A 57671-nucleotide genomic window follows, 5' to 3' on the forward strand; every position below is an offset into this window, starting at 1 on the left:
GCACCGAGCGAAGCGAGGGCCGTGAGCGCATGCCCAGCCAGCACCGCATGAGCGAACGCACCGAGCGAAGCGAGGGCCGTGAGCGCATGCCCAGCCAGCACCGCATGAGCGAACGCACCGAGCGAAGCGAGGGCCGTGAGCGCATGCCCAGCGCGAGCCCGTCCACCGACCCGACCCGGGCGTTCGCCGACGTGCTCGCCGCCGAGTACGCGGCGGTCTGGGCGTACGGGGTGATCGGCGTGCACCTGGCCGACACGGCCCGCTCGGCCGCCCGGGCCGCCGAGGCGGCTCACCGGTCCCGCCGGGACGCGCTGGTCCTGCAACTGGCCGAGGGTTCCGGGCAGGTCCCGGCGGACCGGGCCGGCTACGCGCTGCCCTACCCGGTGACCGACCGGGCGACCGCGTTGCGGCTGGCCGTGGAGGTCGAGGAGCGTACCGCCGGCCACTGGCGGGCCGCGCTGCCGCACACCGCCGGCGCGGACCGGAACACGGCGCTCGCCGCGCTCACCGACTGCGCGCTGCGGGCCACCCGCTGGCGCCGCACTGCCGGCGTGAGCCCGATCACCGTCGCGTTTCCGGGTCGGCCGGCCTGAACGCGGCGCCGGTCACCCTCGGAAGCCCCGCGGTTGCGGGTCGCATACCAGGTATGCATACTCCAGGCCATGTCCATCCGCCACGGCCTGCTCGCCCTGCTCGAACGCGGCCAGATGTACGGCTATCAGCTGCGCGCCGCGTTCGAGGAGTCGACCGGGTCGACGTGGCCGCTCAACATCGGGCAGGTCTACACCACCCTGGCCCGGCTGGAACGCGACGGCCTGGTCCGCCCGCTGCCGGAGAACGAGAGCGGACAGCGGCCGTACGAGATCACCGACGCCGGGCGGGCGGACCTGGCGCTCTGGTTCGCCACCCCGATCAGCCGCGCCGACCGTCCCCGGGACGAACTGTCGATCAAGCTGGCCCTGGCGTTGACCACCCCCGGGGTGGACGTCCGGGCGGTGGTGCAGACCCAGCGCAGCGCCACCATGCGCGCGTTGCAGGAGTTCACCCGGTTGAAGTACGCCAGCGACAAGCCGGAGGATCTGCCCTGGCGGCTGGTGCTGGACGCGATGATCTTCCAGGCCGAGGCCGAGGTGCGCTGGCTCGACCACTGCGAGACGAGCCTGGTCCGCCACCGTCCGGCGCCGGCCCGACCCACCACCGCCCGCCCCGAAGCGGTGGACCGGGCCGGTGACGAGGCCCGCCGGTGACACGACACGGAGGTCGGCGGAGATGAGCGCGGTGCTGGAGCTTCGCGAGGTGCACCGGACGCACGGCGCCGGTGAGGCCGCGGTGCACGCGCTGCGCGGTGTAAGCCTCACCGTGACGGCGGGCGAGTTGGTGGCGGTGATGGGCCCGTCCGGCTCCGGCAAGTCGACCCTGCTGGCTCTCGCCGGCGGCCTGGACCGGCCCACCGGCGGCGAGGTGCTGGTCGAGGGCGAGGCGCTCGGCGGGCTGCCGGCCCGCGAGCTGGCCCGGCTGCGCCGCCGCCGCATCGGGTACGTCTTCCAGGACCTCAACCTGCTCGGCAGCCTGACCGCGGTGGAGAACGTGGCGCTCCCGCTGGAGCTGGACGGCGTCGGGGTGCGGGCGGCCCGCCGGCTGGCCCTGGCCGCGCTGCGCGAGGTCGGCGTCGCCGGTCAGGCCGACCGGTTCCCCGACCAGATGTCCGGCGGCCAGCAGCAGCGGGTGGCGATCGCCCGGGCGTTGGTCGGCGACCGGCGGCTGGTCCTCGCTGACGAGCCGACCGGCGCGCTGGACTCCCAGGCCGGCGAGGCGGTGCTGCACCTGCTGCGCCGCCGGGTGGACGACGGCGCCGCCGGCGTGCTGGTCACGCACGAGGCCCGGCACGCCGGCTGGGCGGACCGGGTGGTCTTCCTGCGCGACGGCGTGCTGGTCGACTCGACCGCCCCGCTGATCGGCATCGAGCACCTGCTCAGCGGCAGCGGCCGGTGACCGCCGGCCGCCTCGCCGCGGCCCGCGGCTCGTGGCGTACCGCGTTGCGGATCGCCCGCCGCGAGGCCCGCCGGTCCCGCCGGCGCACCCTGCTGGTGCTGGTGATGATCGCGCTGCCGGTGCTCGGGCTCAGTTTCGCCGCGGTCAGCTACGACATGTCCGACCTGACCCGGTCGGAGCGGATCGACCGCCGGCTCGGCGCGGCCGACGCCGAACTGCGCTGGAACAACCTCGCCCCGGTGAAGCAGGACGCGTGGGGCGAGCAGTCCTGGCCGGTCGCGGGCGAACCGGTGCCCCGGGCCCGGCCGGTCACCGCCGACGAGTTGCGGTCGCTCCTGCCCGCCGGCAGCAGGGTCACCCGGGTGAGGTGGTGGGTGGCGTTCGAGACGCGGCTCGGCCGGAAGAAGGTGTCGATCGACGCGCGGGCCGTCGACCTGACCGATCCGCTCGCCCGGCCGCTGGCCACGGTCCACGAGGGTCGGCCACCGGTCCGACCGGACGAGATCGCGGTCAACCCGGCCGCGCTGCGCCGGCTGGACACCCGGGTCGGTGCGCCGGTACGCGCCGTCGACGGCACCACCTACCGGGTGGTCGGGGTGGTCGAGTTCCCGGACAGCCTGCGCGAGATGGCCACCATGGCGGACCTGGCCCCGACGGGACCGCCGGCCGAGGAGAGCTGGCTGGTGGACCTGCCCGGGACGCCGGATCGGGGGCTCGTCGACCGGCTGAACGCGCAGGGCGTCCAGGTGGCCGCCCGGCACCCGCTGCCCGGGCGGGACGAGTTCACCGCGGGCACGACGCTGCCGGACGCGGAGCAGACCGGCGTCTCGGTGCTGGTCGGCGGGCTGGGCCTGCTGGAGGTGGTGCTGCTGGTCGGCCCGGCCTTCGCGGTCGGCGTACGCCGCCGGCGGCGGGACCTCGCGCTGGTCGCGGTGGCCGGCGGGGACGCGGCCCACCTGCGGCGGATCGTCCTCGCCGACGGGGTGGTGCTCGGCGCCGGCGGGGCCACGCTCGGGCTGCTGCTCGGTGTCGGGACCGCGTTCGCCGGTCGCCCGCTGGTCGAGCAGTACCTGGTCCACGAGCGCTTCGGCGCGTACCGCGTCTTCCCGGCCGCGCTGGCCGCGATCGCCGCGGTCGCGGTGCTGGCCGGCGTGCTGGCGGCGCTCGCGCCGGCCTGGGCCGCGGCCCGGCAGGACGTGCTGGCCGGCCTGGCCGGCCGGCGCGAGGCGCCCCGGCCGCGCCGCCGCTGGCTGCTGCTCGGCGCGCTGCTCACCGTCGCCGGCACCGCGCTGGCCGCGTTCGCCGCCACCCGCACCTCGCCGACCGGGGTGCTGGCCGGTGTGGTCCTCGGCGAGCTGGGGTTGGTCTTCTGCACGCCGACGCTGGTCGGGGTGCTCGCCCGGGCCGGCCGGCTGCTGCCGCTGACGCCCCGGCTCGCGCTGCGCGACGCCAGTCGCAACCGGTCGTCGGCCGCGCCGGCCATCTCCGCCGTGATGGCGGCGGTCGCCGGCAGCGTCGCGCTCGGCATCTATGTGGCCAGCGACGATGCCCGGGAACGGGCGCTCTGGCAGCCCGGCCTGCCGCCGGGCCACCTGATGCTCCGATCCGGCGGCTCACCGGACGGCACGCTGCCGGCGGTCGGCACGATCGCCGGACGGGTCCGGGCGGTGCTGCCGGACGCCGACGTGACGGCCGTCGCCGTTCCCGAGTGCGCCCGTCCCGCCGCACCGGACGACTACTGCTACGCGGTGGCGGTGCGCCCACCCGAGGAGCGCTGTCCCTATCAGCCGTTCGAGTCGGGGCCTCCTTCGGCCCGCGACGACCCCCGCTGCCGCCAGCCGTTCCGGGAGCCGAACGACGTCTCGCTGCCGGCGCTGGTGGACGACGGCACGGCGCTGCCCGCGCTCACCGGCGCCCCGGCCGACGAGGTGGCCGCCGCGCGCCGGACACTCGCCGCGGGCGGCGTGGTGGTCACCGACCCACGCCAGGTGGTCGACGGGCAGGTCCGGGTCGAGGCCACCCACAGCTCCGGCGCCCCGACGGCCGTCCGCCTCCTGCCCGGCCACGTGCTGCGCGGCGGCCTCCCGGTGGACCGGCTGGTGCTCTCCCCCGCCGCGGCGGAGGCGCTCGACCTGACCGCCGCGCCCACCGGCTACCTGGTGGACACCACCGGCCCGCCCACCGCCGGGCAGCGTGAGCGGTTGGCCGACGAGCTGGCCGACACGGTCCCGCTGTCCGTGGAGATCGCCACCGCCGGCCCGCCGTACGACCAACGGCCGCTGCTGCTCCTGCTGGCCGTCGCCTCCGGGATCATCACGCTGGGCGCCGCGGCGGTCGCGACCGGGCTGGCCGCCGCCGAGGGCCGTCGGGACCTGTCCACGCTCGCGGCGGTGGGCGCCGACCCCCGGGTACGCCGGGTGCTGTCGCTCTGCCAGGCCGGCGTGATCGCGGTGCTCGGCTCGGCGCTCGGCATCATGGCCGGGCTCGGCTCGGCCGTCGTCATCCTGGCCTCGCTCAACCAGCGGTACGCGCAGTCCTGGCCGGTGCAGCCGCCCTACCCGGTGACCGTGCCCGGCCTCACCATGGCCGTGCTGGTGGTGGTGCCGCTGGTGGCGATGGCCGGCGCGGCCCTGCTCACCCGTTCCCGGCTGCCGATCGAACGCCGCCTGGACTGACCGGCCGCCCAAGGGGTGACGGGCGGCGGCGGGGGCGGCACACTGGGCGGGTGTCCGCACTGGGATCCCTCACCCGCCGCCTCGGTCACCAGCGGTGGTTCGCCACCACCATGCGGGTGCTCGTCCCCGCCGACCGGCTGATCGGCCGGCTGACGAAGGGGCGGGTGGTCGCGTTCGGGCTGGTGCCCACGCTGGTGCTCACCTCCACCGGCCGCCGCTCCGGCAAGCCCCGCAGCAATCCCCTGCTCTACGTCCCGGACGGCGACGCCTACGTGGTGATCGGCTCCAACTGGGGGCAGCAGCACCAGCCGTCGTGGACGTTCAACCTGCTGGCCCAGCCGGCCGCCGAGGTCGACGTCAGGGGGCACCGAATCCCGGTGCGCGCCGAGCAGGTCGTCGGCGCGGAACGGGACCGGCTGTTCGACCGCCTGGTGCGGGAGTGGCCGGCCTACCGCACGTACGTCGAGCGGGCCGGTGGCCGCGAGATCAAGGTCTTCCGCCTCGTGCCGACCGCCTGACGGTCAGCCCAGGCCGCCGCCGACGCCGATCAGGGTGCCGATCAGATAGGTGGCGCCGGCCGCCAGCGCGCCGAGCAGCAACTGCCGCAGGCCGCTGGTCCACCAGGACCGGTAGGTGAACCGGGCCACGATCGCCCCGGCGAGGAAGAGCCCCACCCCGCCGACGGCGAGCGCCAGCCACAGGCTGGTGAAGCCGAGCAGGTAGGACAGCAGCGGCACCAGCGCGCCGATCGAGAAGCAGACGAACGACGAGATCGCCGCCGCCCACGGGCTGGGCTGGTCGTCGGGGTCGACGCCCAACTCCTCCCGGACGTGCACCCGCAGCGCCTCCTCCGGGTTGCGCCGCACCGCCTCGGCGACCTGGGTGGCGAGGTCACGGGGCAGCCCCCGGGCGACCCAGACGTCGGCCAGCTCGCGGGCCTCCGCCTCCGGGTGCCGCTCCAGCTCGCGGCGCTCCTTGGCCACCTCGGCGGCCACCTGCTCGTTGGCGGAGCGGACGCTCGTGTACTCGCCCAGGCCCATCGAGATGGCGCCGGCCACCAGACCGGCCGTGCCGGTCAGCACCACACTGCGCGGCGACACCCCGCCGCCGCCGACGCCGGCGATCAGGGCGATGTTGGTGACCAGACCGTCCATCGCGCCGAAGACGGCCGGCCGCAGCCAACCGCCGGACACGTCCGCGTGGTGCGCCTCGCGCAGCGCCGCCGGGGTCTCGGTCACGGCAGGGTGAGGATCTCGTAGCCGTCGTCGGTCACGACGATGGTGTGCTCGAACTGTGCCGTCCACTTCCGGTCCTTGGTGACCACGGTCCACCCGTCGTCCCACATGTCGTACTGGTGGGTGCCGATGGTGATCATCGGTTCGACGGTGAACGTCATGCCGGGCTCCATCACGTCGGTGGGTCGCGGGCTGTCGTAGTGCGGCACGTAGAGACCGCTGTGGAAGGCCTCCCCGATGCCGTGACCGGTGAAGTCGCGGACCACCCCGTAGCCGAACCGCTTGGCGTACGACTCGATCACCCGGCCGATGACGTTGATCTGCCGGCCCGGCGCGATCGCCTTGATGCCGCGCATCATCGCGGTGTGGGTCCGCTCGACCAGCAGCCGGGCCTCCTCGCTCACCTCGCCGACGCAGAAGGTGGCGTCGGTGTCGCCGTGCACGCCGTCGAGGTAGGCGGTGACGTCGACGTTGATGATGTCGCCGTCGCGCAACTCGGTGGAGTCCGGGATGCCGTGGCAGATCACCTCGTTGAGGCTGGTGCAGCATGACTTAGGGAAGCCACGGTAGCCCAGCGTGGACGGGTAGGCGCCGTGGTCGCAGAGGAACTCGTGCACCACCCGGTCGATCTCGTCGGTGGTCACCCCGGGCTTGCAGTGCTCGCCGGCGAGCTGGGTGGCCCGGGCCGCGAGCCGACCCGCCGCGCGCATCTTCTCGACGGTCTCCGGCGTCTGCACGTGCGAGCCACGCCACTCCTGCGGCCGTTTCTTGCCCACGTACTCCGGGCGGGGGATGTCGGCGGGAACCGCCCGCCACGGGGAGAGCGTGCCGGGGGTCAGCGGCGCACGGACGGTCATGCCCTCAGCCTATCGCCGAGGACGTCGTGACCCCCGCCACGGCCCCTCCGCGCAGGTTGTTGCCGTGCCGCAAGTGCTGTGCCATTGTTGCTGCGTGGATCAAGGGGGTGCTGCGCCCGTCTTTTCCGTGACCGCTGAGGGCGACGGCGACCGGCTTCGCGTCCAGGTGACCGGCGAGGTCGACATGGCGACCGCCGACACCATGTTCCGGACCGCGCTGCGCGAGCCCGCCCGGCGACTCCTGCTCGACCTGCGGGCGGTCACCTTCTTCGACTCGGCCGCCATCCACGCCGTGGTCCGACTCTCCCAGCGGTTCCCGGACGCGCTCACCGTGCTGCCGTCCCGGCAGGTCCGGCGGGTGCTGGAGATCTCCGGCCTGGGCGAGCAGGGCTGGCTGGGCGACGCCTGAGCCGGCCGCCGGCCTAGTCCGCCAGTCGGCGCCGCAGCGTCAACTCGGTGCCGCCCTCGGTGCGGGTCACGCTCATCTCGCCGAGCGCCTGGATCAGCGTCAGCCCGCGCCCGCGGAAACTCGACCCGCTCGACTCCCGCCACCGCCCGGTGTCCCGGACGGTGGCGGTCACCGTGCCGTCGGCGATGGTGACCTCGACTCCGATGGTCGGCTCGACCGGGTCGACCGGGTGCTCAATCGCGTTCGCCGCGGCCTCCGAGATCGCCACCGTGAGGTCGAACAGGTCGGTCTCGCCGACCTGGTGGGCGACGAGGAAGTCCTCCAGCCGCTTGCGCAGCACGCTGAGTCGGGTCGGGTCGGCCGGCAGGCGCAGCGCGAAGCGGTTCAGCTCGGCCGCCTCCAGGGCCAGCACCGCCACGTCGTCGTGCCGCTCGCGCCCCGCGACCCGCTCCACCACGGCGTCCACCAGATCGGCGACATGCTCGCCGCGCCCGGTCGCGTCGGCCCGCAACTGGTGCAGGCCGGCGTCGATGCCGGCCTCCCGGTCCTCGATCAGGCCGTCGGTGTAGAGCAACAGCCGGCCGCCGGGGGCGAGTTCACCCTCGACGGTCCGGTAGGTGGTGCCGGGAATGGCCCCGATCGGCGGTCCGAGGGCCCGATCGTGCAGGAACGCCACGCCGTCTCCTCCGATCAGCAGGGGCGAGGGGTGACCCGCGCTGGCATACCGCAGCCGGCCGGTGCGCGGGGAGAAATCGAGGCACACCACGGTGGCGAAGGAGCCGCCGCCGGTGGAGTGGACCAGCCGGTCGAGCCGGGTCAGTGCCTCGCCCGGGTCGTAACCCTCCAGCACGTACGCCCGCAGCGCGTTGCGGAGCTGACCCATCGCGGCGGCGGCCCGCACGCCCTTGCCGACCACGTCGCCGATCACCAGCACCAGCTCGTCGTCGGGGGTGCCGATCACGTCGTACCAGTCGCCGCCGACCTCGACGTCGGCGCTGCCGGGCAGGTAGCGGCTGGCCACCACCGCGCCGGGCAGCTGCGGCAGGGTACGCGGCAGCAGGCTGTGCTGGAGCGTGGTGGCGATCCGGTGCTCGGCCTCGTAGAGCTGGGCGTTCTCCAGCCGGACACCGACCAGCCGGGCCAGCTCGGTCAACGCCGCCTGCTCGGTGCCGCCGCCCTCGCGCCGCCACACCCGCAGCTCGCCGAGCTGCTCGCCGGTGGTGCCGGTGAGCGGCAGCACGCTGGACGGCTCGGCCGGCAGGTCGACGCCGGTGTCCTCCTCGTGGCGCGCCCCGGTGGCGACGACGAGCACCCGGTCGGCCTCGGCCAGGCTGAGCGCGTGCTGGGCGGCCACCCGCACCACGTCGACGGTGGACCGGGCGGTGTTGACCGCCACCGCCGCGTCGGCCAGTGCCCGCAGCCGGCGGATGATCTGCCCGCGGAGCTGACCCAGCTCGACGTTGGACCGGACCCGGGCCACCAGTTCCTGGCTGGAGAAGGGCTTGGTGAGGTAGTCGTCCGCACCGGCGGTGAGCCCGGCGACCTCCTCCGCGGCGCCGGCGCGGGCGGAGAGCATGACGATCGGCACGTGCCGGGTGCCCGGGTTGGCGCGCAGCGCGGAAACCAGCCCGAAACCGTCCAGCCGGGGCATCATCACATCGGTCAACACCAGATCGAACGGATGCTCCACGGCCAGCCGCAGCGCCTCCACGCCGTCCGGCACGGCCACCACCTCGTATGCCGGGGAGAGCAGCCGGCTGACGTGCTCGCGCAGGTCGGCGTTGTCGTCGGCGAGCAGGACCCGACCGGCGCCACCCGGCGTGCCGGACGCCTCGGGCAGCCCGGTGGGCCGGGCCACCTCGTCGGTCCAGAGCGCCGTCTCGGCCACGTAGAGCCGGGCCTGCTCCGGTTCGCCGAGCGGCACCCGGGACAGGGCGGAAACCCGGTCGGCGGGCAAATGCGCGTAGCCGAACGGGACGGTGACGGTGAATGTGGTGCCGCCGTCGACGACGCTGCGCGCGGTTGCCGTGCCGCCGTGCATCTCGACCAGCTCACGCACCAGCGCGAGCCCGATGCCGGTGCCCTCGTGGGTGCGGGAGCGGGCCCCGGCGACCCGGTGGAACCGTTCGAAGACCTGCGGCAGCTCCTCCGGCGCGATCCCGACCCCGGTGTCGCTCACCTCCAGCACCGCGGCGCCGGCGCCGGAACGCATCCGGACCCGGATCTCGCCGTCGAAGGTGAACTTCACCGCGTTCGACACCAGGTTGAGGACGATCTTCTCCCACATGTCCCGGTCGACGTAGACCGGCGCGGGCAGCGGCGGGCAGTCGACCACCAGGCTCAGCCCGGCGCGCTGGGTGGCCGAGCGGAACGTGCTGGCCAGCCGGGACGTGTAGTCGGACAGGTCGGTGGGCTGGTAGCGGGCGGCCAGCCGGCCGGACTCCAGCCGGGAGAAGTCGAGCACCGTGTTGACCAGCTTCAGCAGGCGCAGCGCGTTGCGGTGCATCACGGTCAGCCGCTCGGTGTAGCGCTCGGGCAGGTCCCGGTCGGCGAGCAGGTCCTCCAGCGGGCCCAGGACGAGAGTCAGCGGGGTCCGGAACTCGTGGCTGACGTTGGCGAAGAAGTTGGTCTTGGCGCGGTCCAGCGCGGCCAGCTCGGCGGCGCGGGCCCGCTCCTGCTCGTACGCCCGCTGCTTGCCCACGGCCCGGGACACCTGCGCGGCGACCAGATCGACGAAGTGCCGGTAGTCGGCGCCGAACGGCAGCCGCCGGGCCACGCCCAGCAGCAGCACACCGGCCGGCTCGTTGGTGGCGGTCAGCGGCAGCAGCAGCGCCTGGTCGGCGGCGTCGGCCGGGACCGCGCCGGGCAGGTCGGCGGTGGCGACCCAGCGCGGCGCGGTCAGCGGCGCACCGGCGGTCGCCCCGGGCCAGCCGGCGAAGTCGGCCGGGTCCACCCCGGCACAGCCGGCCAGCTCGGCGACGCCGTCGGCGTCGTGCAGCCAGATCGCGCTGAACGGCACGTCGGCGCGGTGCGAGCCGAGCACCCGGGCCACGGCCCGGCCCAGCTCCCGCGTGCTCGGCACGTCGCCCAGCTCGTTGCCCAGCTCGGCCAGGGCGCGCAGCCGACGCTCGCCGAGCACCCGCCCGGTGGTCTCGTTGACGAAGCAGAAGATGCCGTTGACGGCGCCGTCGGCCTCCCGGATCGGGTCGTAGGAGACGTCGAAGTAGACCTCTTCCAGGAAGCCGTGCCGGTTGATCACGAAGGGGTGGTTCTCGCCCCGGTAGGGTGCCCCGGTGCCGCGCACGCCGTCCAGCAGCGGACCGAGGACGTCCCAGGTCTCCGCCCAGTGCAGCCGGGCGGGCTGCCCGATCACGGCCGGGTGCTTGTCCCCGATGGTGGGCCGGTAGGCGTCGTTGTAGAAGGCCAGGTGCTCCTCGCCCCAGAAGACCACCATCTGGGCGCGGGACGCCAGCATGGTGCTCACCGCGTGGCAGAGCGCCGGGGTCCAGCGGTCGGGGGTGCCGAGGCCGGTCGCCGCCCAGTCGAAACCGCGCAGGCGCTCGCCCATCTCGCCGCCGGCGGCGAACGCGGCGGTCAGCAACGGCGGCAGTGACGACCCGTCGGCCGCCGGGGACGATCGACCGACGCCCCCGCCCCCCTGGGCCGCGCCCATGCAGCCTCCCGCTCCGGCCATGTCCATCGACGGCCGGCGCGAACGCGCCGACCGTCCCCGCCTACTACCCCGGCGGACGAGCAACGTAACGCACGCGACCCGGTGGACGCTGGTTACCTCCGCCTCATCCTGTCGTAACCGGGGGGTGGGGGGCGAGCCGGGAGGGGCCGCAGGTCGGCCGACTGTGATCTGGCCGACATCGCGGCCCGGACCAGCGGTGACCGGCCCCGGCTCACCGTGCCGGCCCGCTCACAGTGGCGTGACGTACGCGCCGGTGATGCCGCCGTCGACCACGAACTGCGCGGCGGTCATGAAGGAGGCGTCGTCGCTGGCCAGGAACGCCACCGCGGCGGCGATCTCGGTCGGGTCGCCGAACCGGCCCATCGGCACGTGCACCAGCCGCCGGGCGGCCCGCTCCGGGTCCTCGGCGAACAGCTCCCGCAACAGCGGGGTGGCGACCGGCCCGGGGCAGAGCGCGTTGACCCGGATGCCCTCGCGGGCGAACTGCACGCCCAGTTCCCGGGTCATCGCCAGCACCCCGCCCTTGCTCGCCGTGTAGGCGATCTGCGACGTCGCCGCGCCCATCAGCGCCACGAACGACGCGGTGTTGATGATCGAGCCCTTGCCCTGCCGGCGCATGTGCGGGATCACGTGCTTGCAGCACAGATAGACGCTCGTGGTGTTGACCCGCAGCACCCGCTCCCAGGCGTCCAGCCCGGTCTCCAGGATCGAGTCGTCGTCCGGCGGCGAGATGCCGGCGTTGTGGAAGGACACGTCCACCCGGCCGTGCCGGTCCACCACGCCGTCGAAAAGGTCGCGGACCGCCGCCTCGTCGGCCACGTCGGCGGCCACGAACTCACCGCCCACCTCGTCGGCCGCCCGCGTGCCGGCGTCGGCGTCGATGTCCACGCAGACCACCCGAGCCCCCTCGGCGGCGAAGCGCCGCACGGTGGCCAGCCCGATGCCGCTGCCCGCGCCGGTCACCACCGCCACCCGGTCGGAAAGTCGTCCCTGCACGGTGATCACTCCTCGGTGCCGATGAACACGTTCTTGACGTCGGTGAAGGCGTGCAGCGCATCCGGGCCCAACTCCCGGCCGAGGCCGGAGCGCTTCATCCCGCCGAACGGGGTCCAGTAGCGCACCGAGGAGTGCGAGTTGACGCTCAGGTTGCCCGCCTCGACCGCCCGGGCCACCCGGACGGCCCGGCCCACGTCCCGGGTCCAGATCGAGCCGGAGAGCCCGTACTCGGTGTCGTTGGCGAGCCGGATCGCGTCCGCCTCGTCGTCGAACGGGAGCACCGAGACGACCGGGCCGAAGATCTCCTCACGCCAGTGCCGGTCCGCCGGTGAGCCGGCGAGCAGCACCGTCGGGGCATACCAGAAACCGGGGCCGTCGGGGCGGGAGCCGGTGAACGCCACGTCGGCGTCGTCGACGTACCCGGCGACCCGGTCCCGGTGCGCGGCGGAGATCAGCGGACCCATCTCGGCGGTCGGCAGGGCCGGGTCCTGCACCCGGAACGCCCGCACGGCCGGTTCGAGCAGTTCCAGGAAGCGGTCGTACACCTGGCGTTGGACCAACAGCCGGGAGCGGGCGCAGCAGTCCTGGCCGGCGTTGTCGAAGACCGCGGACGGCGCGGTGGCCGCCGCCTTCGCCAGATCGGCGTCGGCGAAGACGATGTTCGCCGACTTGCCGCCCAGCTCCAGCGTCACCCGCTTCACCTGCTCGGCGCAGCCGGCCATGATCCGGGTGCCGACCTCGGTGGAGCCGGTGAAGCAGACCTTGCGGACCGCCGGATGGGTGACGAACCGTTCGCCCACCACGCTGCCCTGCCCGGGCAGCACGGTGAACACGCCCTCCGGCAGGCCGGCGTCGAGGGCCAGCTCGGCCAGGCGCAGCGCGGTCAGCGGGGTCAGCTCGGCCGGCTTGAGCACCACCGTGTTGCCGGCGGCGAGCGCCGGGGCGAAACCCCAGCCGGCGATCGGCATCGGGAAGTTCCACGGCACGATCACCCCGACCACGCCCAGCGGCTCGTGGAACGTGACGTCGAGCCCGCCGGGCACCGGGATCTGCCGCCCGGTCAGCCGCTCCGGCGCGCCCGCGTAGTAGTCGAGCACGTCCCGGACGTTGCCGGCCTCCCAGCGGGCGTTGCCGATGGTGTGTCCGGCGTTGCGCACCTCCAGGTGCGCCAGCTCCTCCAGGTGCGCGTCGACCCGGGCGGCGAAGCGCCGCAGCAGCCGCGCCCGGTCCCCCGGCGCCACGCTCCGCCACGTCTCGAACGCGGCGGCGGCCCGCCCGACGGCCGCGTCCACGTCAGGCACTCCCGCGGCCGGCACCTCCCCCAGGCTCGCCCCGTCGACCGGTGAGATCACCTCACCCACGCCTCGCCCCCACTCTCCACTCGCCGTTCTCCCCCCAAATTCCGCCTCGCGGATCCGGTGGCTCGGCACGCCCGCGAACGCCCGCCCGCAGCCGGGGGTCAGAGGCGCTCGAAGCCACGTACCAGCTCCCAGTCCGTGACCGCGGCGTCGAACGCGGCCAGCTCGACCCGCGCGTGGTTGGCGTAGTGGGCCACCACCTCGTCGCCGAACGCCTCCGGGGCGACCTCGGAGGCCCGCCAGAGGTCGAGCGCGTCGCGCAGCGTGCCGGGGACGCGCTCGGCCGCCGGGTCGTCGTAGGCGTTGCCGGTGCACTCCTCCGGCAGCTCAAGCTCGTGCTCGATGCCGTGCACCGCGCCGGCCACCAGCGCGGCGATCGCCAGGTAGGGATTGACGTCGGCGCCCGGGACGCGATTCTCCACCCGCATCCCCTGCCCGTGCCCGACCAGCCGCAGCGCGCAGGTACGGTTGTCGGTGCCCCAGCGCAGCGCGGTCGGCGCGAACGAGCCGGGCTGGTAACGCTTGTAGGAGTTGACGTTCGGCGCGAAGAGGAGGCTGAACTCGCGCATCGTGGCGAGCAACCCGGCCAGCACCCGCTGCCCGGTCACGCTCAGGTGCGCGGGTCCGTCGCCCAGCATCGCCGACGAGCCGGCGGCGTCGCGCAGCGAGAAGTGGATGTGGCAGGAGTTGCCCTCGCGCGCGTTCGGCTTCGCCATGAACGTGATCGACATACCCTCTTGGGCGGCGATCTCCTTCGCCCCGTTCTTGTAGATGACGTGGTGGTCGGCGCAGGCCACCGCCTCGTCGTACCGGAAGGCGATCTCGTGCTGGCCGAGGTTGCACTCGCCCTTCGCGCTCTCCGGGGTGAGCCCGGCGCCGGCCATCTCGGTGCGGATGCGCCGCAGCAGCGGCTCCACCCGGGCGGTGCCCAGCAGCGAGTAGTCGACGTTGTACTGGTTGGCCGGGGTCAGCTCGCGGTAGCCACGCCGCCACGCCTCCTCGTACGAGTCGCGGTAGAGCACGAACTCCAGCTCGGTGCCGGCGTACGCGGTCAGCCCGTGCGCGGCCAGCCGGTCGAGCTGCCGGCGCAGGATCTGCCGGGGCGAGGCGACCACCGGGCCGGAGCCGTCCAGCCACTCCAGGTCGGCCAGCACCAGCGCGGAGCCGGGCTGCCACGGCGTCCGGCGCAGCGTGTCCAGGTCGGGGCGCATGGCGAAGTCGCCGTAGCCGCGCTCCCAGCTCGACATCGCATACCCGTCGACGGTGTTCATGTCCACGTCCACGGCGAGCAGGTAGTTGCAGCCCTCGCTGCCGTTGGCCACCACCTGGTCGAGGAAGAACGGCGCGTGGATCCGCTTGCCCTGCAGGCGGCCCTGCATGTCGGTGAGGGCGAGCACCACCGTGTCGATCTCGCCCTCGGCGACGGCGACCCGCAACTGCTCCAGCGAGAACGGCGTTCTACTCATCAGGGGGCCTCCATCACCAAGGTCTACTGGCAAACCGGATCACCGTCAATGCCCCGGCGGGACCGGGGACGAAACACCAGGAGCGCGACCCGCGTCGTCGGGTCGTCGCGGCCGTCGCGCCCCGGTTAATTGCGTTGCCCCGTCGACCCGTCCGGGAGCATGCTTGGGGCTGTGACCAGGCCCGACCCGACGGGCCGATCCCGGGCGCTCGGCAACGCCCGGTCCGCGGCGGCGCGCGACGTCCACCTCTCTCTCACTGAAGTACGGCGTCCCGCCGTACCCCGGACGCCCGCGCCGCCGCACTCTCAAGCCAGGCCGACGGCCACCGTCGGCCCCTACCCGCCACGTTGACCGGACCGGCCTCAGGCGAACAACAGGCCCGCCATCCACAGCGCGGCGATCACCATGCCGGACATGAACTCGACGAGCATGGACAACCCGGCCGCCTTGACCGCCTGCACGGTGGCCGGCCAGGCCAACCGGTTGCTGCCCAGCCGCAGCAGCTCCGCGCCCCAGATGCCGGCGACGAAACCGATGAGCAGCCCGACCACCGGGATCACGAAGAACCCGATCACGCCGAGCAGCGCGCCGGCCAGCAGCGACGAGGTGGGCACGCCGGTCCGCTTCAGGTTCCGCCCCGGCCAGAGGTACTTGACCACGGTGCCGCCGGCGGCGATCACGGTGGCGGCGGCGAGCACCGCCCAACGGCCCGCGCCGGCGTCGCCGAACAGCGCCCACACCAGCACGCCGCCCCAGCACAGCGGCAGCGCCGGCAGGCCGGGCACCACCACGCCGGCCAGCCCGGCCAGGATGGCGAGCGCGGCGACCACCGACACCACGGCCTGCGAATCGGTCAGACTCACGAGTTCTCTCTTTCCTACCGTGTTAAAAGGGGGCCCCGCCTCTACTGGAGGCGTTAACCGGGGGCCCTTCCTTACTCCGCAAGGCGGGCGCGGATGGCGTCGGCGGGCATCGGGGCGCCGAACAGGCGGCCCTGACCGGTGTCGCAGCGCAACGCGCGCAGCCGTTCCGCCTGCACCTCGGTCTCCACCGCCTCGGCCGTGACCGACAGCTCCAACGCGTGCGCCAACCGGACCAGCGCGTCCACGATCCGCTCGTCGCGGTGGTCGGCGACCGCGTCCGCGCCGTCACCCCGGATCCCCTCCACGAACGGGCCGGCCAGCTTCACGCAGTGGATCGGCAACCGGCGCAGGTAGGCCAGGTTCGAGTAGCCGGTGCCGAAGTCGTCGATGGCCAGCCGCAGGCCGAGATCGGCGAGCTGGTGCAGGGCTCGCAACGGCTCGCCCGCGCTGCCCATCACCGCGCTCTCGGTCAGCTCCAGTTGCAGCAGCTCGGCGGGCAGGCCGGTGTGCTGCAACGCCTCCGCCACGGTCTCCACGATCGCCGGGTCGTCGGCCTGCCGGGCGGCCACGTTCACGCTGACCACCGGCGTCGTGTCCGGGTGGGCCCGCCGCCACGCCTCGGTGTCCCGGCAGGCCTGGCGCAGCACCCAGGCGCCGAGCCGGACGATCAGGCCGGTCTCCTCGGCCAGGCCGATGAACCGGTCCGGCCCGAGCAGCCCCAACTCCGGGTGCTGCCAGCGCACCAGCGCCTCGACCGCCACCATGCTGCCGTCCAGCAGCGAGACGATCGGCTGGTAGTGCAGCACGAACTCACCCCGGTCCAGCGCGGCCGGCAGGTTGGCGGCGAGCGCGGACCGGGCGATGTCAGCCGCGCTGCGCTCCGGGTCGTACACCGCCCAGCGACCCCGCCCCTCCGCCTTGGCCCAGTAGAGCGTGGTGTCGGCGGCCTTCATCAACTCGCCGACGCTGGTCTCCGCCGCCGGGCAGTCCACGATGCCGATGCTGGCCGAGACGGCGAGCTGCTGGTCGGCGACCTGCACCGGGGCGGAGACCGCGGCCAGGGCCAGCTCGGCGACCTCCACCGCGTCGTCGAGGCCGCCACCGGAGTCGACCAGGATGACGAACTCGTCGCCGCCCATCCGGGCCACCACGTGCCCGCGGCTGGACACGCAGTCGCTCAGCCGGCGGGCGATCACCTGGAGCAGCCGGTCGCCCAGGTCGTGGCCGAGGCTGTCGTTGACCGCCTTGAACCCGTCCAGGTCGATGAAGCAGAGCCCGACCCGCTGCTCCGGACCGGCCGTGTCGAAGACGCCACCGAGCTTCTCGAAGAACAGCGTCCGGTTGGGCAGGCCGGTCAGCGGGTCGTGCAGCGCCTGGAAGCGCAGTCGCTGCTGCAACTCGTACCGTTCGGTGATGTCCTCGATCATGGCGACGGTGAACCGGGGCCGGCCGTCGTCGTGCCGGATCAGCGAGACGGCCAGGTCGGTCCAGACGATGCTGCCGTCCTTGCGGTAGTAGCGCTTCTCCACCCGGGCGCTGTCCCGCTTGCCCTCGATCAGCTCCTGGTAGATCTCCCACATGCCGGCCGCGTCGTCGGCGTGGGCCAGCGCCGACACGTTCATCCGGCGCATCTCGGCGACGGTGTAGCCGAGCATGTCGGCGAAGGACTGGTTGACCTCGATGATCTGCCCGTCCACGCCGGCGATGCCGATGCCGATGGCGGCGCCGGTGAACACCGCCCGGAAGCGCGCCTCGCTGTCGCGCAACGCCTGCTCGACGGTGTCCCGGGCCTGCCAGGCGGACCGGGCGATCCGCTCCTGCTGGGCGAACACCCGGTCCCGCAGCGCCCGGGCGAACCCGGCGGCCAACGCGCCCTGCAACGCCGCGACCCGTTCCCGCAGCTCGGGGCCCTCCGGTCGGGCGGGCAGCACCCAGGGCAGGAACCGGTCACCGAGCGCCTGCACCGACCAGTCGAGCACGCCCGGTTCGGTGAGGTGCGCCTCCACCAGGGCCCGCCCCACCTCCTCCGCCGGCCGGGCGGAGAAGGCCGGCGTCAGCAGGGCGCCGGCCAGCCGCTCGGTGAACGGCACCAGCAGGCGCTCGGTCTCGGCCGCGCTCAGCGGCACGAACCCGATCCGCCGCACGGCCCGGGCCCACTCGGCGGCGTACACGACCGCGCCGGGCCGGCTGAAGTCACCCCCGTCGCGCTCCGGGGCTCGCACCTCGGCTCACCCGGCGGGGCGGTCGTGCCGGGCGACGCCGCCGAACGCCCCGAAGCGTTCCGGGTGCTCGTCGACGTCGGACGGCGAGTCGGGCCGCCACAGCGGCATGTGCACCACACCCGGTTCGAGGATCGTCCAGTCGCCGAAGAAGCCGGTGATCTCGGCCCGCGAACGGAGCGTGATCTCGGTGGCGGTACGCGCCGACAGCCGCTGCGCGTCCAGCATCTCCTGCGGCTGGTCCTCGAACGTGGAGTGCGAGATCACCAGATGGCTGCCCGGAGCGGCGGCGGCCCGCAGGGTGGCCAGGACGTCGGCCGGTCGGTCGGCGTCCGGGATGAAGTGCACCACGCCGGCGAGCAGGATGCCCAGCGGCCGGTCGAAGTCGATCATGCCGCTGGCCCGGGCCTGGTCCAGGATCAGCTTCGGCTCCCGCAGGTCGGCCAGGATCGCGGTGGCCCGGTCGTTGCCGGCCAGCAGTTCGCGGCTGTGCGCCACCGCGACCGGGTCGATGTCGACGTAGACGATCCGCGCCCCGGCGTTCGCGGCCTGGGCGACCTCGTGCACGTTGCCGACGGTGGGGATGCCGGAGCCGATGTCGAGGAACTGGTCGATGCCGGCGTCGAGCAGCACCCGCACCGCCCGGCGCAGGAACTCCCGCCCCGAACGCATGGTCGCCGCCAGGTTCGGTGTCATCGCCGCGATCTGCTCGGCGAGTTGCCGGTCGATCTCGAAGTTGTGCGCCCCGCCGAGGAAGTAGTCGTAGACCCGGGCGGCGCTCGGCCGGGTCAGGTCGATCTCGGCGGGAAGTCCGTCCGGCGTCTGCATCGCTCGGTCTCCCAGGTCGTCACCCACCACGAGGGGCGGATCATGTGGTCCAGCCCACTCTATGCGCGCACGGCCAGGTACGGGAGATCCACTTCTCGCGATGCCCCTTGCCGCGCTCAGCCGACCGACTCCAGCAGCAGCGAGATGCCCTGCCCGACGCCGACGCACATGGTGGCGAGCGCCCGCCGGCCGCCCCGACGGCGCAGCTCCAGCGCGGCGGTCAACGCCAGCCGGGCGCCGCTGGCGCCGAGCGGGTGGCCCAGCGCGATGGCCCCGCCGTTCGGGTTGACGTGCTCGGCGTCCTCCGGCAGGCCGAGGGCGCGCAGCACCGCCACGGACTGCGCGGCGAACGCCTCGTTCAACTCGACCACGTCGACGTCGACCAGCGTGAGGTCGTGCCGGTCGAGCAGCTTGCGGGTGGCCGGCACCGGCCCGATCCCCATGATCCGGGGCGGGACGCCGGCCGCCGCCGCGCCGCGTACCCGGGCCAGCGGGGTGAGGCCGTAGCTGTCGACGGCCGCCGCGGAGGCCACCAGCAGCGCCACCGCGCCGTCGTTGACGCCCGAGGAGTTGCCGGCGGTGACCGTGCCGCCGTCGCGGAACGGGGTGGGCAGCGCGGCGAGCTTCTCCGGTGTCGTCTCGCGCGGGTGCTCGTCGACCTCGACCAGCTTCGTCTCCCGTCTGCCCGCCGGCACGGTGACGCCGACGATCTCCTCGGCCAGCTTCCCGTCGGCCTGCGCCTTGGCGGCCCGCTGCTGCGAGCGGTACGCGAAGGCGTCCTGCGCCGCGCGGTCCACGCCGAACTCGGCGGCCACGTTCTCCGCCGTCTCCGGCATCGAGTCGATGCCCCAGTTGCGTTCCATCAGCGGGTTCACCAGCCGCCAACCGATCGTGGTGTCGTAGACCTCGGCGGTGCGGGCGAACGGCGTGGCCGCCTTCGGCATGACGAACGGCGCCCGGCTCATGCTCTCCACACCCCCGGCCACCACTAGGTCGGCCTCGCCGACCACGATCGCCCGGGCGGCGGTGGCGAGCGCGTCCAGGCCGGAACCGCAGAGCCGGTTCACGGTGCTGCCCGGCACCTCCGCCGGCAGCCCGCCGAGCAGCGCGGCCATCCGGGCCACGTTGCGGTTGTCCTCGCCGGCCTGGTTGGCGCAGCCGAGGATCACGTCGTCGGTGCGGGCCCAGTCGACCGACGGGTGGCGTGCCACCAACTCCCGGACGACGTGTGCGGCCAGGTCGTCCGGGCGGACCCCGGCGAGGGCGCCGGCGTACCGGCCGATCGGGGTGCGGACTCCGGCAACGAGGTAGGCCACGGTCATCGCGCGCACGTCCTTCGGGGGGTGGGAAGGGGTCGGTCGGCGGGCCGCCCACCGGGTCACGGGGGCACCCGGCGTCAGGATATCCGCGCCCGGAGCGGATAGGTTGGCGGCATGGCCGGGGCCCAGTTCAGCGCAGAGACCAGTGGCGGCGGCGCGTTCGTCCGCCAGCCCAACCGGTTCACCGGGCGGGTCACCCCGCACTCCACCTCGCCGGAGGGCGGCGGGCCGGACGAGGCGGGACGCTGGCCGCTGGAGGCGGGGCGGTACCGGCTGATCTGGTGCCGGGCCTGCCCGTGGGCGCACCGGGCGCGGATCGTGCGCGGCCTGCTCGGCCTGGACGAGGTGATCTCGCTGGGCACGGTGGACCCGATCCGCGACGAGCGGGGCTGGCGGTTCGCGCTCGACCCGGACGGCTTCGACCCGGTGCTGGGCGTCGGTTTCCTCTCCGACGCCTACCTGGCCACCGACGCCGACTACACCGGTCGGGTCACCGTGCCGGCGCTCGTCGACACGCTGACCGGGCGGGTGGTCACCAACGACTACCCGCAGCTCACGCTCGACCTCTCCACCGAGTGGCGGCGGTTGCACGCCCCGGACGCGCCGGACCTCTACCCGGTCGCGCTGCGTCCGGAGATGGACGCGCTGATGGCGGAGATCCACCGCGACGTCAACAACGGCGTCTACCGGTGCGGCTTCGCCACCTCCCAGGAGGCGTACGACGAGGCGTACACCGCGTTGTTCGCCCGGCTGGACGCGCTGAGCGAGCGCCTTGCCGGACGGCGCTACCTGATGGGGGACGCGATCACCGAGGCGGACGTGCGGCTGTTCACCACGCTGGTCCGCTTCGACGTCGCCTACCACGGGCACTTCAAGTGCAACCGGCAGAAGCTGACCGAGATGCCGGTGCTGTGGGCGTACGCCCGGGACCTGTTCCAGACGCCGGGCTTCGGGGAGACGGTGGACTTCGACCACATCAAGCGGCACTACTACGCCACCCACGACATGATCAACCCGACCCGGATCGTGCCGCTCGGTCCGGACCTCGCCGGCTGGACCACGCCGCACGGGCGTGGCTGAGCCCGCCGCGCGCCGGTTCGCCGCCGCCGTCGCGGCCGGCTGCGTGGTGGCCGGCGCGGTCGCGGTGACGGTCGCCGTCGTCGCCGGTCCCGGCCCGGGGCCGACCGGGTACGTCAGCGAGGCCGGGGTCACCGACAGCGGGTACGCCGGGGCGTACCGGATCGGGATCTTCACGCTGGCCACGGCGCTGCTGCTGCTCGCCGGGGCACTGCCGGCGGCGGCGCGCGCGGCGTCCGTGCTGCTCGCCGCCAGCGCAGTCGCCACCGCGCTCTCCGGCACGGTGACGTGCAGCGCCGGCTGCCCGCTGCCACCGTTCGAGGCCGCCACGGTGGCCGACCTGGTGCACGGCGGGGCCAGCATCGCGGCCACCGCCGCGGTGGTCTTCGCGATGCTGGCGCTGGTGTGCTCCCCCGCGTCCGGCCCGGCGTTGCGGCGGGTCGCCACCGTCGGCGCGGCGCTGGCGCTGCCGCTGGCCGGGGCGGTCGGGCTGGCCATGCTGCTGGTGGGCCGAGGCGCGCTGGTGGGGGTGCTGGAGCGCGTGCTGCTCACGGTGACCGCCGCCTGGGGCCTGACCACCGCCGTGCTGCTGTCAAGGAGGGGCCCCCTGTTAACGCCTGGGCGATAGAAGGGGCCCTCTCTCACCGACGGATGTTAAGAGGGGGCCCCTCCTTACTCAGGAGGGTGTAAGGGGTGTCACGGGGGTCGGTCCTTCCAGCGGGGCGGGTGCGGGAGTAGCGTCAGCCGGCGATGACCAATGTCTGGTGCCTCACCGAGCGCCTGTACGTCGACCTCCGACGGCAGGCCAGCGGCGTCTGTCCGGCGTAGTTCCGCCTCCGACGCCCCGATCCCTCTCCAGACCTTGGACCCGCCCTCATGGCTTCCGCCCTGCGCAAGATTCCCTTCTCCGTGCAGATCCTGCTCGGCCTCGTGCTCGGCGTGGCGCTCGGCTTCCTCGCCCGCGCCACCGACCTCGCCTGGCTGACCAGCACCCTCGACACCGTCGGCGGCCTCTTCGTCCAGTTGCTGAAGCTGGCCGTGCCGCCGCTGGTCTTCACCGCCGTCGTGGTCAGCGTGGTCAGCCTGCGCGGCGTCGCCAACGCCGCCCGGCTGGCCCTCAAGACGCTGCTCTGGTTCGGCGTCACCGCGCTGATCGCGGTGACCATCGGCATCGGCATCGGCCTGCTCACCGACCCCGGCCGGGGGGTGAACCTGGACCCGGCCGGCGCGAACGCGCCGAAGACCACCGGCTCCTGGATCGACTTCCTCACCGGCATCGTGCCCACCAACCCGGTCGGCGCGTTCGTCGAGGGCAACGTCCTGCAGATCGTCTTCCTCGCCCTGGTGGTGGGCGCCGCCGCGCTGCTGGTCGGTGCGCCTGCCGAGCCGTTCGTGCAGCTCAACCGCTCGGTCCTGGCGATCGTGCAGAAGGCGCTGTGGTGGGTCATCCGGCTCGCCCCGATCGGCACGCTGGGCCTGATCGGCAACGCCGTCGCCTCGTACGGCTGGGACCTGCTCGCCCCGCTGGCCAAGTTCACCACCGCCGTCTACGTCGGCTGCGCCCTGGTGATGTTCGTGGTCTACCCGGTGCTGCTGGTCGCGGCCGGCCGGCTCAACCCGCTGCGCTTCTTCGCCGGCGCCTGGCCCGCCATCGAACTGGCCTTCGTGTCCCGCTCCTCGGTGGGCACCATGCCGGTGACCCAGCGCTCGGTCGAGCGCCTCGGCGTCCCCCGCGAGTACGCCTCCTTCGCGGTGCCGTTCGGCGCCACCACGAAGATGGACGGGTGCGCCGCGATCTACCCCGCGCTCGCCGCGATCTTCGTGGCGCAGGTGTTCGGCGTGCACCTGGGCGTCACCGACTACCTGCTGATCGCCTTCGTCTCGGTGGTCGGCTCGGCCGCCACCGCCGGCCTGACCGGCGCGATCGTGATGCTCACGCTGACCCTGAGCACGCTGGGCCTGCCGCTGGCCGGCGCCGGCCTGCTGCTGGCGATCGACCCGATCCTGGACATGATGCGAACCGCCACCAACGTGACCGGGCAGGCCGTGGTGCCGACCATCGTGGCCGCCCGGGAGGGCACGCTCGACCGGGCCGCGTACGACTCGGCCGGCAGGCGCGACCTGATCCAGCCGATCGACGACCAGCCGCTCGCCCCCGTACCCGCCTGACCGTGAGGATCACCGCATGAGCACCCTGTTCACCCCGCTCACCCTGCGCGGCGTCACCCTGCCCAACCGGATCGCGCTGGCGCCGATGTGCCAGTACAGTGCCGGGCCCGACGGCCTGCCCACCGACTGGCACCGGGTGCATCTCGGCTCCCGCGCGGTCGGCGGCGCCGGGCTGGTGCTCAGCGAGGCCACCGCCGTGCTGCCGGAGGGGCGGATCACTCCGCAGGACGTCGGCCTCTGGTCCGGCGCGCACGTCGACGCGTGGCGACCGGTCACCGCGTTCGTCGCCGGCCAGGGCGCGGTCCCGGCCGTGCAGCTCGCGCACGCCGGGTTCAAGGCGTCGACGTACCGCCCGTGGGCGGCGCGGCGCGGCGGCGTGCCGGACGCCGAGGGCGGCTGGCAACCGGTCGGCCCCGGCGGCGACCCGTTCGTGCCCGACTACCGCACGCCCACCGCCCTCGACGAGGCCGGCATCGCGCAGGTGGTGGCCGCGTTCGCCGCCGCCGCCGGGCGGGCGCTGGACGCCGGCTTCGCCGCGGTGGAGATCCACGCGGCGCACGGCTACCTGCTGCACGAGTTCCTGTCCCCGCTGACCAACCGGCGCACCGACGCCTACGGCGGCGACCGGGCCGGCCGGATGCGGCTCACCCTGGAGGTGGCCCGCGCGGTCCGCGCCACGGTCGGCGAGGCGGTGCCGGTGCTGACCCGGATCTCCGCCACCGACTGGACCGACGGCGGCTGGACCGTCGAGGACAGCGTGGTCCTCGCCGGTGAGCTGGCCGCGGCCGGCGTGGACCTGGTCGACGCCTCCTCCGGCGGTGCCGCCGCGCACGCGTCGGTGCCGGTCGGTCCGGGCTACCAGGTGCCGCTGGCCGCCCGGATCCGCCGCGACGCGGGCGTGCCGACCGGCGCGGTGGGCCTGATCGTCGAACCCGAGCAGGCCGAGCAGATCGTCGCCGGCGGCGAGGCCGACCTGGTGCTGCTGGGCCGGGAGTTGCTGCGCGACCCGTACTGGCCGCGCCGCGCGGCGGCGAAGCTGGGCGCCACCCCGGCCTGGCCGGACCAGTACGCCCGCGCCTTCTGACGGTCTCCCGCCCCGCCCCGGTCGGGCGGGGCGGGAGGTCAGCCGGCCAGGTGGTTCCAGCGGGGTTCCAGGTCGGACCAGGCGCCCTGGTCGGCGACCAGGCCGTCGACGAGCACCACCACGTGGTCCGCGCGGACCAGCGCGGCCCGCTTGGCGGTCGAGCCGACCACTGTCACCCCGTGCTCGCGCAGCGCCGCCCACAGCGCCAGCTCCGTGGTCACGTCGAGCGCCGACGACACGTCGTCGGCGACCAGCAGTTCGGTACGCGGGGCGAGCGCCCGGGCCAGCGCCAGCCGCTGGAGCTGGCCGCCGGAGAGCCGGGTGCCCTTGTGCCCGATCAGCAGCCCGAGCCCGCCGCCGGCCGCGGCCAGGTCGTGTTCGAGCTGGGCGGTCGACACCGCGCTCGCGGCGTCCACCGGGTGCCCGAGCGCGATGTTGTCGGCCACCGTGCCGGAGAGCACCCGGGGTAGCTGGCCGACGTAGCCGACCTGGTTGGGGCGCAGGAACAGCTCCGGCTCCGTGACCGGTTCACCGTTCCAGCGCAGCGCGCCGACGTGGTGCACGATGCCGGCGAGCGCGCGCAGCAGCGACGACTTGCCGGCGCCGACCGGGCCGACCACCAGCACGAGCTGCCCGCGTTCGACCACCAGGTCGACGTCGCGGACGGCCAGCGTGCCGTCGGAGTGCAGCGCGCCGAAGCCGGCCAGCTCCAGCCGGCGCAGCGGGTGCCGGGGCGGCGGCTCGGGGGCCGGCGCGGTGCCGGCGGCCAGGTCGAGCCCGGGCACCGCCGCCGAGTAGGTGCTCATCCCGGTCATCGCCACGGTGCGCCGGGTCCACACCCGGGCCGACGGGTACTGCGACACCAGCGCCGCGGTGGTCCAGGCGAACCAGCGGGCCGCGCCGAGCGTGGAGACCGCCACCAGGGTCGCGCCCGCGGAGAGCCCGCCGGCCAGGTAGAGCGCCCACGCGCCGATCGGCAGCAGCCCGCTGGCGACCGCCGGGGTGGACCGGGCCCACACCTGCATGGCGATCTCCCGGCGCTGCCGCTCGCTGCGCACCACGTCGAGCCCGGCGAGGTGGTCCAGCACCGGGCGGGTCGCGCCGGCCAGCTTCACCGTGCGGGCCGCGGAGAGCGAGGAGACGAGCGCGGTGGCGAACGCGGCGCGCGCCTTGACCGTGCCGGCGGCGGTGCGTTCCAGCCGGGGCCCGAACAGCGTCGCCGCCAGGCCGGACACCACCATCGTGCCGACGAAGAACAGCGCGGGGACGAAACTGCCGGTCACCAGCGTCATGGTGAGCACGATGGCCAGCGAGATGAACTGGTCCATCAGGTTGTCGGCGAGCTGCACCACCCGGTCGGTGTCACCGCCCTGCGCCACCACCTCGGCCGGGGTGTGCCCGCTGACCCGGCGAGCCCCGGTCTGCCCGTGCACCAGCCGGGCGCTGATCCGCAGCATCTGCCGGATCCACCACTGCGGGAACCACAGGTTGGTCAGGTAGGGCAGCGGCAGCACCAGCAGCAGCGCGGCGGCGATGCCGAGCGCCGGCAGCCACGGGTCGCCGCCGCCGACCACGTCGGCCCAGAGCCACGGCAGCACCGACCCGTCCAGCCCGAGCAGCGTGATCACGACGAACAGGGCGACCGAGAGCAGGCCGTAGCGTGGGTCGTTGACGCCGAGCCGGAGGATCTCCCGCATGGTCCGGGCCGGCGGCGCGGGCGGCACCGGCGGCGGTTCGACGCGGGACACGGCGCCGCGACGCGCCGCGGTGGACTCGCCCGGCCCGGCAGGTGTGACCGGCGCGTCGGCCCAGTCGGGGGTGACGGGCTCGTCGGCCCAGCCGGGCCCGTCGAGCAGTTCCACCCCGCCGCCGCGGGCCCCGGTGCCGGCGTACGCCCCGGCGTGGCTGGTGGCGAGCAGTTCGGCGAAGCGTGCGGACGCGCGCAGCGGGCCGGCTTCCAGCACCGCGCCGTCGGCCATCACCACCACCTCGTCGCAGCGGCGCACCGAGGAGAGCCGGTGCGCGATGACGATGCCGATCCGGTCGGTGAGCAGCCGTTCGGTGGCCTGACGGACCCGGTTCTCGGTGACCGGGTCGAGCCGCGCGGTGGCCTCGTCGAGGATCACCACGTGCGGGTCCCGGACCAGGATCCGGGCGAACGCCACCAGTTGCTCCTGCCCGGCGGAGAGCACGTGGCCGCCCTCGCCGAGCCGGGTGTGCACGCCGTCGGGCAGCTCGGCGATCCACCCGGCCAGGCCCAGCTCGGCCAGCGCCCGCTCGGCGGCGCCGAGCAGCTCCGGGTCGAACAGCGCGACGTTCTCGGCGAGCGTGCCGGCCAGGATCTCGGTGCGCTGCGGCACCACGGCGATCCACCGGCGCAGCTCCTCGACGTTAAGGTCGACCAGGTCCACCTCGCCGAGGCGGACCGTGCCGCGGGGCACCTCGACCGCCCGGGTGAGCACCTTGGCCAGCGTCGACTTGCCCGAGCCGGTGCGCCCGACCAGCGCGTAGGAGCGACCGCGGGTGAAGTCGAGCCGCACGTCGCGCAGCGCCGGGCCGCGTTCGTCCCCGGCGGCCGGGTAGCGGTAGGTGAGCCCGCGCACGGTCAGGTCGCCGTGGGTGGGGGCGATCCCGCCGACCGGCTCCTGCCGCGCGCCGGCCAGCAGTTGCACCCGGGCCCACGCGCCGAACGCCTGTTGCAGGTGCGGCACCCAGCGGGCGATGTGCTCGACGGTCGCGCCGAACGCGATCACGAGCAGCCAGATGGCGGTGAGCCGGGCGGCGTCGACCCGGCCGGTGGCGAGCGCCCACGCGCCGGCCAGCACCACAGCGGCGATGCCGGCCCGGATGCCGCCGGCGGCCACCGCGGTGACCCGCGCGGAGAGCCGGAACACCCGGCCGCAGCGGGCGACCACCTCGGCCGCCCGGCGCGCGTAGAGGCGCAGCACGTAGGGCCGGGCGAGGCTGGTGCGCACGTCGTCCTGGCCGTGCACCGCCTCCTCCATCACGGCCGCGAGGTCGGACCACGCCTCCTCCTCGGCCATCCGGGCCGGGGCGATGCGGGCGGTGGGCCGGCGCAGCGCGACCGCGAGCACGGCGGTGAGCAGCACCATCCCGAGGCCGGCCGGCCACCAGACGATCAGGGCGCTGACCGTGGCGAGCACGCAGACGGCGATGCCCTGCGCGAGCCGTACACCGGTGTTCCGCATCTCGGCGGCGACCTGGTAGACGTCGTTGTCGATCCGGTCGAGCAGCTCACCCACCGGGGTGACCTCCAGGGCCGGCAGATCCTGCCCGAGCGCGACCCGGCAGAGCCGGCGGCGCACGTCGGCGGACCAGTCGGCGGTGAGCCGCGCCATGATCAGCCCGATCAGCAGGTCGGTGACGACGGCGGCGACGAGCGCGACGGCCAGCGCGACGAACCAGCCGGACGAGCGGTGCACGAGCACCGGGCCGGCGAGCGCGGACGCGGCGGCCTGACCGCCGGCGCCCAGCACGATCAGCAGCAGGACGACCACCATCCGCCGGGGCGCGGTGGTCCAGAGGTCTCGGAGCAGGCGCATGGGACGGTCCTCCGGACTCGGACGGGTGGGGGCGGTGTCCCCAGCCTTCTCGTCCGGCCGGCCCGGTTCAAACGATTTACCGCGTTCCGGTCAGGTCTGCGCGACCCGGCGGACGATGCCGAGCAGGGCATCCTGCACGTCGGCGATCGGCCGGTCGGGTTGGAACACCAGCCAGTCCACCGCCACCACGAGCCCGACGCCGAACAGCGCCGAGCTGGCGGTGCGCACGTCCAGGTCGGCCGGCAGGTCGCCGCTGGCCACCCCGGCCCGGACGGTCTCGGCGATCACCTCGATCGCCTCGCCGCGCAGCAGCCGCAGCGTCTGCTGCCACTCCCGGTTGGTGCGCCACATCTCCGAGAGCAGGAGCTGGGCGAACGCCCGGTAGCGGCGGATGTAGTCCAGTTCGGCGCGGACCAGCGCGGCGAGCGCCTCGCGGGGCGGCAGCCCGTCGACGGCGGCCCGGAACTCGGCGGTGAGCAGGCCGATGCCGTGCCGCAGCAGCTCCTCGAAGAGGACGGTCTTGGACTCGAAGTTGTAGTAGACGGTCCCCTTCGCCACCCCGGCGCGGGCCGCGATGTCGTCCACGGTGGTCGCCGAGAAGCCCTGCTCGGCGATGAGGTCCACCGCCGCCACGAAGAGGCGCTGGCGGGTGTCCTCCCGCCGGCGGGTCCGTCCGTCCGTCACCGGCCCATCCTCACATGGTCAGTTCGGGGTGCAGCCTGCCCGGGGTGAGCCGGCGGGACCTCCGCGCCGCGGCGACGGTGAGTGCCAGCGCGCCCAGGCCGAACGCGAGCAGCACGGACACCCCGGTGAGCACCGGCCGGGCGGGACCGCCGTTGATGGTGTGCCGCAGGCCGCCCACCACGTACGTCATCGGCAGCCAGGGGTGGATCGCCTGGAAGAACCCGGGCGAGGTCTGCACCGGGTAGGTGCCGCCGGACGAGGTGAGCTGGAGCATGAGCAGCGCCAGCGCGGCCAGCCGGCCGGCCGGGCCGAACGCCACGCCGAGGAGCTGCATGATCGCGGTGAACGCCAGCGAGGTGAGCGCGAGCAGCCCGAACGTGGCCGCCCCGTGCCGCGGGCCCAGCCCGAGGGCCAGCGTGACCACGGTGTAGAGCACGGCGACCTGGGCCAGGCCGATCGCCGCGGCGGGCAGCCAGCCGGCGAGCACCACCCGCCAGCCGGCCGCGCCGGACATCACGTGCCGCCGGTTGACCGGCCGCAACAGCATGTACGTGATCATCGCGCCGACCCAGAGCGCCAGCGCCAGGAAGTACGGGGCGAAGCCCACCCCGTACGAGCCGGCCGGGTGCTGCGCGTCGCGGATCAGGCCGACCGGGTCGGCGAGCACGTCGGCGCGGCTGGCCGCGTCGTCGTACCCGGGTAGTTTCTTCTCCCCGGCGGCGAGCCCGTCGGCGAGGTCGCCGGCGCCGCCCTCCAGCCGGCTCAGCCCGTCGACCAGCTTGGTGCTGCCGCTGCCGAGCTGCCCCAGGCCGCCGTCGAGCTGCCGGGCGCCGGTGGAGAGCCGGTAGAGCCCGCCGCGTAGCTGGTCGGCGCCGGTCGACGCGTCGCCGAGCCCGTCGCGGAGCCTGGCGCTGCCCTGGGCGAGTGTGCCGAGCCCGCCGGCCAGCTCGTCGACCTTGGCGCGGGCCGCGGCGACGTCGTCGGCCAGGTGGGGCGCGGCGGCGGCCACCTCCCGGGCGGTCTCCGCCACGGCGGTCATCTGCTTGCGCAACGCGGTCAGGTCGGTCCGGTCCAGCGCGGACCTCAGCGCCTTCGCCTGGGTGACGGCCCGGCCGGCGGCCGTGCGGGCGGCGGCGAAGTCGCTGTCGTCGGCCACCTCGGGGTGTTCCTTGGCGACCGCGTCGAGCCGGTCGGAGATCTCCTCGGCCAGACCGACCACCTCGTCGGCCTTGGCGGGCAGGGCGTCCAGCCCGTCGGCGAGCTGCTGCGCGCCGGTGGCGACCGTGGAGGCGGCCTGCTGGATCCGGTCGGCGTTGCGCCGCAGCACCGGTTCGTACCTGTTCGCGGCGGCGTCGACGGTGGCGGCGGCGGCCTTCGTCTCGGTCGCGGCCCGCCCGGCGCCGTCGGCGAGTTGCGCCGCGCCGGTCCGCAACTGGTCGAGGCCCTTGGCCAGCTTGTCGGCGCCCCGGACCGACCGGTCCAGCCCGCCGGTGAGCTGCCCGGCGCCGTCCTCGGCGTCGCCGAGCCCGTCGGCGAGCCGCCCGGCGCCCCGCTGCGAGGCGCCGAGCCCGTCGGAGATCTTCCCGGCCCCGTCGGCGGCACGGCCGGTCTCGGCCTTGGCGTCGGTGAAGCCGATCAGCATCCGGTCGAAGTACGAGGCGGCGGTGCTCTCCGCGGCGGCGGCCCGGATCTCGCTGAACGCCGATCGGGCGAGCAGCCCGGAGAGGTAGTTGGTGGCGTCGTCGTGGACCACCTTCAGCTCGCCCTGCCGGGCCGGCCGGTCCGGTTCCGGGCCGGCGGCGAGCGTCGCCGAGAAGTCGGCGGGGATGGAGAAGACCAGGTGGTAGCGGCCGTCGCGCAGGCCCTCGGTGGCGTCGGCCTGGTCGGTGACGGTCCAGCCGAAGACCTTGCGGTCGATCAGTTCGTCGGTGAGGTCCCGCCCGGCGTGCACCTGGCGGCCGTCGCTCGCCGTGGCCGGCCGGTCGGCGTTGACAAGCGCGACCGGGATCCGGTCGAGTTTCCCGTACGGGTCCCAGAAGGCGTAGAGGTAGAGCGCGCCGTAGAGCAGCGGGACCACGGTGAGCACGGCGAGCGCGGCGCGCGGCAGCCGGCCCCGGGTCATCCGGCGCAGTTCGAACCGGGCGAGTCGCAGGACGCTGCTCATGCGGGCACCTCCACGGCGGTCAGGGCGGGGGTCGGCGGGGCGGGGTCGCCGATGCGGTGCGCGGTGGCGGCCACCTCCGCCTCGACTGAGCGGGCGCTGGCGATCACCGCGTACCCCTGGCCGGCGAGGCGTTGCAGCGCGGCCCAGATCCACTGCCGTTCCGGACGGTCGGCGCCGGCGTCCACGTCGTCGGCGACGATCAGGCTGGGGCCGGCGAGGCTCGCCAGCACCAGCCCGAGCACCTGCCGGTCGGCCGGGGTGAGGTCGCGGCCGTACCGGTCGGGGTGAAGCGGCGCGTCGGTGAAGCCGGCGCCGGCGATGGCGGCGGCGTAGGCGTCGCGGCGGTAGGCGCGGCGGGCCCGCAGCGCGGCCACCGGGACGAGCCGGCGGCGGCGGCGCGGCACCGGCCCGAGCAGCAGCAGGCGTTCGGTGATGTGCTCGGCGACGGTCAGCGTCGGGTCGGGCTCGTGCACGCCGGCCACCTGACCGAGCGCGGCCGGGCCGTGGCGGCGCAGTTCGCCGTGGCTGTGCGGGAAGCGGCCGGCCAGGGCGAGCAGCAGCGAGGTGCGCCCGCTGCCGGGCGGTCCGGTCACCGCGTGCAGCTCACCGCTGTGCACGGTGAGGTCGACGTCCCGGTAGACCCAGCCGCGCCGGGTGCGCAGGCCCAGTCCACCGGCCTCGACGATCTTCATGACACCTTCTAAACTGACTGGTCAGTATAAAAACATGCCCAGCATAGCGTCGGGTGTCCGGTTCGGGGCAACGGAAGAAGAAGTGATCCTCAGAACAGCACGGTGGCGAGCGTACCGACCGGACGGAAGCCGCACCGCTCGTAGACCCGGCGGGCCGGCCGGTTGAAGTCGTTGACGTAGAGGCTGACCGTGGGCGCGACCCGGGCCAGCGCGTCGCGCACCACCGCGGCCATGGCGGCGGCGGCGATCCCCCGGCCGCGCCACTCGGGCGCCACCCAGACGCCCTGGACCTGCGCCGTGCGGCGGGTCACCACGGCCAGCTCGGCCTTGAAGACCACCCGCCCGTCGACGAAGCGGGCGTAGGCCCGGCCCGCGCGCACCAGCTCGGTCACCCGCCGCCGGTAGCCGCGACCGCCGTCCTCGGCCATCGGCGAGACGCCGACCTCCTCGGTGTACATCGCCACCGCGGCCGGGAAGAGCCGGTCGACCTCACCGGCCCGCACCCGGCGCACCTGCGGGTCGGGCGCGACCGGGGGCACCGCGTCGGTGGCCAGCAGCGGCTGGTTCGGGCGTACGTCCCGGGCCGGCCCCCAGTGCGGACCGAGACGGTCCCACAGGCCGAGCACCGCGTCGGCGCGACCCACGATCGAGGAGCAGAGCCGTTCCTCCTCGGCCAACTGCTCGGCGAACGCGGCCACGGCGGGCTCGGAGGCGAGCACCGGGGTCAGGTTGCCGCCCAGCCAGCAGATCGACTCCAGGTTGCGCCGGCCGCCGTAGCCGAGGATCCGCGCCTCGGCCCGCCACCAGGCCAGCCCGCGCGCCGCCACCCGCTCGGCGACCTGCGCTCCGGCGTACGGGTCGGCGTCGAGCAGCCGCTCGACCGCGCGGCGCTCCGACTCCCCCAGTTGGCGTACCGGCATGGTGAGCACGCTTACCAGCCTGCCAGATGCACCCGGTGGCGCGCGGGTCGACCGGGCACCTCGTCGATCCGTACCAACGTCTTGTCGCCGATGCATTGCCGATATATCGTAGATGCATCAGCGATACTCGAATCAAAGGAGAACCCGATGAGTTTCCACCGACACGTGCACGCCCTGCGCGACGAGATGCACCGCCACGGCGGCTTCGGCTTCCCGCCCGTACCCCCGCCCCCGCCGTTTCCGCCCGGGCCGCACGGCCACGGGCGGGGCCGGGGTGGTCGCGGCGGCCGGGGCCGGCGGCCGAACGTGCGCGGCGCCGTGCTGGCCCTGCTCACCGAGCGGCCGATGCACGGCTACGAGATGATCCAGGAGATCGACTCCCGCACCGGCGGGGCCTGGCGGCCCAGCCCCGGCTCGATCTATCCCACCCTGCAACTGCTGGAGGACGAGGGCGTCATCGCGACCGCACCGGACTCCGACGGCGGGCGCAAGCGGTTCGCCCTGACCGACCAGGGACGCGCCGAGGCGACCGAGGCGGCACAGACCCCACCCTGGGCGGAGTTCGCCGAGCAGACCGTCAACAGTTGGCACGACATCCGCGACGCCGGCACGCAGGCGATGAACGCGCTCCGGCAGGTGATGACCACCGGCACCGACGACCAGCGCGCCCGCGCCGCCCAGGTGCTCGACGAAACCCGGCGCAAGCTCTACGCCATCCTCGCCGAGTCCGAGTAACCCCCACCCCCACCCCCACCCCGCAGACGTCGCGCCTGATTCACGGAAAGAGCGGCCATGGGCGACGGAATGGCGACTCTTTCCGTGAAACAGCGGGGTGGTCCGGGAGTGTCAGTGCACGGTGACGGTGGCGCCGCCGGGCACCAGCTCGCGCAACTCCTCGGGGAGTTCGGCGCCCATCTCGTCGGCGATGCGTAGTGCCTCCTCGATGAGGGTCTCCACGATCTGCGCCTCGGGGACGGTCTTGACGACCTTGCCCTTGACGAAGATCTGGCCCTTGCCGTTGCCGGACGCGACGCCCAGGTCGGCCTCGCGGGCCTCACCCGGGCCGTTCACCACGCAGCCCATGACCGCGACGCGCAGCGGCACGGGCAGCCCCTCCAGGCCGGCGGTGACCTCCTCGGCCAGCTTGTAGACGTCGACCTGGGCCCGGCCGCAGGACGGGCAGGAGACGATCTCCAGGCCACGCTCGCGCAGCCCCAGCGACTCCAGGATCGCGGCGCCGACCTTGATCTCCTCGACCGGCGGGGCGGACAGCGAGACCCGGATGGTGTCGCCGATGCCCTCGGCCAGCAGCGCGCCGAACGCCACCGCCGACTTGATCGTGCCCTGGAACGCCGGACCGGCCTCGGTGACGCCCAGGTGCAGCGGGTAGTCGCACTTCTCGGCGAGCAGCCGGTAGGCGCGGATCATCACCACCGGGTCGTTGTGCTTGACCGAGATCTTGATGTCCCGGAAGCCGTGCTCCTCGAACAGCGAGCACTCCCAGAGCGCCGACTCGACGAGCGCCTCGGCGGTGGCCCGGCCGTACTTGGCCAGCAGGCGCTTGTCGAGCGAGCCGGCGTTCACGCCGATCCGGATCGGCACGCCCGCGTCGCCGGCCGCCTTGGCGATCTCCTTGACCTTGTCGTCGAACTGCCGGATGTTGCCCGGGTTCACCCGCACCGCCGCGCAGCCGGCGTCGATCGCGGCGAACACGTACTTCGGCTGGAAGTGAATGTCGGCGATCACCGGGATCTGCGACTTGCGGGCGATCGCCGGCAGCGCCTCGACGTCGTCCTGCGACGGCACGGCCACCCGCACGATCTGGCAGCCGGATGCGGTCAGCTCGGCGATCTGCTGGAGCGTGGCGTTGACGTCGGCGGTCAGCGTGGTGGTCATGGACTGCACGGACACCGGCGCGCCACCACCGACCGGCACCGAGCCGACCATGATCTGGCGGCTGGCCCGGCGCGGGGCCAGCGGCGGCGGCGGTACGGGGGGCATACCGAGACTGACAGCTGTCACTTCAGGCACTCACCTTGAGAAGAGCGTGATCGGGTTGACCACGTCCGCGGTGACGGTCAGCAGCGTGAACACGCCACCGACCAGGATCACCGCGTACGTGAGGGGCATGAGCTTGAGATAGTCGACGCGGCCCGGGTCGGTGCGGCCGATCCGGGCGTAGAGCCAGGACCGGGCGCGCTCGAACCAGGCGATGGCGATGTGCCCGCCGTCCAGCGGGAGCAGCGGCAGCAGGTTGAACACGCCGATGAAGAAGTTCAGCGACACGAACAGCATGAAGAACACCAACCAGGCGTTGTTCTCCACGGCCTCGCCGCCGAGCCGGCTGGCGCCGACCACGCTGATCGGGGTGTCCACGTCGCGCTCCGCGCCGGTGATGGCGTTCCACAGCGCCGGCACCTTCTGCGGGATGCGCTGCATGGCGTGCGCGGTCTGCACCGCCATGTTGCCGGTGAAGTCGGCGGTGGCGCCGAACGCGGCGACCGGGCCGTATTCCACCCGGGTCGGCGTGCTGGGCCGCAGCGCCACACCGAGCGCGGAGACCGCCGAGACGGCGCCCTTCGGGTCGCCCAGCGGCGGGCGCTGCACCGAGGCCAGGTCGACGGTGGCGGTGGCCGCGACGCCGTCGCGCAGGTAGGAGACGGTGGCCGGGCCGGGCTTCGTGCCGCGGACCACGTCGAGCATGTCGCCCCAGGTGGCGATCGGCCGGCCGTTCACCGCGGTGATCCGGTCGCCGTCGCGGAGCTGGGCCGTGCCGGCCGGGCTGGCCGGGTCGGCGGACGTGCAGCCGCGGGCGGCGTTCTCCACCACCACGCAGTCGGTGAGCGCGATCACCGCCGGCTCGGCCCGGAAACCGGCCTCGGTGGTGGGGAACTTCGGGTTCGGCAGGCCGGCGGTGACCGCGATGATCCAGAGCGCCACCAGCGCGATGGCGAAGTGCATCGCGGAACCGGCGGACATCACGATCGTCCGCTTCCACACCGGGTAGCGCCACATGGCGCGCTTCTCGTCCCCCGGCTCGACGTCGTCGTCCTGCGGGGTCATGCCGACGATCTTGCAGAAGCCGCCGAGCGGGATGCCCTTGACGCCGTACTCGGTCTCACCCCGCCGGAACGACCAGAGGGTCGGCCCGAAGCCGACGAAGTAGCGGGTGACCTTCATCCCGAACGCCTTGGCGGTCAGCATGTGCCCCGCCTCGTGCAGGCTCACCGAGATGAGGATCGCCAGGGCGAACAGCACCACCCCGAGCAGATAGCTCATCGAGCTCCTTCCACCGACCCGACGATGATCTCCTGGGCGTGCGCCCGTGCCCACGACTCGGCGGCGAGCACGTCCTCGACGGTACCTGGTTCGTCGAAGTCGGGAGCGTCCTCCAGCACCCGCTGGAGGGTGTCGACGATGCCGAGGAACGGCAGCCGGCCCGCCACGAACGCGGCCACGCACTCCTCGTTGGCCGCGTTGTAGATCGCCGGGCGGCAGCGCCCCGCCTCGCCGGCCGCCTTGGCCAGCGCCACCGCCGGGAACGCGGCGTCGTCGAGCGGGAAGAACTCCCAGCTGTGCGCCGTGGTCCAGTCGACCGCGGCGGCGGCCTCGGGCACCCGGTCCGGCCAGCCGATGCCGAGCGCGATGGGCAGCCGCATGTCCGGCGGGCTGGCCTGGGCGATCGTGGAGCCGTCGACGAACTCGACCATCGAGTGGATCACCGACTGCGGGTGGACCATCACCTCGATGTCGGCGTACGGCACGTCGAACAGCTCGTGCGCCTCGATGACCTCCAGCGCCTTGTTGACCATGGTGGCGGAGTTGATCGTGACGACCGGGCCCATGTTCCAGGTCGGGTGCGCCAGCGCCTGCTCCGGTGTGACGGCTGTCAACTCGTCGCGCCGCCGGCCCCGGAACGGGCCGCCGCTGGCGGTGACCACCAGCCGGCGCACCTCCGGGCGGGCGCCGGCGCGCAGGCACTGCGCCAACGCCGAGTGCTCGCTGTCGACCGGAACGATCTGCCCCGGTCGACTGACCGCGGCCTTGACCAGCGGGCCGCCGGCCACCAGCGACTCCTTGTTGGCCAGCGCGAGGGTACGCCCGGCGCGCAGCGCGGCGAGCGTCGGCGGCAGGCCCAGCGAGCCGACCACACCGTTGAGCACCACGTCACACGGCCACTGCGCCAGCTCGGTCATCGCGTCCGGCCCGGCGACGATCTTGGGGAGCTTGAAGTCGCCGGTGGCCCAGCCGCGCCGGCTCGCCTCGGCATAGAACGCGAGCTGGAGATCCTGCGCGGCGGACGCCCGGGCCACCCCGACCGCGTCCACGCGCAGCTCCAGCGCCTGGGCGGCGAGCAGTTGCACGTTGCCGCCGCCGGCGCCGAGAGCGACCACCCGGAACCGGTCCGGGTTGCGCCGCACGATGTCGATGGCCTGGGTGCCGATGGAGCCGGTCGAGCCGAGCAGCACAAGGTCTCGGGGAGTGGTCACCCGCCCATTGTTCCCCAGCGCGTCACCCGCCCCGTCCCGACCCTTGATCGACTCCACTTCCCCGAGGTGGCGCCGGCTCGGGCGCGAATGCGGCCGGGCCATCGGCGGTCCGTGCTGTCCCGCACCCTGACGCCGGCCAGGCCGGCGTGCATGCCGGCGTCGGCGGGAACGACGTGCACCGTCACGTGCGGCTGCTCGGTCACCCGCCGCAGGTGCTCGAACTGCTCCACCATCACCGCCGGCTCCCCCACCGCCCGGCGCAGCGCCGCCTCGTCCACCACGGCCGCCACCTCCGGCGGCGACTCCCGGGCCAGCACCGCCTGCCGTTCCATCCGGGAGGTGACCCGCTGCTCGACCTCACTCTCCCGCAACATCCGGCCGCCGCGCAGCACCGCCCGGGCGTACGCCTCGGTCTGCACCAGGCCCGGCACCAGCGACGGCTCGAACCAGCGGATCAACGTCGCCTCCTGCTCCACGCTGATCCACTCCCGGAACCACGGCGGCGCGGCGTCCGCGCGCACCAGCGTGAGCAGCCGACCGAACAGCCCGCCGGCCTCCGACGCGGCGTCCACCCACGCGACGAAGTCCTGGGCCGGCGTGCGATGGCCGATCTCCACCATGCCGACCAGCGACGCCGAATAGCTGATCCGCTGGGCGAGATCCTCCTGGCTGAGCCCGCGGTCCCGGCGCGCCCGGCGCAGCTCCGCCCCCAGGAACTCCAGCGCGCCTGCGCCGGGAGTACGCGCACGACCACGCCGGCCTGGCCGTCTACCTGTGCGTGCTGATGCACGACGCGATCGCCGACGCCCTGCGGCTGGGGTCGCGCGAGGTCGACCCGGCCGAGTACTTCGCCCGGTTCATCGGCTGGACCCGGCCATGGCCGCCCCCCAGCCGCTAGACCTCGGACGCGACCACCGGCCCGGGACCGGCGTGGCCGCCGGGCGCGGCGAGGCGCTCCAGGTGCCCCAACGGCAGGTACGGCGGCTGCCACTCCAGGAACAGGGCGGTCGCGTCGTCGTCGAGCTGGTCCTGCTGGTAGGTGAGGACCGCGCGCACCAGGCGACGCATCGTCTCCGGGCTGGGCAGCTCGTCGTTGAGGGCCCGCTCGACGAAGTCGACCAGCCGGTTCAGCCCGAACCGCTCCCCGTCGTCGCCGCGCGCGTCGGTGATGCCGTCGGTGTAGGCGAGGACCCGATCCCCCGGGTGCAACGCCTCCTCGTGCACCCGGGGACGCCTCCTCGACAGGTTGCCCAGCCCGAGCGGCAGCGCGGTCGGCCCGGGCAGCGCCCGGACGGCCTTGCCGTCGCGCAGCAGTAGGGCTCCGGGGTGACCCGCGTTGATGGTCCGCAGCTTGCCGGTCCGGCGGTCCAGCTCGGCGAGCAGCGCGGTGGCGAACAGGCCGGGATGCTCGGAGCGCACCCACCGGTCGATGCTGATCGCCGTGTCGACCAGGTCGAGGCCGGTGCGCCGGGCGTTGCGGTAGGCGCTGACCGCCAGTGACGCCATCGCGCTCGCCTTGATGCCGTGCCCGCAGGTGTCGAAGAGGCCGACGCTGAGCACGTCGCCGTTGAGCGCGTAGTCGAAGACGTCCCCGCCGACGTCGTAACACGGTTCGAGGATGGCGGTGACCACCAGATCGTCGGTCGCGAAGGTCAGCGGCGGCAGCAGCCCCCACACGATCTCGGCGGCGACCTGCATCGGCAGGCGGCGCCGGACCCGTTCCACGACGTCGCCGTAGAGCCGGCGGTTCGTCAGGAGCTGGGCCACGTTCACCGCGACCTCCCAGGCCGGCCGGTCCGACGCGGGGTCCCCGGCGTGCGGCGACACGACCTCCAGCACCCCCAGCCGTTCGCAGCCGAGCAGCAGGGGCACCCAGAGCCGATCCGGGCTGTCCGGAGCACGCTGCACCTCGAGGCTGGTGAACGCCCGACCGGCCAGCGTCGTCTCGATGGCCAACTCGTCCCGGGTCAGGCCGGCGCCGAGCAGCGGCACGAGTGCGGACTGCGGGTAGTCGGCCAGGTAGATCACGATCTCGGTGGCACCGACCGCCGGCGCGGCCCGGGCCACCAGCAGCGACAACTCGTCCGGCCCACCCCGGGCCGCGTGAAGCTGAAGCCAACGCGCCGCGCCGCCGCCGTCGAGCATTACCGCACCTCCCCCGGGTCCCCATCACCGTAGGAGCCCGACGGCGAACTGCCAATGCGCGGGTGCCGGACTCCGGTCAGGCGGGACCATCCAGCACGAACGTCTCCAGCTCCGCGCCGCCGTACCAGTCGGTGCGGACCCCGACGTGGGTCATCCCGAGCCGCCGGGCCACCGCCATCGACGGCTCGTTGCCGGCCATCACCACCGCGTACACCCGGGTGGTGCCGGTGGCGAACTCCCGCTCCAGCACCGCCCGGGCCGCCTCGGTGGCGTAGCCGTGGCCCTGGGCGTCGGGATGCAGGTGCCAGCCGACCTCGATGTCGTCGGTCAGGGTGTCGCCGTCCCGCCCGGGCAGCGGCTTGAGCAGGACGCTGCCCGCCGGGCGGTCGGCGTCGCGGGGTTCGATCGCCCACAGGCCCCACCGGCCGGCGTGCGCCGCCCAGCGCTCACGCCACAGACGCACCCGGTCGCGCGCCTCCGACGGGTCGGTCATCCGCCCTTTGCCGCCGCCCAGCCAGCGCATCACCTCCTCGCGGGAGTAGATGTCGTAGACCCGGGCGAGGTCGTCGGGTGACTCGGTCCAGTCCCGGACCACGAGCCGCTCGGTCGAGGCGATCATCATGACGCCGGATCGTAATGCGTGGCGGAGCGCCGCGCGGGGAACGAGGGGGCGATGGGCGACGGGTGGGAGCGGACCAAGCGGATCACGGCTGCGGCGTTCCGGCCGGTCCGGGGGCGGGACCTCTCGCTGCACGCCGCCGCGATCACCTTCTACGGTGCGATCGCCGTGGTCCCGGTGGCGCTGCTGGCGATCTGGCTCACCGGGCTGCTCGCCGGCGCCGACCGGGTGCGCCGGCTGACCGGGTACGCGATCGACACGCTGCCCACCGAGATCGGCGCGGACCGGGCGGTGGCCGCGCTTGTCGACGCCGGGGTGACGCTGACCCCGCTGCTGGCCCTGGCCTCGCTGCTGCCGGCCTCGCTCTACGGCGAGGGCCTGCGCCGGGCGTTCGTCTCGGTGGCCGAGCCGCGCGGCGAGTCCGGCGCGCTGGTCGGCTGGCGCGGCCGGCTGCTGCTGCTCCCGCTGCTCGCGCCCGCCCCGGCCCTGCTGCTGTCGATCCTGCTGGCGCTGCCGCTGACCACCCGGCTGGTACGCGAGGGCGGCTGGATCGGCGCGCTGGGCGTGGTGCTGTCGTTCCTGGCCGTGTGGCTGGTGCTCACGCCGGTGCTGGTGTGGGTGTTCCGGGTGGTCGGCCCGGCCTCCCCGGACTGGCTCTCCACGCTCGGCATGGGTTCGTTCACCGCCGCGAACCTCTCCGGCTTCCTGCACGGGTTCGTGCTGTTCTGCTCGCTGCCGCTCGACCTGGGCGTGCCGTTCGGCGGGTTCGACGAGATCGGCGCCGGGGTGGCCGTGCTGCTCTGGCTCTACCTGTTCCACGTGATCGTGCTGGCCGGCTACTCGGCCACGCTGGCGCTGAGCCGGTGGCGGGCCGCCCGGGAGGCGGCCCGCGCCTGAGCGGGTCAGCGCCGGAACGGGCCGCGCACCTCGTACGTGATGCCGCCACTGCCGGCCTTGGCGCCGCTGGTGCCACGCTGCGAGGAGAAGTAGAGCCGGCTGCCGTCCGGCGAGAACGCCGGGCCGGTGATCTCCGACCTGTCCTGTCCGAGGATGCGCACGAACGGCGTCACCACGCCCGCCGGCGTGATCACGTTGATCTCCATGTCGCCGCCGTCCTCGGCCACGTAGAGGTCACCGCCCGCCGTGCCGGTGATGTTGTCCACCCCGGTCAGCGGCGCCGCGCCGGCTTCCACCAGCGAGTCGTCGTACGCCAGGTCGAGCCGCTGGTTCACCGCGTCGTACGCCCACACCCGGTTGTCGCCCTTCGTGGTGAACCAGCAGGTGTCGTCGGCGTACCAGCAGCCCTCGCCGCCGTCGAACGACTTCGCGGCCCCCACCTGGTAGCGGGTGGGCACCGGGAAGCCGTCGCGGTCCGGCAGGTCCCGCCAGGTGACCGGGCCGGTCACCTGGTCGTCCGGGGCGCAGAGCACCTGCACCCGGCCGGTGCGCAGGTCGCCCCAGGTGTCCGGGACGAAGCGGTAGAAGCAGCCGTCCTTCTCGTCCTCGGTCAGGTAGACCACCTTCCGCTGCGGGTCGCAGGCCGCCGCCTCGTGCGTGAAGCGGCCCATCCGGGTGCGCTCCTCGCCGGACCGGCTGCCGTCCGGCCAGGTCTCGAACACCCGGCCCAACGGCACCTCCTCGCAGGAGAGCCACGTCCCCCACGGGGTGGCCCCGCCGGCGCAGTTCGAGTTGGTGCCGTTGAGGATCCGGTAGGCGGCGGCGATCGAGCCGTCGGCCGCGAAGCGCAGCGCCGAAGCGCCGCCGACCAGCGGGATCTCCGAATTGGAGACGTAGATCCAGCCGTCGCCGGCCGGGAAGCAGGCGCCGCCGTCCGGCGCCCAGTGCCAGACGTACGAGGTGCCGGGCACCCGCTGGCCCGACCGGGCGACCACCCGGCCGGTGAAGCCGGCGGGCAACTGGAGGCCGTTGGCGTCGGCGGCCAGCAGGCCACCGTACGGGCCGGGGCCGGGCTGGGCGGGCGCGGCCGGCGCCGCGGCGGCCCAGAGACTGCCGGCGAAGGCGGTGCCGCCGGCCACGGTGGCGGCGCGCAGGACGGTACGACGATCCATCGGTTGACCTCCCGGGGTGGCGGTTGACGCCCGCCGACGGTAACGCTCGGCCGGCATCGACCGCTGCCTCTGCCCGGTGAACGCGGGGTGACGTCAGAGCCGGTCCACGTACCGCTTCGCCTCCGCCAGCGACCAGCTCGTGCGCTCCCGTACCAGCTTGACGGCGTGGATCTTCTTCCCGGCGCGGACGAGCCGGGTCGCCTCGGCGCGCACCTCACCGTCCGGGTCGGCCGGACCGGCGGGCGCGACCGGCAGCGCGCCGCCCGCCCGCAGCGCGTCGACCGCCTGCTTCGCCTCCAGCAGCGGCAGCCCGGTCTGCTGGCGGAGCAGCTTGACCGCCTCGACCATCCGCCCCGAGCGGGCCAGCCGGAGCACCTCGGCCTGCCCGCCGCCGGTGGCCGGATCCGGGGCGACCAGGTCCCGGGGGCGGCCGGCGGCACGCCGGAGCACGAACCCGAGCAGGAGCAGGACGACGAACACGGCCAGGAGCACGAACCGGACAGCCTCGGGCATACCGGCCACCGTAGCGCCTCGCCGCGAACCCTCCCGCGGCGCTCCGCCCGCCAGTAGGCTGCCCGGGCATGAATGACTGTGAGCTGCCGTCCCGCGCCGACGTCGTCGTGGTCGGCGCCGGGCACAACGGGCTGGTCTCGGCGATCCTGCTGGCCCGTGCCGGCCTCGACGTGCTGGTGCTGGAGGCGGCCGGGGTGATCGGCGGGGCCACCCGCACCGAGAACCCGTTCCCGAAGGTGCCCGGGCTGCGCCACTCCACCGGGTCCTACCTGCTCGGGCTGATGCCGCCGGAGCTGCTCGCCACGCTCGACGTGAGCATCCCGGTGCTGCGCCGCGACCCGCACTACTTCCTGCCCACGCCGGGCGGGCCCGGCTCGCCGTACCTCCTCTCCGGCCGCGACACCGCGGCCACCCGGCGGCAGCTCACCGAGATGTTCTCGGCGGCCGACGTGGCCGCCGACGACGCGCTCCAGGCCGAGCTGGCCCAGCTCCGCGACGACCTGGCGCCGGCCTGGCTGGCCGAGCCGCTGCCGGTCGAGGAGACCGCCGAGCGTTACGTCCGGCCGGCCCTGCGGCAGGTCTTCGTCGACCTGGTGCGCGGCTCGGTCGCCGACCACCTGGCCCGCTTCGACTTCCGCTCGGAGTTGCTGGTCAGCATGTACGCGGTGACCGACGGCCTGTCCGGGCTCAACGCCGGCCCGGACGACCCGGGCACCGGGCACAACTTCCTGGTGCACAACATGTGCCGGCTGCCCGGCGCGGACGGCACCTGGATGATCGCCAGGGGCGGCATGGGCACGGTGTCGCGCACGTTCGCCGAGGCCGCCCGGGGCGCGGGCGTCCGGATCGTCACCGGCGCCCCGGTCACCGCGATCACGCTGGACTCCGGCGCCGCGTCGGGCGTGTTGCTGGCGGACGGCCGGCAGGTCACGGCCCGGGTGGTGCTCGGGGCGTGCGACCCGTACCGGCTGATGGGGCTGCTGCCCGACGGCGCGCTGCCGGCGGAGCTGGGCGCGCGGATGACGGCGGCCCGCCGGCCCGGGACCACGCTCAAGCTCAACCTGGCGCTCACCGGGCTGCCGCGTTTCTCCTGCCTGCCGGCCGACGCGCCGAGCCCGTTCGGCTCGACCATCCACCTGCTGCCCGGCGCCGACTCGCTGGTCGGCGGCGGCGGCGCGTCGCCGATGGCCGCGCTGCGCGGCATGTGGGCCGACGTGCGGGCGGGGCGGCTGCCGGCGGAACCGACGATCGAGTGGTACCTGCACACCACAGTCGACCCGTCGCTGCAAGACGACGCCGGGCACCACTCGTCGGCGCTGTTCGTCCAGTCGGTCCCCTACGAGCTGGCCGGCACCACCTGGGACGCGGCGCTGCCCGGCTACGTGCAGCGGCTGATCGCGATCTGCGAGCGGTACGCGCCGGGCACCGGCGACCTGATCGTGGACGCGGTGCCGCTGCCCCCGCCCGGTATCGAGGCGCACTTCGGCATCACCGGCGGGCACATCCACCACGTCGACAACACGGTGTCGTTCACCGACCGGATGCCGTACGCCACAGGCGTTCCCGGCGTCTACGCCGGCAGCGCCGGCTGCCACCCGGCGGGCAGCGTGATCGGTGCGGCCGGCCACAACGCCGCCCGCCGCATCCTCGCCGACATGAGGTAAGGAGGGGCCCCCTGTTAACGCCTCCGGTATAGGAGGGGCCCCCTTTTAACACCTCACGGCGAGGCGGCCTCCTGGCCGGCGCGCGGGAGGTCGCCCGGGCCGCGGATCACGTAGAGCGCGACCAGCAGCAGGTACGCCAGCAGGCTGAGGATCGGGTCGACGAACACGACAGCGAACGCGACCAGGTAGAGCAGCGGGCCGAGCCGGAACCGGCGGGCCACCGCCCGGGCCAGCCGAGGGTCGAGATCCGGGTGCAGCAGGTCGCGCCGACGCGCCCACCACCAGCTCAGGTTGAAGAAGAGCGCCTCACCGAGCACCGTGCCGACGTAGAGCGCGGCAGTCAACCGCTGGTCGCCGACCGTGCCGCGCAGGTTGTCCGCGAGCAGGTTCGCGGTGAACGGGATGGCCGCCACGAACATCAGCAGCAGCAGGTTCAGCACCAGCAGCATCTGGTCCACCCGGCAGACGTAGCGCCACATGTTGTGGTGGGTGAGCCAGACCTGGCCGACCACGGCGAACGTGATCACGTACGCCAGGTAGGCCCGCCACTCGTGCGCCAGCGCGGCCGGCAGCCCACCGTCGTCCGGGGCGTCCGGGCCGAACTGGAGCAACTCGACAGCCATCAACGTGAGCACGATGGCGATCACCGCGTCGCTGAACGCCTCCACCCGGGAGGCGCCCCGCGCCATCTCGCTGCGGCGCGAGAACCGGTACCCCGGCTCCCGGTCCGCGCCCGCCACGCCGCCCCCGCCACGACCAGATGGTCGCGCGCCGGGGGGCGGCGGGCGGGGCGGAAACGTCAGATGATCGCTTCGCCGGCCGGCGCCGGGGTCTCCTCGTCGGCCCGGTGGGCGCGGATCTTGTGCCCGACGCTGGTCAGGCACCGGCCGCTGGCCAGGTCGAACTTCCAGCCGTGCAACTGGCAGGTGAGCTGGTCGCCGTCGACGATGCCGAACCGGCTCAGGTCCGCCTTCAGGTGCGGGCAGCGCCGCTGCACCACCCAGCCGTCTAGCGTGATGTCCTCCGCGTCGACCGCCCGCTCGTGCTCGTCGTACCAGCCCTCGGCGTATTGGAGGCGCTCCTCGGAGAGGCACTTGAAGAAGGCGTAGACGAACTCGTTGTACTGGCCGATGCGGGCCGCGGAGAACCGGCAGGAGAGGAAGAGCGAGTTGACCCAGTCCACCTCGCCGATGTGCAGCAGGTGCTCGATCAGCGCCCGCTCGGTGCGGAACCGGTAGCGCACCTTCTCGTCCGCGTACGGCCGGACCTCCTTGCCCGGGAAGTCCACCACGATGGATTCGACGCCGTCGCCGTCGTAGGAGACCAGATCGAAGCGGACCGGACCGCCGACGCCCTTCGCCAGGTAGATCGACTCGTCCAGCAGCGGCTCGATCCGCCGCTTCATCTCGCCCAGCACGTCGACCTCGGGATGCCGCCAGGACGCCTTCTCGGCCTCGATGACGCCGCGCTTGCGCTCGCGCATCTCCGCCAGGTGGGCGGCCTTGTTCGCGAAGAACTCCGCCACCGGCTGCGGGTGGGTGGTGGTCGCGCCGGAGGTGGTGACCTCGGCGACGCTGCCCGGCAGCAGCACGATGCCGTTGGTGCCGCCGACCTTCGCGTACTCCGACAGGAAGACCGACTGGTCGGGGAAGATGTTGCCCTCGTCGCCGAAGATGTCGTTGAACTGCCACAGCTCGTCGTCGAGGAAGCACGGCGGACCGGCGATCGGGAAGACGTGGTCGGCCTTCAGATCGTCGATGTAGCGCCAGGTGCGGTCGAACTGCCGGTCCCGCTTCTGCTTGCCGAACGCGGTCTTCGCCGACTGCGGCAGCTCGTAGACCATCGGATACCAGATCGCGCCGGAGAACTGGAGCAGGTGCGCGTGCACGTGGCCCAGCTCGGCGAAGACGGTCAGGTCGGTGGGGCGGGCGTCGTTCTGGTTGAGCAGGCGGACGCCGTCGTACTCGACCCAGAGCGACGAGTCGCCGATCGGGCCGTCGGTCGGGCTGGTCAACGCCTGGATCATGATCTTCAGCCCGCCGGGCAGCTCCACGACCTGCTCGTTCGGGGCCTTGAGGAACTTGGTGAAGCCCAACTCCCGCAGCTCGTCCTCCATCTCGGAGGTGGGGAACTCGGGCAGCAGGACCGTGGCGTCCTTCGAGATCATGTCGCGCAGGTGCGCGGCGTCGAAATGGTCCCGGTGCAGGTGCGACACGTACAGGTAGTCGACCTGGCCCAGCGTCGCCCAGTCGAGCTGGGAGTTGTCCGGGAAGGGGAACCACGAGGCGAAGTAGGCGGGGTTGACCCACGGGTCGCACAGGATGCTGCCCGCGGGCGTGTCGATCCGCATGCTGGCGTGGCCCGTACCGGTCACTCGCACCGTAGTCCCCCTCGAAAAAGGCATCAGGCGTACGCCACGACGCTACCGGAGACAGTGTGGTCGCCGTCCCGCGACGCCCGTAGTGCCCGGCGGCCCGGCCGGAACAGGTCCAACGGCCCGGGCCGTCCGCGCCCCGTCCACCGGACCCTGCGCCGGGCCCGCCACGGGGCGTGCCAGACTAGCCGGAGATCCGATCGCGAGGGAAGGACCGACAGTGGCAGGAGACGAGCCGGTAACCGCGCCAGATCAGCACAAGCCCGGGCACCGCAAGTCCGGGCGGATCGGGGCGGTGGTGTCGGCGGTGGCCCTGGTGTTGATGGCGTTCTGCGGCACCGAGCAGGGCCGGGTGGAGGACATCTGGCTGTTCGGGATCGCCGCGCTGCTGCTCGCCATCGTCATCGGCGACGCCGTGCTGCGCCGCAACGGCCTGCGGTCCTGACGCACGGCGCCAGCGGTACGCCGATAGGGCCCGACCCCTCGCCGGGGCGGGCCCTTTCGCTGTTCCGGGCGGCTCAGCGGCCGAGCAGGATGTCCTGCACGTCCTTGAGCGCGGCGTCGACCTCGGCCTCGAAGTAGCCACCGGGCACCAACCCGAAGCGCAGCGTGTCGAGGTCATTCGGGTTCACCGGCATCGCGGTGCGCCCCTGCATGGCGCCGAGCAGCGTCTCGAAGAACCGGTCGACCTGATCCGGGTCGTACCCGCTGCCGAACCGGCGGACCTGGAAGCTGCGCCGGATCTGGTCGACCCGGTGCAGGTCGCTGCCGGGCGGGCCGGCCAGCGGCGGCCCCACCATCGGCGGGCCACCGGCCGGCGGGCCGACCAGCGGCGGGCCGGTCATCGAGGGGCCACCGCCATAGCCGGAGTCCGGCGGACCGTAACCCGGATCCGGGGGGCCGTAACCCTGCTGGGGCAGCGCCGGCGGACCGGCCGGACCCCGCCCGCGCAACTCACGCAGCTCACGCTCGGGCATCCGGATCTCCGCGGTCATGTCGGCCCGGCCGTGCCGGCCGGCCTCGAAGCCGTCGAAGCGGTCGCCCGGGCCGCCGTACCCACCCGAACCGGGCTCCGGGCCGTAGCCGCCGCCCGGACCCTGCTCCGGCGGGCCGTAGCCGCCCGGGCCGGCGTCCGGACCGTAGCCGCCCGGGCCGGGCGGCAGGCCACGCGGCGGCGGGCCGCCGTGCCCGAGCGGGGCACCGGGCCCGGGACCCATCGGGCCCGGCCCGGCCGGGCCGCGAGGCGCGTCGTAGCCACCGCGCGGGCCGTCGTACCCACTGGCGAACGCGCCGGTCGGCTCGTCGTAACGGTTGCCGTAGCGGTCGACCGGCGGACCGGCCTGGGCCGGCATCTGCCGGGGCGGCATCGGCGGTTGGGGCACCCGGGACAGGCCGCGGTCGTCGCGCATCGGCGGGCCGAGCCGGTCGGCCGTCCGGGGATCGCCACCCCGCCCGCCGGGGACGCCGGAGCGCTCCTCCAGCTCGGCGAGCTGCCGCTCGACCCGGTCGAGGTGCAGGTCGACCTGCCACTCGTCGTAGCCGTTGAACCGGACCCGGAAGACGACGTCGTGGACCTCCTGGGAGGCGACGGGAGCGCCGACCGGCTGGCCGTCGAGGGTCGCCTCGACCCGGTCCAGGAAGGCGTCCACCTCGTCGACCTTGTATCCCCGGCGGAGCGCCTTCCGCCGGAAACGCTGACCCTGACTCGCCACTATGTCTCCTGGTCTCGTACCGCTACGCCGTTGCCGCGCGTGGGTCGCCGTCCGTGTCCTCGGTCGCGGCGAGCTGCCCACACGCCCCGTCGATCTCGCGCCCCCGGGTGTCCCGCACCGTGGTGGACACCCCGGCGTCGCGCAACCGCCGGACGAACTCCCGCTCGACCGGCTTCGGGCTGGCGTCCCAACGGCTGCCCGGAGTCGGGTTGAGCGGGATCAGGTTCACGTGGGCCAGCCTGCCGGCCAGCAGCCGCCCGAGCAGATCGGCTCTCCACGGCTGGTCGTTCACGTCCTTGATCATCGCGTACTCGATGGACACGCGACGCCCCGTCGTGGCCGCGTAGTCCCACGCCGCGTCCAGCACCTCGGACACCTTCCAGCGCTGGTTGACCGGGACGAGTTCGTCGCGCAGCTCATCATCGGGGGCGTGCAGCGACAACGCAAGGGTCACCGAGAGGTCTTCGCTGGCCAGTCGGCGGATGGCCGGCACCAGGCCGACCGTGGAAACGGTGATGTGCCGTTGGGACAGGCCGAGCCCCTCCGGCGCCGGCGCGACCAGCCGGCGGATCGCCGCCACCACCCGCGCGTAGTTCGCCAGCGGCTCCCCCATGCCCATGAACACCACGTGCGACAGCCGCGGCGGTGAGCCGGCGACCACGCCGGAGGCGGCCACCCCGGCCAGGTAGACCGCCTGGTCGACGATCTCCGCGGTGGAGAGGTTGCGGGTCAGCCCGGCCTGGCCGGTGGCGCAGAACGGGCAGGCCATGCCGCAGCCGGCCTGGCTGGAGATGCAGACGGTGACCCGGTCCGGGTAGCCCATCAACACGCTCTCCACCAGCGAGCCGTCGTGCAGCCGCCAGAGCGCCTTGCGGGTCGCGCCGTCGTCGCAGGCCAGCTCGCGCACGGGGGTGAGCAGGTGGGGCAGCAGCGTGCCGGCCAGCCGGTCCCGGGTCGCCGCCGGCAGGTCGGTCATCCGCTCCGGGTCGCGCACCAGCCGACCGAAGTAGTGGTTGGAGACCTGCTTGGCGCGGAACGCCGGTTCGCCCAGCTCGGTGACGAGCGCCTGCCGACCCGGCAGGTCGAGGTCGGCGAGGTGGCGGGGAGGCATCGCGGGCCGGCGGCCACGGGCGTCGGGGTCTACGGAGATCAGCGGGAGGCTCGTCATGGCGCGTCTAGTCTGACACGGGTGGCGCGGGACGCACCCGTCCGTGGGTGCCGAATCGCCCCCCACCGGCCGGTTGGCCCCGCTTCGCGGCGGTGATCCATCCCTCAGCCCACCACCGGCACGAACACCGCGAGCAGGAGGTACGCCGTCGGCACCGCGAACAGGATGGAGTCGAGCCGGTCCATCAGGCCGCCGTGGCCCGGAAGCAGGTTGCTCATGTCCTTGACGCCCAGGTCCCGCTTGATCATCGACTCGGCGAGGTCACCGAGCACCGCCGCGCCGGAGATCGCCATCCCGAACAACGCGCCCCACCACGGGGCGACGTCGAACAGCAGCCACAGCAGCAGCGCGCTGCCCGCCGCGGCGGCGGTGACCGAGCCGGCGAAGCCCTCCCAGGACTTCTTCGGGCTGATCTTCGGGGCCATCGGACGCTTGCCGAAGGCCACCCCGGCGGCGTACCCGCCGGTGTCGGAGAGCACCACCGCCACCAGCGTGACCAGCACCCGCAGGTGCCCGTCGTCGGGCGCCGCCGCGAGCATGGCCGCGAAGCCGGCGAGGAACGGCACGTAGACGACGATCAGCGTGGCCGCGGTGAGATCACGCTGATAGTTGCCGGGCCCGTCGCCCAGCCGCCAGATCATCGTGCCCAGCACCGTGACCAGCAGCCCGAGGCAGAGCGCGTCCGGGCCGGCGAACCAGGCCAGCCCGACCATGATCACCCCGCCGGCGACCAGCGGCGCCAGCGGCGGGTGGGCGCCGCTGCGCCGGACCGCCCGGGCCATCTCCCAGATGCCGATCGCCACGGCGGCGGCGAGCACGGCGAGGAACGCCGGCAGGAAGAAGAAGAGCGGCACCACGATCGCCGCGCCGAGACCCAGCCCGACGCCGATCGCCGCCGGCAGGTTGCGCCCCGCCTTCGACGTCCGGGGCGCGGTGGTCGGCGGGCGCTCGGCGCTCGCCCGACGGCGCCCCTTCGACCGGCGACCGGGCGGCAGCTCGGCGGCCGGCTCGTCGCGTACCGCCGGGAGGTGGTCGGTCGGTTCGTCCCGCACCGGCGCGATGTGCGCGGTGGGGAACTCGTCGTCGGACCGTTGGTGACCGCCGGGGCGGTCGTCGCCGCGCGGACCGCGGCCGGCGGGCGGCGGCCCGTCGTAGGACCGCGGACCGCCCGGGTGCGGGTCGGTGACCGGGCGGGCGTACGCCTCCCGGTCGGTGGGCCGGGCGTACGCCCCGGCGTCGGCGGGCCACGCGTCCGGGCCGGGGCCGGGGCGCCGCCATGGGCCGGGCTCCAGGTCGGTCTCCGGCCAGGGCAGGGCCGGCGCCGGGGCGTCCCAGCCGCGCGGGTCGGTGCTGCCGTAGGGGTCGGGGTGGGACATCACGCACCGGCAGACGGTACGAAAGCCACCACATGACGCAAGACCAAGACCATCCCCTACCGGCTGAGACTTCCTGTTGACCGACCGACGGCCGGGCGACTCCCGCCGTTAACCCGGTGGTGGTCGCCGAATCGTGCCGAGCCTACTGCACCCGCCGAGCAGGCGAGGGTGGACGCCGTCCGGCACGACGACGGCACCGGGCCGCCGCCCGGGTGCCCGGGGCGGCGGCAGCACGGTGCCGTGCGGAGTGTGCGGGCCACTCAGACCTCGAGCAGCTCGCTCTCCTTGTGCTTGATCATCTCGTCCACCGTGGCGACGAAGCGCTGGGTCAGGTCGTCCAGGTCCTTCTCCGCGCGCCGGCCCTCGTCCTCGCCGACCTCGCCGTCCTTGACCAGGCGGTCCAGCTCCTCCTTGGCCTTGCGGCGGATGTTGCGGACGGCGACCTTGGCCTCCTCGCCCTTCTGCCGGGCGACCTTTGTCATCTCCCGCCGCCGCTCCTCGGTCATCTGCGGCAGCACGATCCGCAACTGGTTGCCCTCGTTGTTCGGGTTGACCCCGAGGTCCGAGTCGCGGATCGCCTTCTCCATCGCATTGGTCTGCGAGTTGTCGTACGGCTTGATGATCACCATGCGCGGCTCGGGCACCGCGATGGACGCCATCTGCGGCAGCGGAGTCGGGCTGCCGTAGTAGTCGATGACGATCCGGGAGAACATGGCGGCGTTGGCGCGACCGGTGCGGATCCCGCCGAATTCCTCCCTGGCGTGCTCGATGGCACGCTCCATCTTCTCCTCCGCCTCGAGGAGGGTGTCGTCGATCACCGGTCTCCTCGCCTCCTTCTGTTGCTCGTCGTGGGCTGTGCTCTGGGCGGATCAGTCAGGCGGTGATCAGCGTGCCGATCTTCTCACCACCGACGGCCCGGACGATGGTGTCGTCGCCCTGGGCGCCGAAGACCAGCATCGGCAGGCCGTTCTCCATGCAGAGACTGAACGCGGCGGCGTCGGCCACGCGCAGGTTGCGGCGCAGCACCTCGGAGAAGGTGATCGAGTCGAGCTTGCTCGCCGTCGAGTCGATCCGCGGGTCGGCGGTGTAGACCGCGTCCACGCCGTTCTTGCTCATCAGCACCACGTCCGCGCGGATCTCCAGCGCCCGCTGGGCGGCCACCGTGTCGGTGGAGAAGTAGGGCATCCCGGCGCCCGCGCCGAAGATCACCACGCGGCCCTTCTCCAGGTGCCGGATCGCGCGCAGCGGGATGTACGGCTCGGCGACCTGCGCCATGGTGATCGCGCTCTGCACCCGGGTCTCGATGCCCTCCTTCTCCAGGAAGTCCTGCAGCGCCAGGCAGTTCATCACCGTGCCCAGCATGCCCATGTAGTCGGCGCGGGCCCGGTCCATGCCGCGCTTCTGCAGCTCGGCGCCGCGGAAGAAGTTGCCGCCCCCGACCACCACGGAAACCTGCACACCACGGCGGACCACGGTGGCGATCTGCCGGGCGATGCCCTGCACGACGTCCGGGTCGACACCGATCGCGCCGCCGCCGAAGACCTCACCGGAGAGCTTCAGCACCACCCGGCGGGACCGACCGGGCGGAGGGGCGGTCGGGTCGTCCGCCGCCAGGCTCCGCTCACTCACAACCTGCGTCATCCGCCCCGCCCCTTCTCCCCGCGCAGCGCGCGGGCGTCGCGTACCTGCCCCTGCCGACCCTATGTGACGAGGAGGCCGCGGTGCCTGTCGCGTACACCTGCGGCCTCCTCGTCGACGTTCCCCAACGCCGGGCCCACGGCCCGGCGGCGGCTCAGGCCTGACCGACCTCGAACCGCACGAAGCGGGTCACCTCGATGCCGGCCTCGGCCAGCACCTGCTTGACGGTCTTCTTGTTGTCGGCGACCGCGGCCTGCTCCAGCAGGACGAAGTCCTTGAAGAAGGCGTTGACCCGACCTTCGACGATCTTCGGCAGCGCCGCCTCGGGCTTGTTCTCCTCGCGGGCGGTCTGCTCGGCGATGCGCCGCTCGGACTCGACCGTCTCGGCGGGCACCTCGTCGCGGGTGAGGTACTTCGGCCGCATGGCGGCGATCTGCATCGCCACCCCACGGGCATCCGCGTCGCCGGCCTCGTCGGTCTTGCCGGTGAACTGCACCAGCACGCCGACCGCCGGGGGCAGGTCCTGGCTCTTGCGGTGCAGGTAGACGGCGGTGGTGCCGTCGAGCTTGGCGAAGCGGTTGAGCACCAGCTTCTCGCCGATCTTGGCGGACTGCTCCTGGATCAGGTCGGCCACGCTCTTGCCGTCGATGCTGCTGGCGAGCAGCTCCTCGGCGGTGGTGGCGCCGCTGGTCACGCCGTGCTCGACGAGCTGCTGGGCCAGCGCGATGAAGGCGTCGTTCTTGGCGACGAAGTCGGTCTCGCAGTTGAGCTCGAGCAGCGCCTGGCCGGAGTGGGCGACGAGACCGTTGGCCGCGGTGCGGCCGGCCCGCTTGCCGACATCCTTGGCACCCTTGACGCGCAGGATCTCGACGGCCTTGTCGAAGTCGCCCTCGGCCTCGGTCAGCGCCTTCTTGGAGTCCATCATGCCGGCGCCGGTGAGGTCCCGGAGCTTCTTGACGTCCGCGGCGGTGAAGTTGGACATGACTCTCTCTTCGGTGTCAGTGAGGTGGTCTGAGGTGCTGGTTACCCGGTTCCGGGCCGGTGCTGCCCGGCGTACCCGCCGCGCCCCACCGCCGGGAACCCGGGCGGTGGGGGCGCGACGGCGAGATCACTCTGCGGCGGCGGTCGCCGGCTGCTCGGCGGCGGCCGGGGCGGCCGGCTGCTCGGCGGCGGGCTGCTCGGCGGCGGCGGGCTGCTCGTCGGCCTTCTTCGGCTCCTCGAGCAGCTCGCGCTCCCACTCGGCCAGCGGCTCGTCGGCGCCGACCTGGCCGGCCTCGGGCTTCTCGTCGCCACCCCGGCCACGGCCGGAGCGGGCGATCAGACCGTCGGCGACGGCGGCGGCGACGACCCTGGTCAGCAGCTCGGCCGACCGGATGGCGTCGTCGTTGCCCGGGATCGGGAAGTCGACCTCGTCCGGGTCGCAGTTGGTGTCGAGCACGGCGATCACCGGGATGCCCAGCTTGCGGGCCTCGTCGACGGCGATGTGCTCCTTCTTGGTGTCGACGATCCAGACCGCGGCCGGGAGCTTCTGCATGTCCCGCAGGCCACCGAGGGTGCGGGTCAGCTTGATCTTCTCGCGGGAGAGCTGGAGGGTCTCCTTCTTGGTGTAACCGGCGGCGGTGCCGCTCAGGTCACCCAGGGCCTCCAGCTCCTTCATCCGCTGCAGCCGCTTGTAGACGGTCTGGAAGTTGGTCAGCATGCCGCCGAGCCAGCGGTGGTTGACGTACGGCTGGCCGACCCGGGTCGCCTGCTCGGCGATGGCCTCCTGGGCCTGCTTCTTGGTGCCGACGAACAGGATGCTGCCGCCGCCCGCGACGGTGCCGCGGATGAACTCGTACGCCTTTTCGATGTAGTCGAGGGTCTGGCGCAGGTCGATGATGTAGATACCGTTGCGCTCGGTGAAGATGAAGCGCTTCATCTTCGGGTTCCAGCGCCGGGTCTGGTGCCCGAAGTGCACACCGCTCTCCAGCAGCTGACGCATGGTCACGACGGCCATGGTGAGTACTCCTACTTTGTCCCTGGTTGTCCGTCCGGCCGGCGGCCGGACGCCTGGCGCCCGGTCGCCGGCCAGGGTGGGCCCGGGTGAGAGAACCGGGACCAGGGAGGCCGTCGCCCCACGGAGAAGACCGTGGAGAGGGCACGCGAGGTCGACCGCGCGAGGCGGTCGCCAGTTGACAAGTGTACGCGCCCGCCCCGCACCCCGGCCCCGGGGTGCGTAGGGGCGGGTCGAGCAAGATCCACTCCGGTTCGGCGAGGTGGCGGTATCCCGGCGGCGGGGATGCCGCCACCTCGGCGTACCCGGGTGGATCAAGCGGGCCGGGGGCCGCCCGCGGTCAGCGAGCCGCGAGCGCGGCGGCGACGAAGAGCACCAGACCGACGGTCAGGTAGGCGGTCGGCGGACGCAACCAGCCCCGACTGCCGTCGGCGAGCGCCAACCCGCCGGTACGCAGCCCGTACAGCCCGGCGCCGAAGATCGGCAGCCCGACCACCAGGAACGTGCCCACCACGACGTGCGACGTCGACACCGGATCCCCGACCAGCCCGTGCAGCAACACCCGCAACGCCGGCACCTCCAGCACCACCACCAGCGCCGCCAGCAGCACCGCGAGCGCCGGACGCCGGGTCCGGTAGACACCGTCACCGGGCGGCGGAGTGTCCGGGCGGGGCACCACCGCCGGCATCGGACCGGTCGGCATCTCCAGTGGATTCACCGGCGCCGCCGGGTCCGCCGCACCGCCCGGCCGCTCCCCCACCCGCAACGCGGTGGCCGCGCCAGGATCGGTCCGGCCGCCGACCGAGATCTGCGTCCCGCCCGGCGTGCCGGGCTCGGCCGACCGGCCGGTGTCCACGATCGGGTAGCCGCCCAGCGGGCCGGGACGAGCCGGATCGGCACTGCCGGCGAGCCCGTCCGCGCCGCGCGCCCCGAGTCCGTCCGCGCTGCGCGCCCCGAGTCCGTCCGCGCCCCGCGCCCCGAGCCCGTACGGGTCGGTGCCGCCACGGGCGGCCTGGAGCGGGTCGGCCGGCGGGTTCGCCGCCCCGCGCGACGCGGTGCCGAGCGCGTCCACGCCGCTGCGGGACAGCGGATCCTCACCGCCGGTCGCGCCGGCCGCCTCGCGGGCCGCCCGGCGACCCGCGCGGCCGGGCAGCTCACCGGAGACCTCCGGGTCGTCCGGGCGCTGCGACCGCCAGCCGCTGGTGTCGTCGGCCGAGTACGCGCCGTAGCGGCTCTCGGCGGCGCGCTGGTCCGGAGTGCGGTAGTCGTCGTCGCGGTAGCGCGGCTCCCCCGCGGCGCGCCAGTCCGACTCGTACCCGCGGTCGCCCCACCGCGGTTCCTGCTGGTCCTCGGGGTAGCTGCGTCGTCCGTCCACGACCGGCACGGTATGCGACCGCCGCCAGGGATGCCATTCGGGTCGACCGAGCTGTCAGCCCAGCTCACGGCAGGAATCTCGCGTCACCAAGTTGGCACTCCCAGTGACCACGGGTAGTGGTCGATAGGCAGCGCCCGTTCAGCCCGAGCCAACGAAGCCTCGACGCGCCGCCCAGCCCACTTAGTACTCCAGCCGTAGTTGTCTCATCTGAGGTTTTAGCAGCTCATCGGTATGATCGATGTTGGAGTTGAGCCGACCACGCAGCTGCGTATGTCGATGCTATTCGGTCGGTGGTTTGCGTGGTCGCACTGTCTGTCTGTTATGGCCAGTCGCAGTGCGGGCAGGGTTCCGTGCTTGTGTTGATCGATGAGATTATGGGCTGGCGGGCGGGTCTGGATGATCTGCTGGCGCGGTTCGCGCACCGGTTCGGGCGGGCGGAGCCGCGCCGGCAGGCGCTGACCTACCTGGTCGGGCTGCTGTCACCCCTGGCCAGCAAGAACGGCTGGACCCTGGCCGAGGCCGCCGGCGACGCGACGCCTGACCGGATGCAGCGGCTGCTCAACCGGTCCGCGTGGGACCCGGACTCGGTCCGCGACGACCTGTTCGCCTACGTGTCTGAGCACCTCGGCGACGACGACGGGGTTCTGATCGTCGACGAGACCGGGTTCCTGAAGAAGGGGATGAAGTCGGCTGGGGTGCAGCGTCAGTACTCGGGGACGGCCGGGCGGACGGAGAACTGCCAGCTCGGTGTGTTCCTGGCCTATGCCAGCCCGGCCGGGCGCACGCTGATCGACCGGGAGTTGTATCTGCCCCGTGGCTGGTGCGACGACCCCGCCCGCCGCGAGGAAGCCGGTATCGCGGCCAGCGTCGGGTTCGCCACGAAACCCGCGCTGGGGCTGCGAATGCTCGAACGCGCCATCACCGCCGGCCTGCCAGCGAGGTGGGTCACCGCGGACGAGGCCTACGGACAGGACTCCAAGTTCCGTACCTGGCTGCAGCAGCAGCGAATCGGTTATGTCCTGGCCGTGCCTCGCAACCAGCGGATCCCCACCGTGGTCGGCAACTCCCGCCCAGACGTCCTCGCCGCCGCCGCGCCGGCTCTAGCGTGGAAGCGCCGCAGCTGCGGCGACGGCGCCAAGGGACCACGGCTCTACGACTGGGCCGTGGCCTCCCTACCCGGCACGGTCGACGGATACGGCCACTGGCTGCTGATCCGACGCAGCATCACCGACCCCACGGACCTGGCCTACTACCTGTGCTGCGGCCCCGCAGACACCCAAGACGAGCAGCTGATCCGCGTGGCCGGGACCCGTTGGGCGATCGAGGAGTGTTTCCAGACCGCCAAGAACGAGGTCGGCTTGGATCACTACCAGGTGCGTCGGTACGACGCCTGGTACCGGCACATAACTCTCGTTCTGTGTGCCCACGCCTACCTCGCCGTCACCGCCGCGCAGGCCAAAAAGGGGGCGCCGAATCCGACGACGGCCTCATCCCGCTCACCCTCGGCGAGGTCCGCCGTCTCCTGGCACACCTGATCACCACCATCCGACCCTTCGACCACATCCATCGATGGTCACGATGGCGACGGCGACACCAGTATCGAGCCAGAACGGCCCACTACCAGCGAAGACTTCGACTTCATCAGGTACGGCTGGAGTACTAGCAGCTGCCTTGCGCCAGCGAAGCCCGCCCGGCGGAGCGATTTGCCCAGGACGATCGCCCCAGGATCAAGAGAGGCGGTCTGACCGAATCCAGGCCGTACGCAGGCACGTATTCAAGGCCTACGATCCCCGCGGTAGCCGCATCCCGAGACTCGCCTCGCGATCAACAATTCCTGAATAGACGATCGCGCCGACAAGGCACCGGGCGATGCCCCCAAGTTCAAGGCGCCACCGCGGCGTCGTACGACCGTCTGGTCAACAGCCCTTGCCGTTCAGTTCATCGCAGACAGACAAGGCCGCCGGACCCGGAAGGCTTACGAGTAGACGTCCTTGCGATGCCCGACCGCGTGGATGGTCAACTCGTCGCCGTCGAGGCGGTAGAGCACCCGGTAGTCACCGACGCGCAACCGACGCCCGGATCCGTCGCGCATCTCGGTCGAGTTCTGCGGGGCAGGGTCGGAGACCAGGCCGAGGATCGCGCTCAGGACGGTCAGGAAGACGTTGCGGGGCTGCTTGTGCAGCCAGACCAGCACCTCCCGGTCGATCTGGACCTTCACGCCGCCGCACCGCCGGCCCGGTCGGCCAGCAGCGCCTCCACCTCACGAGGATC

50 protein-coding genes (1 of these 50 only partly in view) are annotated in these 57671 nt (G+C 73.6%); 15 read left to right on the top strand and 35 right to left on the bottom strand.

The window, feature by feature from the left end:
- Positions 1–143 precede the first annotated feature (143 nt).
- From AB0H28_RS06495 to AB0H28_RS06515, 5 genes are all read left to right on the top strand, one after another.
- Positions 144–593 (top strand): ferritin-like domain-containing protein, encoded by a 450-nt coding sequence (locus AB0H28_RS06495; RefSeq protein ID WP_358035924.1) that lies wholly within the window; start codon positions 144–146, stop codon positions 591–593.
- A gap of 69 nt (positions 594–662) precedes the next feature.
- Complete coding sequence (locus tag AB0H28_RS06500; RefSeq protein ID WP_358035195.1) at positions 663–1247, top strand: PadR family transcriptional regulator; 585 nt, start codon at positions 663–665, stop codon at positions 1245–1247.
- A 22-nt stretch (positions 1248–1269) separates the two neighbouring features.
- Positions 1270–1992, top strand: coding sequence for an ABC transporter ATP-binding protein (locus tag AB0H28_RS06505; protein ID WP_358035198.1), 723 nt, complete (start codon positions 1270–1272; stop codon positions 1990–1992).
- The gene (locus AB0H28_RS06510; protein ID WP_358035201.1) at positions 1989–4667 is read left to right on the top strand and encodes an FtsX-like permease family protein; all 2679 of its coding nucleotides are present in this window, start codon (positions 1989–1991) and stop codon (positions 4665–4667) included. Before AB0H28_RS06505 ends, AB0H28_RS06510 begins: the two co-directional genes overlap by 4 nt.
- A gap of 50 nt (positions 4668–4717) precedes the next feature.
- The gene (locus AB0H28_RS06515; protein WP_358035204.1) at positions 4718–5185 is read left to right on the top strand and encodes a nitroreductase family deazaflavin-dependent oxidoreductase; all 468 of its coding nucleotides are present in this window, start codon (positions 4718–4720) and stop codon (positions 5183–5185) included.
- Between the two features lie 3 nt (positions 5186–5188).
- Here the strand turns inward: AB0H28_RS06515 and AB0H28_RS06520 are convergent, their stop codons facing one another.
- Together AB0H28_RS06520 and map are read right to left on the bottom strand one after the other, a co-directional pair.
- Positions 5189–5905 carry a VIT1/CCC1 transporter family protein gene (locus AB0H28_RS06520; RefSeq protein WP_358035207.1) on the bottom strand — a complete coding sequence of 239 codons (717 nt, stop codon included), beginning with the start codon at positions 5903–5905 and terminating at the stop codon, positions 5189–5191.
- Entirely contained in the window at positions 5902–6759 is an 858-nt protein-coding gene (map, locus tag AB0H28_RS06525; RefSeq protein ID WP_358035210.1) for a type I methionyl aminopeptidase, read from the bottom strand. The genes AB0H28_RS06520 and map overlap by 4 nt, the downstream gene beginning before the upstream one ends.
- A gap of 64 nt (positions 6760–6823) precedes the next feature.
- On the opposite strand from map, the gene AB0H28_RS06530 reads away from it, so the two are divergent.
- Positions 6824–7168 (top strand): STAS domain-containing protein, encoded by a 345-nt coding sequence (locus AB0H28_RS06530; protein WP_358035213.1) that lies wholly within the window; start codon positions 6824–6826, stop codon positions 7166–7168.
- Positions 7169–7181: 13 nt separating this feature from the next.
- Here the strand turns inward: AB0H28_RS06530 and AB0H28_RS06535 are convergent, their stop codons facing one another.
- The 8 genes from AB0H28_RS06535 to pcaF all read right to left on the bottom strand — a co-directional run bounded on the left by AB0H28_RS06535 (position 7182) and on the right by pcaF (position 19914).
- On the bottom strand, positions 7182–10841 hold the full coding sequence (locus tag AB0H28_RS06535; protein WP_358035216.1) for a SpoIIE family protein phosphatase: 3660 nt from the start codon (positions 10839–10841) through the stop codon (positions 7182–7184).
- A 249-nt stretch (positions 10842–11090) separates the two neighbouring features.
- A complete protein-coding gene (locus AB0H28_RS06540; protein WP_358035218.1) occupies positions 11091–11858 on the bottom strand; it encodes a 3-oxoacyl-ACP reductase in 768 nt (255 codons plus the stop codon).
- Between the two features lie 5 nt (positions 11859–11863).
- Positions 11864–13210 (bottom strand): aldehyde dehydrogenase family protein, encoded by a 1347-nt coding sequence (locus AB0H28_RS06545; RefSeq protein ID WP_358035926.1) that lies wholly within the window; start codon positions 13208–13210, stop codon positions 11864–11866.
- Between the two features lie 107 nt (positions 13211–13317).
- The gene (locus tag AB0H28_RS06550) at positions 13318–14682 is read right to left on the bottom strand and encodes a glutamine synthetase family protein (protein WP_358035221.1); all 1365 of its coding nucleotides are present in this window, start codon (positions 14680–14682) and stop codon (positions 13318–13320) included.
- Positions 14683–15044: 362 nt separating this feature from the next.
- Entirely contained in the window at positions 15045–15545 is a 501-nt protein-coding gene (locus AB0H28_RS06555) for a DUF456 domain-containing protein (RefSeq protein WP_358035223.1), read from the bottom strand.
- A gap of 71 nt (positions 15546–15616) precedes the next feature.
- A complete protein-coding gene (locus AB0H28_RS06560) occupies positions 15617–17767 on the bottom strand; it encodes an EAL domain-containing protein (protein ID WP_358035225.1) in 2151 nt (716 codons plus the stop codon).
- 6 nt (positions 17768–17773) lie between these two features.
- Complete coding sequence (locus tag AB0H28_RS06565; protein ID WP_358035228.1) at positions 17774–18592, bottom strand: SAM-dependent methyltransferase; 819 nt, start codon at positions 18590–18592, stop codon at positions 17774–17776.
- 116 nt (positions 18593–18708) lie between these two features.
- A complete protein-coding gene (gene pcaF, locus AB0H28_RS06570; RefSeq protein ID WP_358035231.1) occupies positions 18709–19914 on the bottom strand; it encodes a 3-oxoadipyl-CoA thiolase in 1206 nt (401 codons plus the stop codon).
- A gap of 111 nt (positions 19915–20025) precedes the next feature.
- Between pcaF and AB0H28_RS06575 the strand changes: the two genes are divergently transcribed.
- The 4 genes from AB0H28_RS06575 to AB0H28_RS06590 all read left to right on the top strand — a co-directional run bounded on the left by AB0H28_RS06575 (position 20026) and on the right by AB0H28_RS06590 (position 24241).
- On the top strand, positions 20026–20991 hold the full coding sequence (locus AB0H28_RS06575; RefSeq protein WP_358035233.1) for a glutathione S-transferase C-terminal domain-containing protein: 966 nt from the start codon (positions 20026–20028) through the stop codon (positions 20989–20991).
- Positions 20984–21616 carry a DUF998 domain-containing protein gene (locus AB0H28_RS06580; protein ID WP_358035235.1) on the top strand — a complete coding sequence of 211 codons (633 nt, stop codon included), beginning with the start codon at positions 20984–20986 and terminating at the stop codon, positions 21614–21616. Before AB0H28_RS06575 ends, AB0H28_RS06580 begins: the two co-directional genes overlap by 8 nt.
- 260 nt (positions 21617–21876) lie before the next feature.
- Complete coding sequence (locus AB0H28_RS06585; RefSeq protein WP_358035928.1) at positions 21877–23157, top strand: dicarboxylate/amino acid:cation symporter; 1281 nt, start codon at positions 21877–21879, stop codon at positions 23155–23157.
- Positions 23158–23173: 16 nt separating this feature from the next.
- Positions 23174–24241 carry an NADH:flavin oxidoreductase/NADH oxidase gene (locus tag AB0H28_RS06590; protein WP_358035237.1) on the top strand — a complete coding sequence of 356 codons (1068 nt, stop codon included), beginning with the start codon at positions 23174–23176 and terminating at the stop codon, positions 24239–24241.
- Positions 24242–24279: 38 nt separating this feature from the next.
- Here the strand turns inward: AB0H28_RS06590 and AB0H28_RS06595 are convergent, their stop codons facing one another.
- The 5 genes from AB0H28_RS06595 to AB0H28_RS06615 all read right to left on the bottom strand — a co-directional run bounded on the left by AB0H28_RS06595 (position 24280) and on the right by AB0H28_RS06615 (position 32273).
- Entirely contained in the window at positions 24280–27804 is a 3525-nt protein-coding gene (locus AB0H28_RS06595) for an ABC transporter ATP-binding protein (RefSeq protein ID WP_358035240.1), read from the bottom strand.
- 90 nt (positions 27805–27894) lie between these two features.
- Positions 27895–28488 carry a TetR/AcrR family transcriptional regulator gene (locus tag AB0H28_RS06600; RefSeq protein ID WP_358035243.1) on the bottom strand — a complete coding sequence of 198 codons (594 nt, stop codon included), beginning with the start codon at positions 28486–28488 and terminating at the stop codon, positions 27895–27897.
- A 10-nt stretch (positions 28489–28498) separates the two neighbouring features.
- Positions 28499–30652 (bottom strand): YhgE/Pip domain-containing protein, encoded by a 2154-nt coding sequence (locus AB0H28_RS06605; RefSeq protein WP_358035246.1) that lies wholly within the window; start codon positions 30650–30652, stop codon positions 28499–28501.
- Positions 30649–31344 (bottom strand): ATP-binding cassette domain-containing protein, encoded by a 696-nt coding sequence (locus AB0H28_RS06610; RefSeq protein WP_358035249.1) that lies wholly within the window; start codon positions 31342–31344, stop codon positions 30649–30651. Before AB0H28_RS06610 ends, AB0H28_RS06605 begins: the two co-directional genes overlap by 4 nt.
- An 89-nt stretch (positions 31345–31433) precedes the next feature.
- Positions 31434–32273 carry a GNAT family N-acetyltransferase gene (locus tag AB0H28_RS06615; protein WP_358035251.1) on the bottom strand — a complete coding sequence of 280 codons (840 nt, stop codon included), beginning with the start codon at positions 32271–32273 and terminating at the stop codon, positions 31434–31436.
- 138 nt (positions 32274–32411) lie between these two features.
- Between AB0H28_RS06615 and AB0H28_RS06620 the strand changes: the two genes are divergently transcribed.
- Positions 32412–32999 carry a PadR family transcriptional regulator gene (locus tag AB0H28_RS06620; protein ID WP_358035254.1) on the top strand — a complete coding sequence of 196 codons (588 nt, stop codon included), beginning with the start codon at positions 32412–32414 and terminating at the stop codon, positions 32997–32999.
- A 111-nt stretch (positions 33000–33110) separates the two neighbouring features.
- Here the strand turns inward: AB0H28_RS06620 and ispG are convergent, their stop codons facing one another.
- From ispG to AB0H28_RS06650, 6 genes are all read right to left on the bottom strand, one after another.
- Positions 33111–34286, bottom strand: a complete 1176-nt coding sequence (gene ispG / locus AB0H28_RS06625; RefSeq protein WP_358035257.1) for a flavodoxin-dependent (E)-4-hydroxy-3-methylbut-2-enyl-diphosphate synthase — start codon at positions 34284–34286, stop codon at positions 33111–33113.
- 9 nt (positions 34287–34295) lie between these two features.
- Positions 34296–35543: a site-2 protease family protein gene (locus tag AB0H28_RS06630; RefSeq protein ID WP_358035259.1), complete on the bottom strand. Its 1248-nt coding sequence runs from the start codon at positions 35541–35543 to the stop codon at positions 34296–34298.
- Positions 35540–36754, bottom strand: a complete 1215-nt coding sequence (gene dxr / locus AB0H28_RS06635) for a 1-deoxy-D-xylulose-5-phosphate reductoisomerase (RefSeq protein ID WP_358035262.1) — start codon at positions 36752–36754, stop codon at positions 35540–35542. The genes AB0H28_RS06630 and dxr overlap by 4 nt, the downstream gene beginning before the upstream one ends.
- Positions 36751–37476, bottom strand: coding sequence for a helix-turn-helix transcriptional regulator (locus AB0H28_RS06640; RefSeq protein ID WP_358035930.1), 726 nt, complete (start codon positions 37474–37476; stop codon positions 36751–36753). Before AB0H28_RS06640 ends, dxr begins: the two co-directional genes overlap by 4 nt.
- Positions 37477–37648: 172 nt before the next feature.
- Positions 37649–38899, bottom strand: a complete 1251-nt coding sequence (locus AB0H28_RS06645) for a PP2C family protein-serine/threonine phosphatase (protein ID WP_358035265.1) — start codon at positions 38897–38899, stop codon at positions 37649–37651.
- A 76-nt stretch (positions 38900–38975) separates the two neighbouring features.
- Positions 38976–39521, bottom strand: a complete 546-nt coding sequence (locus tag AB0H28_RS06650) for a GNAT family N-acetyltransferase (RefSeq protein ID WP_358035268.1) — start codon at positions 39519–39521, stop codon at positions 38976–38978.
- A 51-nt stretch (positions 39522–39572) separates the two neighbouring features.
- Here AB0H28_RS06650 and AB0H28_RS06655 point away from each other — a divergent pair, with 51 nt between their 5' ends.
- Entirely contained in the window at positions 39573–40415 is an 843-nt protein-coding gene (locus AB0H28_RS06655; protein WP_358035270.1) for a YhjD/YihY/BrkB family envelope integrity protein, read from the top strand.
- A 5-nt stretch (positions 40416–40420) separates the two neighbouring features.
- Here the strand turns inward: AB0H28_RS06655 and AB0H28_RS06660 are convergent, their stop codons facing one another.
- Entirely contained in the window at positions 40421–41587 is a 1167-nt protein-coding gene (locus AB0H28_RS06660) for an alkaline phosphatase PhoX (protein WP_358035273.1), read from the bottom strand.
- A gap of 93 nt (positions 41588–41680) precedes the next feature.
- The gene (locus tag AB0H28_RS06665; RefSeq protein ID WP_358035275.1) at positions 41681–42100 is read right to left on the bottom strand and encodes a 50S ribosomal protein L7/L12; all 420 of its coding nucleotides are present in this window, start codon (positions 42098–42100) and stop codon (positions 41681–41683) included.
- Positions 42101–42168: 68 nt separating this feature from the next.
- On the opposite strand from AB0H28_RS06665, the gene AB0H28_RS06670 reads away from it, so the two are divergent.
- Positions 42169–43764 (top strand): NAD(P)/FAD-dependent oxidoreductase, encoded by a 1596-nt coding sequence (locus AB0H28_RS06670; RefSeq protein ID WP_358035278.1) that lies wholly within the window; start codon positions 42169–42171, stop codon positions 43762–43764.
- A gap of 53 nt (positions 43765–43817) precedes the next feature.
- Here the strand turns inward: AB0H28_RS06670 and AB0H28_RS06675 are convergent, their stop codons facing one another.
- Complete coding sequence (locus AB0H28_RS06675) at positions 43818–44453, bottom strand: TMEM175 family protein (RefSeq protein WP_358035932.1); 636 nt, start codon at positions 44451–44453, stop codon at positions 43818–43820.
- Between the two features lie 110 nt (positions 44454–44563).
- Complete coding sequence (locus AB0H28_RS06680; RefSeq protein ID WP_358035281.1) at positions 44564–46144, bottom strand: Rieske 2Fe-2S domain-containing protein; 1581 nt, start codon at positions 46142–46144, stop codon at positions 44564–44566.
- Between the two features lie 214 nt (positions 46145–46358).
- Between AB0H28_RS06680 and AB0H28_RS06685 the strand changes: the two genes are divergently transcribed.
- Complete coding sequence (locus AB0H28_RS06685) at positions 46359–46583, top strand: DUF2631 domain-containing protein (protein WP_358035283.1); 225 nt, start codon at positions 46359–46361, stop codon at positions 46581–46583.
- Between the two features lie 73 nt (positions 46584–46656).
- Here AB0H28_RS06685 and AB0H28_RS06690 read toward each other — a convergent pair whose 3' ends face one another.
- From AB0H28_RS06690 to AB0H28_RS06725, 8 genes are all read right to left on the bottom strand, one after another.
- Positions 46657–47850 (bottom strand): DivIVA domain-containing protein, encoded by a 1194-nt coding sequence (locus AB0H28_RS06690; RefSeq protein WP_358035285.1) that lies wholly within the window; start codon positions 47848–47850, stop codon positions 46657–46659.
- Between the two features lie 22 nt (positions 47851–47872).
- Positions 47873–49018: a 23S rRNA (adenine(2503)-C(2))-methyltransferase RlmN gene (rlmN, locus tag AB0H28_RS06695; RefSeq protein ID WP_358035288.1), complete on the bottom strand. Its 1146-nt coding sequence runs from the start codon at positions 49016–49018 to the stop codon at positions 47873–47875.
- 104 nt (positions 49019–49122) lie between these two features.
- Positions 49123–50394, bottom strand: a complete 1272-nt coding sequence (locus AB0H28_RS06700; protein WP_358035291.1) for a phosphatidate cytidylyltransferase — start codon at positions 50392–50394, stop codon at positions 49123–49125.
- A gap of 260 nt (positions 50395–50654) precedes the next feature.
- Entirely contained in the window at positions 50655–51212 is a 558-nt protein-coding gene (gene frr, locus AB0H28_RS06705) for a ribosome recycling factor (protein ID WP_358035294.1), read from the bottom strand.
- Positions 51213–51267: 55 nt separating this feature from the next.
- Positions 51268–52035: a UMP kinase gene (pyrH, locus tag AB0H28_RS06710; protein ID WP_358035297.1), complete on the bottom strand. Its 768-nt coding sequence runs from the start codon at positions 52033–52035 to the stop codon at positions 51268–51270.
- Between the two features lie 151 nt (positions 52036–52186).
- Positions 52187–53014, bottom strand: coding sequence for a translation elongation factor Ts (gene tsf, locus AB0H28_RS06715; RefSeq protein ID WP_358035300.1), 828 nt, complete (start codon positions 53012–53014; stop codon positions 52187–52189).
- Positions 53015–53140: 126 nt separating this feature from the next.
- Positions 53141–54028 (bottom strand): 30S ribosomal protein S2, encoded by an 888-nt coding sequence (gene rpsB, locus AB0H28_RS06720; RefSeq protein WP_358035302.1) that lies wholly within the window; start codon positions 54026–54028, stop codon positions 53141–53143.
- 337 nt (positions 54029–54365) lie between these two features.
- Positions 54366–55400, bottom strand: a complete 1035-nt coding sequence (locus tag AB0H28_RS06725; protein WP_358035305.1) for a hypothetical protein — start codon at positions 55398–55400, stop codon at positions 54366–54368.
- Between the two features lie 374 nt (positions 55401–55774).
- On the opposite strand from AB0H28_RS06725, the gene AB0H28_RS06730 reads away from it, so the two are divergent.
- Positions 55775–56935 carry an IS701 family transposase gene (locus AB0H28_RS06730; protein ID WP_358035934.1) on the top strand — a complete coding sequence of 387 codons (1161 nt, stop codon included), beginning with the start codon at positions 55775–55777 and terminating at the stop codon, positions 56933–56935.
- A gap of 440 nt (positions 56936–57375) precedes the next feature.
- Here AB0H28_RS06730 and AB0H28_RS06735 read toward each other — a convergent pair whose 3' ends face one another.
- Together AB0H28_RS06735 and AB0H28_RS06740 are read right to left on the bottom strand one after the other, a co-directional pair.
- Positions 57376–57618: a type II toxin-antitoxin system RelE/ParE family toxin gene (locus AB0H28_RS06735; RefSeq protein WP_358035307.1), complete on the bottom strand. Its 243-nt coding sequence runs from the start codon at positions 57616–57618 to the stop codon at positions 57376–57378.
- Positions 57615–57671, bottom strand: partial view of a type II toxin-antitoxin system Phd/YefM family antitoxin gene (locus tag AB0H28_RS06740; protein WP_358035309.1) — the final stretch only. The gene runs 243 nt beyond the window's last position; only the last 57 of its 300 coding nucleotides appear in the window; the start codon falls outside the window, past its right edge — the gene reads right to left on this strand; its stop codon occupies positions 57615–57617. Before AB0H28_RS06740 ends, AB0H28_RS06735 begins: the two co-directional genes overlap by 4 nt.

This window comes from Micromonospora sp. NPDC050980, assembly GCF_040653835.1.
GTDB lineage: Bacteria > Actinomycetota > Actinomycetes > Mycobacteriales > Micromonosporaceae > Micromonospora.

Coding starts and splice junctions, on each gene's coding strand:
- AB0H28_RS06495 (WP_358035924.1), top strand. CDS start 144: ATGCCCAGCGCGAGCCCGTCCACCGACCCGACCCGGGCGTTCGCCGAC.
- AB0H28_RS06500 (WP_358035195.1), top strand. CDS start 663: ATGTCCATCCGCCACGGCCTGCTCGCCCTGCTCGAACGCGGCCAGATG.
- AB0H28_RS06505 (WP_358035198.1), top strand. CDS start 1,270: ATGAGCGCGGTGCTGGAGCTTCGCGAGGTGCACCGGACGCACGGCGCC.
- map (WP_358035210.1), bottom strand. CDS start 6,759: ATGACCGTCCGTGCGCCGCTGACCCCCGGCACGCTCTCCCCGTGGCGG.
- AB0H28_RS06535 (WP_358035216.1), bottom strand. CDS start 10,841: ATGGGCGCGGCCCAGGGGGGCGGGGGCGTCGGTCGATCGTCCCCGGCG.
- AB0H28_RS06550 (WP_358035221.1), bottom strand. CDS start 14,682: ATGAGTAGAACGCCGTTCTCGCTGGAGCAGTTGCGGGTCGCCGTCGCC.
- AB0H28_RS06565 (WP_358035228.1), bottom strand. CDS start 18,592: ATGCAGACGCCGGACGGACTTCCCGCCGAGATCGACCTGACCCGGCCG.
- pcaF (WP_358035231.1), bottom strand. CDS start 19,914: ATGACCGTGGCCTACCTCGTTGCCGGAGTCCGCACCCCGATCGGCCGG.
- AB0H28_RS06575 (WP_358035233.1), top strand. CDS start 20,026: ATGGCCGGGGCCCAGTTCAGCGCAGAGACCAGTGGCGGCGGCGCGTTC.
- AB0H28_RS06590 (WP_358035237.1), top strand. CDS start 23,174: ATGAGCACCCTGTTCACCCCGCTCACCCTGCGCGGCGTCACCCTGCCC.
- AB0H28_RS06595 (WP_358035240.1), bottom strand. CDS start 27,804: ATGCGCCTGCTCCGAGACCTCTGGACCACCGCGCCCCGGCGGATGGTG.
- AB0H28_RS06605 (WP_358035246.1), bottom strand. CDS start 30,652: ATGAGCAGCGTCCTGCGACTCGCCCGGTTCGAACTGCGCCGGATGACC.
- AB0H28_RS06610 (WP_358035249.1), bottom strand. CDS start 31,344: ATGAAGATCGTCGAGGCCGGTGGACTGGGCCTGCGCACCCGGCGCGGC.
- AB0H28_RS06620 (WP_358035254.1), top strand. CDS start 32,412: ATGAGTTTCCACCGACACGTGCACGCCCTGCGCGACGAGATGCACCGC.
- AB0H28_RS06630 (WP_358035259.1), bottom strand. CDS start 35,543: ATGAGCTATCTGCTCGGGGTGGTGCTGTTCGCCCTGGCGATCCTCATC.
- AB0H28_RS06645 (WP_358035265.1), bottom strand. CDS start 38,899: ATGCTCGACGGCGGCGGCGCGGCGCGTTGGCTTCAGCTTCACGCGGCC.
- AB0H28_RS06650 (WP_358035268.1), bottom strand. CDS start 39,521: ATGATGATCGCCTCGACCGAGCGGCTCGTGGTCCGGGACTGGACCGAG.
- AB0H28_RS06655 (WP_358035270.1), top strand. CDS start 39,573: ATGGGCGACGGGTGGGAGCGGACCAAGCGGATCACGGCTGCGGCGTTC.
- AB0H28_RS06660 (WP_358035273.1), bottom strand. CDS start 41,587: ATGGATCGTCGTACCGTCCTGCGCGCCGCCACCGTGGCCGGCGGCACC.
- AB0H28_RS06665 (WP_358035275.1), bottom strand. CDS start 42,100: ATGCCCGAGGCTGTCCGGTTCGTGCTCCTGGCCGTGTTCGTCGTCCTG.
- AB0H28_RS06670 (WP_358035278.1), top strand. CDS start 42,169: ATGAATGACTGTGAGCTGCCGTCCCGCGCCGACGTCGTCGTGGTCGGC.
- AB0H28_RS06675 (WP_358035932.1), bottom strand. CDS start 44,453: ATGGCGCGGGGCGCCTCCCGGGTGGAGGCGTTCAGCGACGCGGTGATC.
- rlmN (WP_358035288.1), bottom strand. CDS start 49,018: ATGACGAGCCTCCCGCTGATCTCCGTAGACCCCGACGCCCGTGGCCGC.
- AB0H28_RS06700 (WP_358035291.1), bottom strand. CDS start 50,394: ATGTCCCACCCCGACCCCTACGGCAGCACCGACCCGCGCGGCTGGGAC.
- pyrH (WP_358035297.1), bottom strand. CDS start 52,035: ATGACGCAGGTTGTGAGTGAGCGGAGCCTGGCGGCGGACGACCCGACC.
- tsf (WP_358035300.1), bottom strand. CDS start 53,014: ATGTCCAACTTCACCGCCGCGGACGTCAAGAAGCTCCGGGACCTCACC.
- rpsB (WP_358035302.1), bottom strand. CDS start 54,028: ATGGCCGTCGTGACCATGCGTCAGCTGCTGGAGAGCGGTGTGCACTTC.
- AB0H28_RS06730 (WP_358035934.1), top strand. CDS start 55,775: ATGGGCTGGCGGGCGGGTCTGGATGATCTGCTGGCGCGGTTCGCGCAC.